We start from the raw sequence: 57,671 nt of genomic DNA on the forward strand, positions 1-57,671 counted from the left end.
CCCAGTGCGGAGATCCAGCCCTCCACCAGGGCGTCGGACTCCTCGGGCGACAGCCAGGAGAGCGCGTCGCCGTCCACGCCCAGGGACGCGAGCCGGCGCAGGAGTTCCTGCCGGGCCGTCCTGCCCTCGCGCTCCCGCAACTTGCGGCGCAGGGCATCCGCGGTACTACTCATAGTCGATCTTCACCTTCTGGTTCACCACACGGTAGCGCCCGTGATTGTCCATCCGCAGGGGCTCCTTCGCGGGCCCCGCTTCCCAGTGCGGCCCGTGATCGGCCACGTCGTCGAGGGTGTTGTCGGTCACGAGCATGGTCCGCTTGCCACCGCCCGGTGCGGGGACCTCGTAGACGTACTGGTACCCGGAATCCGTCTTGATGGATTTCACCGGCTGCTGACTGGTCGGAATTCCCGCCCCGCGCATGGCCTCGCGTCGCCCCTGGCGCTGGTTCGGCAGCGCTTCGGTGGTGCACGACTTGGGTGCCAGGCCCAGCGGGTCGGACCAGATGTGCGGATTGTGGACGTAGGTTTCCGGATTGGGGCCGGGGGCGAGACCCAGGGGGTCGCTCGTCAGATAGCGGGCGGTTTCCGGGTCGTAGTAGCGGAAGCAGTTGTAGTGCAGTCCCGCTTCCGGGTCGAAGTACTGGCCCGGGAAGCGCAAGGGCGTGTACGCCGAGCTGTTCGCCGGCCACGCGGTCGTGCCCCAGAGCGTGCCGCGGGCCCGCCACGCGACGGCGCCGCGTTCGTCGACGAGTTCCGTGGGCGTTCCGACGAGGTCGGTGACGATCGCGAAGAAACGGGAGTCGACCTCGTCGCGGGAGAGACCGTCGGCCGGCAGGATCCGCTCCGTCTGGGCGACGGGGTGCTCCCCCTCGTGGTCCCAGGTCAGGCTGACCGGGTGCGGCAGCGTCAGTGCCGTCGTCGTCTGTTCGCAGAGCGTCGTGCCGTCCCACGTGAAGTCGGTCCGCTCGACCACGGTCTCGCCGTCGGGTCCGAGCCGCTGCTTCGAGACGCGTCGGCCGAGCGGGTCGTACGCGTACCGCCAGCACGTGCCGTCCGGCGTCGTGACCGCGGTGAGCCGGTCCTCCGCGTCCCAGGTGTACCGCCACGTCTCCGGCTTCCGGGACAGCCTGGTCTTCTGCCGCAGGACGACGCGGCCGAGCGCGTCGTGTTCGTAGCGGGTGCGGCCGGCGCGCGTGAGGTGCGTCCCGGCGTACTCCCGCGGGCCGGTGGACTCATGGCCCGGATGGCTGGCGGGCCAGGCGGCGTGCGTCTGGTTGCCGGCGGAGTCGTAGGCGTACGTCTCCGTCCAGTTGTGGGCGTGCACGGCCGTCACCCGGCCCGCCGGGTCGAGTTCGAAGCGCCGACCGCCGGACAGCCGGTCGTCGAGGGCGGTGAGGGCTCCGTCGGCGCGGTAGGTGTAGGCGCGGTGCTGTACCGGGCTGCCGTCCGGCGCGGTCACCGTCTGGCCGGTGAGGCGCCCCACCTCGTCGAAGGCGCGCTCCAGGGTGACGGAACCGGCCCCGGCCCCGATGCGCCGCCCCACCTCCTGGCCCGCCGCGTCCCGCTCGAAGTCCACGGTCCGGCCGGACGCGGTGAGCCGGCTCCGGTTGCCCGCCGCGTCGTACGCCCAACTGCTGGCCGCCCCCGTGGGAGTGGTGCGTCCCGTGCGACGGCCCGCCTCGTCGTACGCGTACGTGAGGGGTCGGCGGCCGTCGACCGTCTCCGAGAGCAGGCGCCCGGAACGGTCCCGCTCCAGGACGAGCCGGCAGTCGGGCCCTGTCGCTTCGACGAGGTTCCCGAACAGGTCGTGGGTGAAGGTGGTGACGGCGTCGGCGGACTCCTTGCGGACGAGCCGGTCCAGTACGTCGTAGGCGAACGAGACCGCCTCGCCGACGGCGTTCGTGCGGGTCACCAGGCGGCCGGCGTCGTCGTAGGCGTAGGACAGGGTGCGTCCGTCGAAGTCCGTCTCCGCGATCAGGCGGCCCGCGGCATCGTGCTCGTAGGTCCAGGACAGGCCCTGCGGATTGTCCACCCGGGTGAGGCGCAGGGACGCGTCGTGGTCGAAGTGGTGGCGGGCCCCGTCGGCGCCGACGCGGGCGGCGAGCAGGTCGAAGTGCGTGTACTCGAACGTCGAGACCTGGCCCAGCCGGTCGGTGTGGCTGAGGCAGTTGCCCTCGCCGTCGTACGTCCAGGACTCCACCGCGCCGTCCGGAGTCGCGTGCCGCACGAGCCGGCCCTCCGTCGACCACGCCAGGCATGTGGTGCGCCCCAGGGGGTCGGTGAGGGCCGTCGGCCGCCCCAGCGCGTCGCGCTCCCAGGCCGTGACGGCGCCCGTGGGGTCGGTGACCTTGAGAGGCAGGCCCGCGCCGTCGCACCGCACCGTGGTCGTGCCGCCCGCCTCGTCAGTGACCGACAGGGGGTGCCCCGCGGGGGTGTAGGCGTTGTGCACGGTCACGCCGGACGGCTCGGTGACCGAGGTGCAGTTGCCCCGCTCGTCGTACGCGTACCGCCAGTTGGTGCCGTCGGGCAGGTCGACGACGGTCTTGAGGTTCAGGTCGTTGTAGGCGACGCGCACGACGGCGCCGTCGGGCCGCGTCACCTCGGTCGGCAGGCCCAGTTCGTTGTTGACGTAGGCGGTGGTGTGCCCGAGCTGATCCGTCACGGCGGTGACGTGGTGCAGCGCGTCGTACGCGGTGGTGACCGTGGCGCCGAGCGGATCGGTCTCGGCGACGACCAGGCAGTGGCCGTCGACGGCGAAGCGGGAGGTGGCGCCCTCGGCCGTGGTGACCTCGGTGACGCGGCAGCCGGGCCGGGCGGGGTCGGGCAGGTCGTAGGCGAAGGTGTGGGACAGGTGCCCGGCCATGCCCCGCTGGGCGACGCAGCGGCCCTGATCGTCGTAGACGTAGGTGTAGCGGCTGTTGTTCGTGTCCTCCCATGCGGTGAGGCGCAGCCGCTCGTCGTACGTGTACCGCGTCGGCAGGCCGGAGGAGCCGGTGACGGCGGTGAGGTTGCCGTCGGTGTAGCCGTACCGCTTGACGACGAGGTCGTCGCCGCTGCCGTCGTCGGCCGCGCCCGCCACGCTGAGCACGGTGACGCGCTCGTCCTCGACGGTCAGCTTCACGTAGTAGCCGCCGCTGTGGAGGATCGCCCGCGGGGTGCCCTCGGAGTCGTGGTCGAAGTCGACGGTGTTGCGGTTGCGGTCCGAGATCGTGGTCAGCAGGGCCACGCCGTCGTCCTCGCCGGGCGCGGCGAAGCGGCGGGCGATGCCGGTCACCGGGTCGGTCACGCGGTAGCCGCCGTCGGCGAGGCGCTTGAGGGGCAGGCGGGGGCCGGACTCGGGCAGCACGAGCGTGCCGGGACCCTCGGGGTGCGGGTAGGTGAGGAGCATGCCGTCCTCGGTGACGAACACGATGCCGTCCTCGTCGACTTCGAGGCGCTGGTCGAGGGTGGAGGTCCACATCGGGCCGAACCAGCCGCCGGACCGGTAGCCCGAGGCGACCCGACGGGTGAAGTCCAGCGGCAGCGTGCCGGGCAGCGAGAGGTCCGTCTCCTCCAGGAACGTCTGGCCGGTGGCGACATCGACTGGGTCACCGCAGCCCTTGATCTTGCTCTTGACGCGGTCGTACGCGCCCTTCGCCCCGTCCTTGACCGCGGTACGGGCCGACTTGAAGCCCTTCAGTCCGCCCTTCAAACCCTTGAGCCCCTTTCCGAGTTTCGCCGCGGTGGTGATGCCCTTCATACCCGGTACGCAGTCCAGTGCCGCGAAGGCCACATCCATCAGGCCCGCTTGGCCTTTTGCGTATTTGTTGAGGGTGTCGGCGAGCACGATCGCTCCGGCGACGATCACGATGGCGGCGAGGATGGGCCCGCCGACGATCATCGCGATGACGCCGACCACGGCGACGACGACCTTGCAGACGGCGACGATGGTGTCCCAGTTGTCGGAGACCCAGTCGCCGACCTCCTCCCACCACTTGCGGTTCTGGATGCCCGCGTCGGAGGCCTCGTCGATCTTCCGCTTGGCGGTGCCGGCGGCCTCCTCCCGCATCTTGCGGGCGTCCTCGGCCATCTTCTTCGCCGCGTCCAGGGCACTCTTGGCGGCATCGACATCACCCTGCGCGGACTTCTGCGCCTTCTCGGCCGAGTGGGCGTTGCGGGTGGCGGCCCGCACCTTGTCCTCGTCCGGCTTGGGGACGTCCTTGCTCTTGGAGCCGCCGGAGTCCTTGTCGTCCTTGTACTTGTCGGCTTCCTTGCCCGCCCTCTCCACCCAGGAGTCGGCCGAGGAGAGACGCGACTTGGCGGAGGACAGATCCGCCTGCGCCTCGCGGCCCTTGACCAGGGCCTTGTCGGCGAGGCTCTGGGCGCGTTCCAGTTCGGGCCAGTACGCGGACAGCGCGTCGCCCGCCATCTCGTAGCTCTTCTTGAGCTTCTTCAGCTTGTCCGGGGCGTCCTCGAACTTCTCCGTGAACGCGTCCGCCGTCTTGCCCGCCCACTGCAGGATCGCGTCCTCGCCCGCCATCCCCTTGATGTCACGGAGGACCTTGCCGACGTCATCGGCGAAGTCGTGCAGGTTCTTCGCCAGCGACCGCACGCGGTGCGGGTCACCCGGCGTCGGATCCTTCTCCAGGTCCAGCACGTGCCAGTCCGTGGCCCGGTAAGCCGCCATCGTTCTTCCCCCGTCACACCTTCGACGTCACGCTGCTGCCCAGTATCGGCTCATGATTTGGAGGAACCAGGGCGGTGCGGGGAGACGGAAGTGAATGGTGCGCGGGCGCGACGCACCCGTGCCGGGACTGTGACAGGGGGATCCGTACCGGAACTGTGACGGGAAGCCACGATCCGCGCAACGGCAAGCTCAGCGCGGTCCGCGGGCCGCACAGCCGGTCCGCGAAGGAAACGGGCCTATGGGGTGCGGAGGGAGGAAGCGGGCCGACGTCCCGGTGCCCGGGCCCGTCCGGGCCTGTCTGACGTCCGACCCCTTCCGTAACATCACACCAGTAGGCTCACCCGACCCCTCTGACCATCCACTCCTCCCCACAGGACACCAGGACACCTGCCATGGCGCGCACCACCTCACGCTCGACGAGCCCGCCGAACCCGCAGTCTCCGCGGAACCGGACGCCACAGCCGTTGCCGCGGCGCCGGCGCAGTTTCGGGGACTTCGTGAAGGCCTTCCTCGCGTTCGTGGCGCTGGCCGTGCTCCTCGTCGGCGTGCCCGGAGCCCTCGTCGTCTTCGTGGGGTGGCCGCTGCCGGGCGGTGCGCCCTCGCTTGACTGGCTGCAGCAGGAGATCACCGTCAGCACGTTCGTCAACGTGTTGACGGTCGTCGTCTGGTTCGCCTGGGCGCAGTTCACCGCCTGCGTCCTCGTCGAGATGAAGGCCGCGCTCTCCGGGGTCGGGATTCCGGGCCGGGTGCCGGGTGCCGGTGGCAGTCAGATGCTCGCGCGGCAGCTGGTCGCCACCGTGCTGCTCGTCGGAGCCACCGCCGCCAGCTTCGCGCCGGGCCTCTCGCAGTTCGGGCAGTCGCTGGAGGGGAACCAGAAGCCCGCCTCCGCCGCGAGCGCCCAGCAGACGCCCGGCCTCTTCGGGCAGGAACAGCAGGCCGCCGCGTCCGCCGCCGACGCACTCGCCGCGCAGGCCGACCACGCCGCCGCGCACGCCGACGGCACCGCCAAGGAAGGCGACACGAAGTACTACCGGATTCAGCCCCCCGAGGGACGCCACCACGACTCCCTCTGGGAGGTCGCGGAGCGGCACCTCGGCGACGGCCGCCGGTACAAGGAGATCTACCAGCTCAACAAGGACCGTGAGCAGCCCGACGGTTCGAAGCTCTCCGAGGCGAGCCTCATCCGGCCCGGCTGGATCATGGAGATGCCCGCGGACGCGCACGGCGGCGAGCTCGTCGAGATGCCCGACGAGGCACCCAAGATCTCCGAGGACGTCAAGGAGCAGATCTCCGACTACTCCAGGACGGGCGACCAGCGGCAGGGCGGCGGAGCCCAGGAGGGCGGCGGACAGCAGGGCGACCAGCAGCAGGGCGGCGGCAGCTCCGTCGACCGCGACACCGCGCACATCGCCCTCCCCGAACAGCGGCCCGCCGCACCGGAGAAGCCCGCCATGCCGCAGGCCCCGGCCACCCCCGAGGCACCCGCGGCCGAGGCACCCGCCGCCACCGCGGGCAGCGACTCCGAAGGCTCCGGCTTCGGGCTGCCCGAGGCTCTCCTCGGCGCGCCCCTCCTCGCCGCAGGACTGCTCGGCGCGCTCGGCCGCCGTCGCCGGCACGCCCTGTGGCAGTCGGCCATGGGCGCCGTCGGAGGACGCGGCGGCATGCAGCCGCCGACGCCGACCGGTGCCGCCGCCGACGTGCAGGACGCGCTGCTCGTGGGCGCCGACCCCGAGGGCGTACGACTGCTCGATCTGTCGCTGCGCGGGCTCGCCGCCTCGCTCGCCGAGGAGAACCGCGCCCTGCCGACCGTGTACGCGGCCTGGCTGAGCAACGGCGACCTGCACCTGCAACTCGCCACGCCCGCCGGACGGCCGCCCGCGCCCTGGCAGTTGGGCCAGGACCAGACGTTCTGGATGCTGTCGCGCGCCGACGCCGAGCGGTACGAGCCCGTGGACACGGCCGCGCCCTACCCCGGCCTCGTCTGCCTCGGCACCCTGGACGACTCGCGGCTGCTCCTCAACCTGGAGGCCGTGCCCGGCATCGTCTCGCTGAGCGGAAGCCAGGCCGACCGCGCCGCCGTCTTCGCGTCCGTCGCCGCCGAACTCGCCACCAACGGCTGGTCGGACCGCATGACCATCACCGTCGTCGGCTTCGGCCAGGACCTCACCCCGCTCGCCCCCAACCGGCTGCGGCACCTGGAGGACGTCGAGGCCCTCATCGAGACGATGGAGGCCGAGACGCGGCAGCGGCGCGGCGCGCTCGGCGCCGCCGGGCACGACTCCGTGCTCACCGGCCGCACCGGCCCCGCCCAGCACACCCGCTGGGCCCCGCACCTCGTGCTGCTGGCTGCCGAGCCGAGCGCCGAGGACGCCGTCAAGCTCGCCGAACTCGCCGCCGACGCGAGCCGCCTCGGCATCGGCTACCTCGTGGGCGCGGAGTCCGGGGACCTGCCCGGCGCCGCCTGGGAGATGGAGATCACCCGCGACGGCAGGCTCCTCGCCCCGCTCCTCGGGCTCGAACTGGCCGCGCAGGCTCTGCCGGAGGCCCAGCAGCGCGCCGTCGTGCAGCTGTTCACGGAGGCCGACCCGGAGGGCTCCGGCAACCCCACAGGACCGGACGACGGCCCCACGGGCGCCGCGCCGCCGTTCCTCGTCGACGTCACCGAGCAGGGACGGCCCGCCGTCTACGCCCGCCTCGTCGGCACGTACGAGATCATCGGCCTGGAGACGCCGGACGGCGAACGCAGCCCGCTGATGCACGAGGCCCTCGCCCTGCTGCTCCTGCACCGCGAGGGAGTGCACCCCCGGGTGCTCGCCTCCGCGCTGTGGCCGCGCGGCGTCACCGAGGACGTGCGGGACGCGCTCGTCGAGCGGCTGCGCGAGTGGCTCGGCACCGACCCCGACGGGTCGCCCCGGCTGCGCGCCGACCGGACCGGGCGGCTCACGCTCGCCAAGTCCGTCGTCTCCGACCTGGACGTGCTGCGCTCGCTCTACCACGAGGCGACGCAGGGGCGCGGCGCCGGCAACCGGGCGGTCCGCGGGCGGATGCTCACGGACGCGCTGGTGCTCGTACGCGGACCGCTGCTCGCCGACCGGCCGCAGGGGCGGTACGGCTGGCTCACGCACGAGATCATCGACGCCCAGCTGCCGCTCCTCGTCGCGGACATCGGACTCGCGCTCTCCGAGTTCCACCTGGAGAAGGGGCGGGCGGAGAAGGCGATCGAGGCGCTCAACGCGGCGATGGGCTCGGCGCCCGGCGACGAGCGGCTCTGGAACGAGCTGCTCCGCGCCACGCACGCCACGGAGGACCCGGACCGTCTGCGGCGGCTCGCCGCGGACCTGATGACCCGCAGCGGGGCGCGCGGCCTGCCGCCGCGCACGGAGGCCCTGCTGGACGAGCTGCTCCCGGCGTGGCGCAGCGGCGTCACGGCGGCGGGCTGAGAGTCGTAGCCCTTGTTGCCGATCCTCGTCCTCGGAGGCGCCCTCTGGGGCGCCTTCGCCGGACTCTTCGTGCCGCGGGCCGCCTACCGGCTGTCCGTGCCGCCCGACGAGGCGTGGCGGGCCGAGTGCCCCGAAGGGCACCCCCTCACCTCGTGGCTCGGGCTCGCCCGGTGCCCCGGGGGTGGGGGGTACGGGCCCCGTACCTCCGGCACCGCCACCACCACGGCCCTCGTCTGCGCCGCACTCGCCGCGACTACCGGCGCACGCCCCGAGCTCGGCGTCTGGCTCCTGCTCGCCCCGGTCGGCGTGCTGCTCGCCCTGGTCGACTTCACCGTGCACCGCCTGCCGGACGTCCTGACACTCCCGCTGGCGGGCGCCTCGCTCGCGCTGCTCGGGGCGGCCACGCTCCTGCCCGAGCAGGGCGGCTCGTGGGCCGCCGCGCTGTACGGGGCGCTCGCCCTCGCCGGCGCCTACTTCGTGCTCTTCCTCATCAACCCCAACGGCATGGGGTTCGGCGACGTGAAGCTGGCGCTCTGCCTGGGAGCCGTGCTCGGCTGGTACGGGTGGGGCGTCCTGCTGCTCGGCACCTTCGCCGGCTTCCTGCTGGCCTCGCTGTACGGGACCGCGCTCGTCGTCGCCCGCCGCGCGGGCCGCAAGACGGCGATCCCCTTCGGGCCCTTCCTGATCGGCGGCGCGTTCGTGGGACTGCTCCTCGGGTCGTACGCGGCCTGAGAGCCTGTGTCATGACCCCGGCTCTGAGCCCGCGTCGCGGGCGCCGCAGGGTGCTGGCGTACGCTGGCTTGGTCCGTCCACAACCCTTACGAACCTTACGAAAGGGACGCCCCGGTGACCGAGAAGGCCGAGCTTCAGTCCGTCCTCGACCGCGCCGCCGCAGGTGGCCGGATCACTCCGGAAGAGGCCCTCGACCTCTACCGTGACGCCCCGCTGCACGCGCTCGGCGCCGCCGCGGACGCCGTGCGACGCCGCCGTTACGCCGGTACGGAGCACATCGCGACGTACATCATCGAGCGCAACATCAACTACACGAACGTCTGCGTGACGGCCTGCAAGTTCTGCGCCTTCTACGCTGCTCCGAAGGACACCAAGAAGGGCTGGAGCCGCGACCTCGACGACATCCTGCGCCGCTGCGCGGAGACCGTCGAGCTGGGCGGCACCCAGATCATGTTCCAGGGCGGACACCACCCGGACTACGGCGTCGAGTACTACGAGAAGCACTTCTCCGCGATCAAGGAGAACTTCCCGCAGCTGGTCATCCACTCCCTCGGCGCGTCCGAGGTCGAGCACATGGCCCGCATCTCCAAGGTCTCCGTGGAGGAGGCCATCCAGCGCATCAACGCGGCGGGCCTCGACTCCTTCGCCGGAGCGGGCGCCGAGCTGCTCCCCGCCCGCCCGCGGAAGGCCATCGCCCCGCTCAAGGAGAGCGGCGAGCGCTGGCTGGAGATCATGGAGATCTCCCACAACCTGGGCGTGGAGTCCACCTCCACCATGCTGATGGGCACGGGCGAGACGAACGCCGAGCGCATCGAGCACCTGAGGATGATCCGCGACGTGCAGGACCGCACGGGCGGCTTCCGCGCCTTCATCCCGTACACGTACCAGCCCGAGAACAACCACCTCAAGGGCCGCACGCAGGCGACGATCTTCGAGTACATCCGCATGATCGCGATCGCCCGGATCTTCCTCGACAACGTCGCGCACATCCAGGGCTCCTGGCTGACGACGGGCAAGGAGGCCGGCCAGCTCACCCTCCACTACGGAGCGGACGATCTGGGCTCGGTGATGCTGGAGGAGAACGTCGTCTCGTCGGCGGGCGCCAAGCACCGCTCGAACCTCCGCGAGATGATCGACATGATCCGCACGGCGGACCGGGTGCCGGCCCAGCGCGCCACCACGTACGAGCACCTCGTCGTGCACGACGACCCGGCGAACGACCCGGTCGACGACCGCGTCGCCTCGCACATCTCGTCCACGGCGATCGAGGGCGGTACGGCGCACCCGGAGCTGAAGCTCCTGGCCACGAACTGAGGCCGCGTTGCTCACCCTGCACGTCGCCGAACGCTCACCGGAGGCGGCGGTCCTGGTCGACGGCGCGGTCGTCGCGGCCGTCGGCCCGTACGAGGAGCTGGCCGCGGCGCATCCGGCCGCCCGCGTCCGCCGCTGGCCCGGCATCCTCACCCCCGGCCTCCTGAACCCGTACGCCCCCGAACTCCTCGAGGCGACGTACCACCCGGACCCCCGGGAGGCCGACACCTTGGGCGCCGACCCCATCAGCGGCGAACGGGCCCGCGCGATCTTCGCCGCGGACCCCTCCCGCCTGGGGGCGAGCGCCCGCCGCGGCGTCCAGCGCCTCCTGGCGCACGGCACGGTGGCGGTGGCGGGTGACCTCCGCGCCCGCCCCGCCCTGGACGCGCTCCGCAGATCAGGCTTCGCGGTGGGCCACCGCCCCCCGCGCCTGCCGTCCCCGCCCTCCTTCTCCCCGACCCCCCTGATCCTCCTCCCACCCCTGACCCCGGACACCCCCGCGCGCTTCGCCGTCTTCGACGTACCCGACCGCACGGAACTGGTACGCCGGGGCGCGCACACGTGCGTGGCAACGGTGCTAGCCGGCAGACTGCTCTACCGCTCCCGCTAGCCCCATCTGCCCTAATCTGCCGCCCAGCACCTGCGGCCACATCGTGGCTGGCCGCGCAGTTCCCCGCGCCCCTGAAGACGCCTCCGGCGCCATCAGGGGCCGCCTAGGCCGGGGCGCCCCTTCAGGGGGGCGGGGAACTGAGCTGCGTGAGCGATCACGGCGGTCGGTGCTTGGGGGCGGGGCGGGTTCTCCGGGGGCGCGGAGAGCTGCGCGAGCGACCCACCGGCGGTTGGTGCTTGGCGGGTGGGGGTGCGGCGGGTTCTCCGGGGGTGCGGTGAGCTGCGTGAGCGGCTACGGCGGTTGGTGCTTGGCGGGTGGGGGCGGGGCGGGTTCTCCGGGGGCGCGGGGAGCTGCGCGAGTGACCACGGCGTCATCGGTGCTTGGCGGGTGGGGGTGAGGCGGGCTCTCCAGGGGCGCGGGGAACTGCGTGAGTGGCCACGGCGGTCGGTGCTTGGCGGGTGGGGGTGAGGCGGGCTCTCCAGGGGCGCGGGGAACTGCGCGAGCAACCACGAACCGGCCCGCACCCGCCGCGTCCCCCGCATGGGGCAGACGCAACGGCGGCGAGGAAGCCCGCCGCAGGCGAGAGAGGTCGTCGCCAAGGCAGAAGACCGGCCTGACACAATGGGCCGGGTGACCCGAGCCTCCTTGGACAAGCAGCCGCACGAAGTCGCCACGATGTTCGACGACGTCGCGGAACGATACGACCTCACCAACGACGTGCTCTCCCTCGGCCAGGCCCGCCTCTGGCGCAAGGAGGTCGCCAAGGCGGTCGACGCCCGCCCCGCCCAGAAGGTCCTCGACCTCGCCGCCGGCACCGCCACCTCCTCGCAGCCCTTCGCGCAGGCCGGCGCGTACGTCGTCCCCTGCGACTTCTCCCTCGGCATGCTCCGGGTCGGCAAGCAGCGTCACCCCTGGATGCCGTTCACGGCGGGCGACGGCACGAAGCTGCCGTTCAAGGACGACACCTTCGACGCCGTCACGATCTCCTTCGGGCTGCGCAACATCCAGGACACGGGCGCCGCGCTGAGCGAGCTGTACCGCGTGACGAAGCCCGGCGGCCGGGTCGTGATCTGCGAGTTCTCGCACGCGACGTGGGCCCCGTTCCGCACGGTCTACGAGGAGTACCTGATGCGCGCGCTGCCCCCCGTGGCCCGCGCCGTGTCCTCGAACCCGGACGCGTACGTCTATCTCGCCGAGTCGATCCGCTCCTGGCCCGACCAGCCCGCGCTCGCCGCGCTGCTGAAGGACGCGGGCTGGTCGAAGGTGGCCTGGCGGAACCTGACGGGCGGCGTCGTGGCACTGCACCGCGGCTTCAAGCAGAGCTGACCACGCCCGTTCCACAACGCTCCAGTTGAGACTCGGATTCGATTCCGCGGACCCGAGGGAACCGGCCACCGGGCAAGATGTGTCCGTTGATACGACCCTGCCGTTTATTTATGCGGCGCTTATGGGCCGGTCCGCTTCCCTGCTGAACTCCTGAGTCCACGGAGCGTCTTGATGGCGTCGTACTGCCCACACTGCGGGGCGCCCACCCCCGACGAGGCCCGCTTCTGCATGAAGTGCGGTCGCGAACGCCTCCCCGACCCGGAGCAGCCCCCCGCACCCGCCACACCCCCGGCACCCGCGACGCCTCCCACACCCCCCACACCCCCTGCCTCACCACCCCCACCCGCCCACATCCCGTCCCCCGTAGGCGCCTTCTTCGGTCGTACGTTCCGTGGGGACTGGGCCGGCTCCGTGCAGGCGGCCCTGTGGCCGGTCGTGCTGCTGCTGATCGGCGCCGCCGCACTCGCGGCCCCGGCGTACGGCCAGGACGACGAGGCCGTCGTCGACTTCACCGACCGGCTGCGGATCGCCCTCGCACTCGTGCTCCAATCCGTCGGCGGAGGCTTCGAGTTCACGGGCCGCGAGGAAGGGCCGGACTTCGGCGGGACCGACGGTCTCGGCATGGGTTCGGACACGTCGGAGACCGCACTCGAAGGCACCGCGTCCCTGCACCTCGTCCCGCTCACCATGACCGCGCTGTGGATCGTGGCGCTCCTCATCGGCGTACGGGTGCTGCGCAACCGCATCGCGGCCCGGGGCGCCGCCCAGGCCGGTGGCGGCGGCACCGCCGGCCTCGAAGCGGCCGTCCGCGTCACGCTTCTGGTGACCGCGGGCGTCCTGGCGCTCGCGCTCTTCGCGCAGCCCGAGATCGAGGGCGTCGAGGTGTCGTCGTCCCCGGTGCTCGCCGCGCTGGGCGCGCTGCTGCTCGGACTCGCCGTCTCCTGCGGGGTGTTGCACCGCGTCGACGCGGCGGCCGGCGGGGGAGACACCTCCCCTCAGGCGCGGCCGTCGGCCTGGGCGGGGATGACCACGCGCCCCGGCGCGCAGTCCCTCATCAGGGCCACCGGCACCGCGCTGCGCGCCCTCGTCGTCGTCCTCGTGCTCTGCTCGGTCGTCGCCTTCATCAGCCTCGCGCAGGTCGACGACCTGGCAGGACTCACCGACCTCGACGACGCCGACATCTCACCGCTCCTGGTCGCGCTGCTCATCCTGCCGAACCTCGCGGTCACGGCGCTCGGCATCGGCTGGGGCGCCGGGGCAGAGGCCTCGGTGCGGGGCAGCAGCTCCGCGTACGGGAGCAGGCAGGAGAGCGAGGTGTTCGGCCTCTCCGAACTGGGCGACGTCACCAACGACTGGGCGATCGTGGGCGCGTTGGCGCTCGGCCTGGTCTGCGCGCTGACCCTCGGCGTACTGGCCGCGCGGCGCTGCGCGGGCCGCGGTGAGCAACTCCTCGCCGCGGGCGTCTTCTTCGGGCTCGTCCTGCTGCTCGCCGGGTTCAGCGGCCTCGGCATCGAGCTGTCGGGCCAGACCTTCGGAGGAGGCTCGGGATTCGGCAGCTCCGGCGGCGGCAGCGGCAGCGGCAACGTGGAGCTCGGGCCGAGCATCCCGGAGCTGCTGCTGTTCGGGCTCCTGTGGATCGTCCCCGCCACGCTGCTCGGCCCGTACCTGCTGCGGATGACGGGCGGGCACGTGGACCTGCCCGCCGCACCGGCGTACGCGCCGCTCACCACGCCCCAGCCCCCCGCCACGCCCCAGCCCCCGGCCACGCCCCAGCCCCCGGCCACGCCCCAGCCCCCGGCCACGCCCCAGCCCCCCGCCACGCCGGTCGCCGAGGCCCCCACCGAGGCTGCCACCACGACCCCCGCCGCACCGCCCACCGCACCGCCCACCGCCCCCACGTACGCGCCCCACCTCGTCCACCTACAGCAGCAGCCCCCCGCGGCCACGACGCGCGGGCGGGTCGGGATCTGGTTGGGCACGCTCGTCGCGGCCCTCGTCGTCGGCGGTGGCGCGACCGCCGGTGTCCTGCTCTGGCAGGACACCGGTGACGACAAGACGGACGGCGCGGGCAAGGACGACAGGCCCTCGGTCAGCCGGTCCGAGGAACCGGGCGGAGGCCGGAGCGACGCCCCCAGCCCGGTCGCGTCGCAGAGCCCTGAGAGCCCTGAGAGCCCTGACAGCACGGCGCTGGGCGACGACGAGTCGCCGGTCCCCGCGGGGGCCGAGCGCGTCACCGACCCCGAGGGCTTCTCCTTCGCGGTGCCCGAGGGCTGGACCCGCCAGTCCGTCAACCCCGAGCGCCCCGGACAGATCACCTACGCGGGATCGACCGGCCGCGAGGAGTTCCTCGTCGGCGTCGTCACGGACGCGCCCTACACCTCGTACGAGAACTTCACGGACATCGAGAAGCACACCAGATCCGCCCCGGACAAGTCGGACTACGAGCGCATCCGGCTGGAGGAGAACACCTTCCAGGGGCAGGACGGCGCGATCTGGGAGTACACGTACACCGACGAGGCGGGCCGCACGATCCACGCCGTCAACCAGAGCTACGTCGCGGACAACGGCACGGAGTACGCGATCCAGCTCTCCTGGCGCGAGGACTTCTGGCCCGCGGGCGAGGGCGCGAAGACGCACGCGACCGCGCTGGACACCTGGCGGCTCACGGACTGAGGGGCGGCCGTCGTCGCGCCGGTGCGGCCCTTCGGCGGGCTGATCAGTACCGCCTCATAGACTGCCCGTACACCGTGCCGGCCGGCACACAGATTTCGAGCCCTGGGGAGAACCCGCCGTGACCGAGCCCCTCTCCGAACACTCCGCGGACGTCATCGTCGTCGGCGCAGGCCCCGCCGGGGCGACGACGGCGTACTACCTGGCGAAGGCCGGACTCGATGTCCTTCTTCTTGAGAAGACCGCGTTCCCACGGGAGAAGGTCTGCGGTGACGGGCTCACGCCCCGCGCCACCAAGCAGCTGGTTTCCATGGGAATCGACATCTCCGAAGAGGCCGGCTGGCTGCGCAACAAGGGCCTGCGCATCATCGGCGGCGGTGTGCGCCTCCAGCTGGACTGGCCGGAACTCGCCTCCTACCCGGACTACGGCCTCGTACGGAAGCGCGACGACTTCGACGAGCAGCTCGCCCGGCAGGCGCAGAAGGCCGGCGCGCGCCTGTACGAGCGCTGCAACGTCGGCGAGCCCGTCATCGACGACCGGACCGGCCGCATCACCGGCGTGCACGCCAAGATGGGCGAGGAGAAGACCCCGGTCACCTTCCACGCCCCGCTCGTCGTCGCGGCCGACGGCAACTCCTCGCGCATCTCGCTCGCCATGGGCCTGCACCGCCGCGAGGACCGCCCGATGGGCGTCGCGGTCCGCACGTACTTCACCTCGCCCCGCCACGACGACGACTACCTGGAGTCCTGGCTGGAGCTGTGGGACCGCCGCGGGCCCGGCGAGGACCGGCTCCTGCCCGGCTACGGCTGGATCTTCGGCATGGGCGACGGCACGTCCAACGTCGGCCTCGGCATCCTCAACTCCTCCAAGTCGTTCCGCGAGCTGGACTGGCGCGAGGTCCTCAAGGCCTGGTGCGCCTCGATGCCGGAGGACTGGGGCTACACCCCGGAGAACATGACGACGCCGATCCGCGGCGCCGCCCTGCCGATGGCCTTCAACCGTCAGCCGCACTACACGAAGGGCCTGCTGCTCGTCGGCGACGCGGGCGGCCTGGTGAACCCCTTCAACGGCGAGGGCATCGCGTACGCCATGGAGTCCGGGCAGATCGCGGCGGACGTCATCGCCCAGGCACACGCGCGCGCCACCCCCGCCCAGCGCGAACTGGCCCTGCAGAACTACCCGAAGACCCTCAAGGAGGTCTACGGCGGCTACTACACGCTGGGCCGCGCCTTCGTGAAGCTCATCGGCAACCCGAAGGTCATGAAGATCGCGACCCAGCGCGGCCTGACCCACCCGGTCCTGATGAGGTTCACGCTGAAGATGCTGGCGAACCTGACGGACCCCATGGGCGGCGACGCGATGGACCGCATCATCAACGGACTGAGCAAGGTGGCACCGAAGGCGTGAGCGTGCCCCATTCGGTGGACCGGGCGCTCGACCTCCTGGAGGCGATCGCCCGGTCCCCGGAACCCGTCGGCGCCAAGGCCCTCGCGGGCGAGCTCGGCTGCGCGCTCTCGACGGTCTACCACCTGCTCGGCCCGCTCACCGCGCGCGGGCACGTGGCCCGCACCCCGCAGGGCTTCGCGCTGGGCCCGCGGGTGCCCGGTCTGTACCGGTCCTTCCAGCGTCAGGCGGGCATCGACACGCGGACCAGGAGGCTGCTCCTGGACGTACGCAGGGCAGCCGGCGCCCACGCCTACCTCAGCGCACGCCGGGGCGGGCGGATCGCGGTCGTCGACAGCACCGCGGCGGTGACGGCCGACAGCGCCGACCCGTTCGAGGTCGGCATCGACCACGGCGCGCACGCCACGGCACACGGCAAGGTCCTGTTGGCCTCGCTGGGCCGGGCGGCACGGCGCCGCTACCTCGACGAGCACGGGCTGCCGCGGCTCACCGAGCACACCATCACGAGCCCGGACCGCTTCGAGGCCGAGCTGCGCCGGGTGCGCACGGCGGGCGTCGCGGTGTCGGTGGGGGAGACGGACCCGGCGTACACCTGCGTGGCGGTACCGCTGGCGGACGGCGTGCGGGCCCTGTCGGTGTCGCTGCCGACGGAGCGGTTCCGGGGGCGGCGCGGCGAGTTGACGCGGGTCCTGTCCCGTGCGGCGCGGCACGGGTTTCCGGCAGCGTCGGAATAGCGGCCGGCCCGGCTTGCCGGGCGCGCCGGACGGGCGGACGCTGGCCGCATGATTTTCATCGCCGTCAAGTTCACCGTCCGCCCGGAGCACAGCGACAGCTGGATCGAGCGGACCGCCGCATTCACCGCCGCCACGCGCGCGGAGCCGGGAAACCTCTTCTTCGAGTGGTCCCGCTCCGTCGAGGACCCGAACCAGTTCGTGCTCCTGGAGGCCTTCGCCGACGGGGACGCGGGCGCCGCGCACGTCGGCTCGGATCACTTCAAGGCCGGCCTGGAGACGATGGGCGAGCTCATCGCCACGGTGCCGCAGATCGTGAACACCGAGATCGAGGGCTCCGGTTGGTCCGCGATGGCGGAGCTGACGCCCAAGGAAGCGTGACCAATGCGTGCCGAAGGCGTGAAGAACGCCTGAGGAGCCGTCTCAGGGCGCAGCGAGGGCCGGAACCCCACCAGGGGGGTTCCGGCCCTCGTTCGTGGCTCTAAGAGGCCGTCAGAGGACGCGCACGGCGCCCGAGGCCGGGTAACCCGACAGATCCTGGATGACAACACCCTTGCCGGGGTTGGCGGCGTCCAGGTACTGGCCGTTACCGATGTACACACCGACGTGGTAGGCGGAGCCCTTGCCGCCCCAGTAGAGGATGTCGCCGACCTGCAGGTTCGAGGTGCCGACCTCGGTGCCCATCGTCGACTGGTCCTGCGAGACGCGCGGAAGGTCCACGCCCGCCTGCTTGAACGCGGCCTGCACGAGGCTGGAGCAGTCCCAGGCGTTCGGGCCCGAGGCACCCATCACGTAGGCGTCGCCGAGCTGCGCCTTGAGGAAGCTGATGACCGCGCCGACGCTGCCGCTGGCCGGGGCGACCGAGTTCGAGGCGGTGGAACCGCCGCCGCCGGTGGCGGACTGCGTGCTGAGCGACGTGCGTTCGGTGGAACGCGAGGCGCGCTCCTCGTCGGCCTTCTTCTTGGCGGCGGCCTCGGCCTTGCGCTCGGCCTCGGCCTTCTTCTCGGCCTTCGCCAGGTCTTCCTTGGCCTGCTTGGCGGCCTTGGCGGCGGCCGCGTCCTGCTCGGCGCGCGACTCGTAGGTGTCGGCGGCCTGCTGGGTGGCGTCCGCCGACTGCGCGATCTGGGCGGACAGATCGGCGGTGAGCGTGGGCATTTCGATGGTCTCGGACACCGGCTCGGCCGCGTTCGCCGTACCGGCCGCCGCGGCCACTGCCAGGGTGCTGAGTACGCCACCGGCAACTCCGGCGCGCAGCGCAATCTTGGAGGCGCTGCGACGGGGCTTCCGGTGGCTGGGTATGTGAGCGGTGTGGGACATGAGACCAACCGCTATCAGGGACTCACGGTTCCCTTCAAGAAACGTGTGCTGCGCCACAGTTGCGGATTCCGGGACCGAATCCCGGGCGTGTCGCTCTTTATTGACGCCGTAACGGGCAATGCGGACAGTGGTGATCACGCCTGTGATCATGGGTTTTCTGCGATACGCCCGAATTGCCCACGGTCTACCACCCGTTGAGTCCGTTGGCCAAGCCCGGCTTATTCGGGGATGTTGCCCATGTGGCGCAGGTCACATGGTGGCCCTGTTGGGGATCTCCCTGAGATCTCGCTGATACCTCCCTGAGATCTGCCGCAGTTTTCCGTCCGTCGGCGTCGGCCGCTCGTGAATCCGTGCACGCGTCCACATCCGTCCACACCTCTGCCGCCAAAGTGTGAACGCGGCCCACTATCAAGCGATCGCGTCCAGCGCCAATTTGCTTGCAGATGCCATCGCTTGATAGGGCGACACCCCTTCGACCAGCGACGACGCGCTGAGATGTCACCTCTAGTGATCACTCAGGCGCTTCGCGTACGAAGATCACCGCTCATCCGACTTCATGATCCTTCGTCAGGTGGTGGAGATCACAAAGCCGTTGTCGCACCCCGTGTCGCAGATCACAGACCGGCAGGCATAGGATGCGGGGCAGTTGGGCTTGTGACCTGCTTCACATGTAAGCGATCTTCGATGGGAGCAGGGCTCGGTCCGACGCAACCGCCAACAGTCAGTGCCGACTGAGAGGAGCGAGGAGCGTGAACGCCTATGCGCCCATCCTCGTGCTGGGAGCCCTCGGGGCAGGCTTTGCGATCTTCTCCGTGGTCATGGCCACGCTTATCGGTCCAAAGCGGTACAACCGCGCGAAGCTAGAGGCCTATGAGTGCGGCATCGAGCCGACGCCGACGCCGGCAGGCGGCGGACGATTCCCCATCAAGTACTACCTGACGGCGATGCTCTTCATCGTCTTCGACATCGAGATCGTCTTCCTCTATCCCTGGGCCGTCACCTTCGACGCGCTGGGGATTTTCGGGCTCGTGGAGATGCTGCTCTTCGTGCTCACCGTCTTTGTCGCCTACGCGTACGTATGGCGTCGCGGCGGCCTGGAATGGGACTAAGGGTCTGAGGGGTCAAAGAGCATGGGACTCGAAGAGAAACTGCCGAGCGGATTTCTGCTGACCACCGTCGAGCAGGCCGCGGGCTGGATGCGGAAGTCCTCCGTCTTCCCCGCCACGTTCGGCCTCGCCTGCTGCGCCATCGAGATGATGACGACCGGCGCCGGGCGGTACGACATGGCGCGCTTCGGCATGGAGGTCTTCCGCGGTTCGCCGCGCCAGGCCGACCTGATGATCGTGGCGGGCCGGGTGAGCCAGAAGATGGCGCCGGTGCTGCGGCAGGTCTATGACCAGATGCCCAACCCCAAGTGGGTCATTTCCATGGGGGTTTGCGCATCATCGGGTGGAATGTTTAACAATTACGCGATTGTCCAAGGCGTGGACCATGTTGTCCCGGTCGACATCTATTTGCCCGGCTGCCCGCCGCGCCCCGAGATGCTGTTGGACGCGATTCTCAAGCTCCACCAGAAAATCCAGGACACCAAGCTCGGCGTGAACGCGGAAGAAGCGGCCCGTGAGGCGGAGGAGGCGGCCCTCAAGGCGCTCCCCACCATCGAGATGAAGGGGCTGCTGCGGTGAGCGACGCGCACAACTCGCCCGACGACCACCTGAACGGCAACGGCGTACCCGCGCCGCGCGACGAGGCCGGCGAGGTCATCGGCGTACGCAGAGGCATGTTCGGCGCCGCCGGCGGCGGGGACACATCCGGTTACGGCGGGCTCGTACGGACCATCACCCTGCCCGGCGCCTCCTCGCGCCCCTACGGCGGCTGGTTCGACGAGACGGCGGACGAACTGGAGGGAGCCCTGGAGGAGCAGGGCCTCGTCCCGGAGAACGCGATCGAGAAGACGGTCGTCGACCGCGACGAACTCACCTTCCACATCGCGCGCGAGCACCTCGTCCGCGTCGCCCGGACCCTGCGCGACGACCCGGCCCTGCGCTTCGAGCTCTGCACCGGCGTGAGCGGCGTGCACTTCCTCGGGGACAAGGGCCGCGAGCTGCACGCCGTCTACCACCTGCGCTCGATCACCCACAACCGGCTGATCCGGCTCGAAGTCGCCGTCCCCGACGCCGATCCGCACCTGCCCTCACTGGTCCCGGTCTATCCGACCAACGACTGGCACGAGCGCGAGGCGTACGACTTCTTCGGCCTCGTCTTCGACGGCCACCCGGCGCTCACGCGGATCATGATGCCGGACGACTGGCAGGGCTTCCCGCAGCGCAAGGACTACCCCCTCGGCGGCATCCCCGTCGAGTACAAGGGCGCCCAGATCCCGGCTCCGGACCAGCGGAGGTCGTACACCTGATGAGCACTTCACATGCATCCGCCCGGGAGACGACCGAAGGGACTGTATATACAGTCACCGGCGGCGACTGGGACGAGGTCGTCCAGTCCGCGGCCAAGGCCGACGACGAGCGCATCATCGTCAACATGGGCCCGCAGCACCCGTCCACGCACGGCGTGCTCCGGCTCATCCTGGAGATTGAGGGCGAGACCGTCACCGAGGCCCGCTGCGGCATCGGCTATCTGCACACCGGCATCGAGAAGAACCTCGAGTACCGCACGTGGACGCAGGGCACGACGTTCGTCACGCGCATGGACTATCTGACGCCGTTCTTCAACGAGACGGCGTACTGCCTCGGCGTCGAGAAGCTCCTCGGCATCGAGGACCGCATCCCGGACCGCGCCTCGGTCATCCGCGTCCTCCTCATGGAGCTCAACCGCCTCTCCTCGCACCTGGTGTGCATCGCCACGGGCGGCATGGAGCTCGGCGCGACCACGATCATGATCTACGGATTCCGCGATCGTGAACTCGTTCTCGACCTCTTCGAACTCATCACCGGCCTGCGCATGAACCACGCGTACGTCCGGCCCGGCGGACTCGCCCAGGACCTGCCGCCCGGCACGGTGGACCAACTGCGCGAGTTCGTGAAGAAGATGAAGAAAAACCTTCCCGAGTACGACAAGCTCGCCACCGGGAACCCCATCTTCAAGGCCCGCATGCAGGACGTCGGCTATCTCGACCTCGCCGGCTGCATGGCCCTCGGCGCCACAGGACCGGTCCTGCGCTCGGCGGGACTCCCGCACGACCTGCGCAAGAGCCAGCCCTACTGCGGCTACGAGAACTACGAGTTCGACATCCCGACCGCCGACACCTGCGACTCGTACGGGCGGTTCCTGATCCGCCTCGAAGAGATGCGGCAGTCGCTGCGCATCATCGAGCAGTGCATCGACCGGCTCGCCCCCGGGCCGGTCATGGTCGAGGACAAGAAGATCGCCTGGCCCGCCCAGCTGGCCCTCGGCCCCGACGGCCTCGGCAACTCGCTCGACCACATCAAGAAGATCATGGGCACCTCCATGGAGTCCCTCATCCACCACTTCAAGCTGGTGACCGAGGGCTTCAGGGTCCCGCCCGGGCAGACGTACACAGCGGTCGAGTCGCCCAAGGGCGAACTCGGCGTGCACGTCGTGTCCGACGGAGGCACCCGTCCCTACCGGGTCCACTTCCGCGACCCGTCCTTCACCAACCTGCAGGCCATGGCGGCGATGTGCGAAGGCGGCCAGGTCGCCGACGTCATCGTCGCCGTCGCGTCCATCGACCCCGTGATGGGAGGCGTCGACCGGTGACCACCACTCCTTCTGAGCAGGGCGCGGGCGTCAGCCTTGGCATGCCCCAACTCCCCGCCCCCGACTACCCGGCCGAAGTGCGGGCCCGCCTCGAGGTGGACGCCAAGGAGGTCATCGCCCGCTACCCGGGGTCCCGGTCCGCGCTCCTCCCGCTGCTGCACCTGGTGCAGTCGGAGGAAGGCCACGTCACCCGGACGGGCATGCGGTTCTGCGCCGAGATGCTCGGCCTGACCACGGCCGAGGTCACGGCCGTCGCGACCTTCTACACCATGTACCGGCGCAAGCCCTCCGGCGACTACCAGGTCGGGGTCTGCACCAACACGCTCTGCGCGGTCATGGGCGGCGACGCGATCTTCGACGAGCTCAAGCAGCACCTCGGCGTCGGAGACGACGGGACCGACATGACAACTGCGGACGGCAAGATCACTCTTGAGCACATCGAGTGCAACGCCGCCTGCGACTTCGCCCCCGTGGTGATGGTCAACTGGGAGTTCTTCGACAACCAGACCCCCGGGTCCGCCAAGCGGCTCGTCGACGACCTGCGCGCGGGTGTACCGGTCGAGCCCACGCGCGGGGCGCCCCTGTGCACGTACAAGGAGACCGCCCGCATCCTGGCGGGCTTCCCCGACGAGCGGCCCGGCGCCGTCGAGGCGAGCGGCGGCGCGGGCCCCGCCTCGCTGATCGGCCTGCGGCTGGCCAAGGGCGAGGTGCCGCAGCCGCGTGTGGTCCACCCGCGTGCGGGAGGCCCTCAGGACGAAGCGCCCGCCGAGCACCTCAGCTCGCACGACGCACCGCAGCAGACCTCGGCGTCCGACCCGGCGCACCCGGCCGGACCGACCGCCGAGGAGGGGGAGTGATGACCTTGGCAGCCGAGATCGACAACGAGACCAGCCCCGAGAAACTGCTCGCACCGGTCCTCTCCGCCTTCTGGGACGAGGAGAGGTCCTGGACGCTGGAGACCTACCGGAGGCACGAGGGGTACGAAGGCCTGCGCAAGGCGCTCGCCATGGACCCGGACGACCTCATCGCGTACGTGAAGGACTCCGGTCTGCGCGGCAGGGGCGGCGCGGGATTCCCCACCGGAATGAAGTGGCAGTTCATTCCGCAGGGAGACGGCAAGCCGCACTATCTGGTTGTCAACGCCGACGAATCGGAGCCCGGGACCTGCAAGGACATCCCGCTCCTCTTCGCGAACCCGCATTCCCTCATCGAGGGCATCGTGATCGCGTGCTACGCGATCAGGTCGTCACATGCCTTCATCTACCTGCGCGGTGAAGTAGTCCCCGTACTCCGGCGGTTGCACGAGGCCGTCCGCGAGGCCTACGCGGCGGGCTACCTCGGGAAGAACGTGCTGGGCAGCGGACTCGATCTGGAACTCACCGTGCACGCGGGCGCGGGCGCGTACATCTGCGGTGAGGAGACCGCGCTGCTCGACTCGCTCGAAGGCCGCCGTGGTCAGCCGCGACTGCGTCCCCCCTTCCCTGCGGTCGCGGGCCTCTACGCATGCCCCACTGTGGTGAACAACGTCGAGTCCATCGCATCCGTTCCCGCGATCCTCAATCGGGGGAAAGACTGGTTCAAGTCGATGGGCAGCGAGAAGTCCCCGGGATTCACGCTCTACTCGCTGAGCGGCCACGTCACCAACCCCGGACAGTACGAGGCGCCGCTCGGCATCACGCTCCGCCAGCTGCTCGACATGAGCGGCGGCATGCGGGCCGGACACCGGCTCAAGTTCTGGACGCCGGGCGGCTCATCGACCCCGATGTTCACCGACGAGCACCTCGACGTCCCCCTCGACTACGAAGGCGTCGGCGCCGCCGGATCGATGCTCGGCACGAAGGCGCTCCAGTGCTTCGACGAGACGACGTGCGTCGTGCGGGCCGTGACCCGATGGACCGAGTTCTACGCCCACGAGTCCTGCGGCAAGTGCACGCCCTGCCGCGAAGGGACGTACTGGCTGGTGCAGTTGCTCCGCGACATCGAGGCCGGCAAGGGCGTCATGGCCGACCTCGACAAGCTGAACGACATCGCCGACAACATCAACGGCAAGTCCTTCTGCGCCCTGGGCGACGGCGCGGCCTCGCCGATCTTCTCCTCGCTGAAGTACTTCCGCGAGGAGTACGAGCAGCACATCACCGGCAAGGGCTGCCCCTTCGACCCGGCCAAGTCGACTCTCTGGGCCGACAGGCCCGCTGAAAACGCGCAGGTGAACGCATGACAGTGACCACCAACAACGCTCCCTCCGGGGGCGGGGAGGCGGCGGTCCCGCCCGAGGATCTCGTCTCGCTGACCATCGACGGCATCGAGATCAGCGTCCCCAAGGGGACGCTGGTGATCCGGGCCGCCGAGCTCCTCGGCATCGAGATCCCGCGGTTCTGCGACCACCCCCTGCTCGACCCGGCGGGCGCCTGCCGCCAGTGCATCGTCGAGGTGGAGGGCCAGCGCAAGCCGATGGCGTCCTGCACCATCACCTGCACCGACGGCATGGTCGTGAAGTCGCAGCTGACCTCGGCCGTCGCGGAGAAGTCCCAGCGCGGTGTGATGGAGCTGCTGCTCATCAACCACCCGCTGGACTGCCCCGTCTGCGACAAGGGCGGCGAGTGTCCGCTGCAGAACCAGGCGATGCAGGTCGGCGACTCGGACACCCGCTTCGAGGGCAAGAAGCGGACGTTCGAGAAGCCGGTGCCGATCTCCACACAGGTGCTGCTCGACCGTGAACGGTGTGTGCTCTGCGCGCGCTGCACCCGGTTCAGCAACCAGGTCGCCGGCGACCCGATGATCGAGCTCCTCGAGCGCGGCGCCCTCCAGCAGGTCGGCACCGGCGAGGGCGACCCCTTCGAGTCGTACTTCTCCGGGAACACCATCCAGATCTGCCCGGTCGGCGCGCTGACCTCGGCGGCGTATCGCTTCCGCTCCCGCCCCTTCGACCTCGTGTCGTCGCCCTCGGTGTGCGAGCACTGCTCGGGCGGCTGCGCGACGCGCACCGACCACCGGCGCGGCAAGGTCATGCGGCGGCTCGCCGCGGACGACCCCGAGGTCAACGAAGAGTGGATGTGCGACAAGGGGCGCTTCGGCTTCCGGTACGCGCAGCGTCCGGACCGGCTGACCACCCCCCTGGTGCGCAACGCCTCCACGGGCGAGCTGGAGCCCGCCAGCTGGCCCGAGGCTCTGGAGATCGCGGCCCGGGGTCTCGCCGCCGCGCGCGGCCGCGCCGGGGTGCTCGTCGGCGGCCGCCTCACCGTGGAGGACGCCTACGCGTACAGCAAGTACGCGCGCGTGGCGCTCGACACGAACGACATCGACTTCCGCGCGCGCGTGCACAGCAGCGAGGAGGCCGACTTCCTGGCGGCCAAGGTGGCGGGCCGGGGCAAGGACCTCGACGGGAGCGGCGTCACGTACACCCTCCTGGAGAAGGCGCCCGCCGTCCTGCTCGCCGGGTTCGAGTCCGAGGAGGAGGCGCCCGGCGTCTTCCTCCGGCTGCGCAAGGCCTGGCGCAAGCACGGGCAGCGCACCTTCTCCATCGCGACGTTCGCGACCCGCGGCCTGGAGAAGGCGGGCGGCACGCTCCTGCCCGCCGCCCCGGGCACCGAGACCGAGTGGCTCGACGCGCTCGCGGCGGGAGTCGGACTGGAGAACGCCGGTGCCCAGGCGTCCGAGGCGCTGCGCGCCGAGGGCGCGGTCATCGTCGTCGGCGAGCGGCTCGCCGCCGTGCCCGGCGGGCTCACCGCCGCGGTGCGGGCCGCCTCCGCGACCGGCGCCCGGCTCGTGTGGATTCCGCGCAGGGCCGGCGAGCGCGCCGCCATCGAGGTGGGCGCACTGCCGTCGCTGCTTCCCGGCGGACGTCCGGCCACCGACCCGCGCGCGCGGGACGAGGTCGCGGCCGCCTGGGGCGTCGCCGAACTCCCGCACCGCTACGGCCGCGACACCGGCCAGATCGTCGAGGCCGCCGCGACCGGTGAACTCGGCGCGCTCCTCGTGGCGGGTGTCGAGGTCGCCGACCTGCCCGACCCGACGCGCGCGCGTGCGGCGCTCGACGAGGTCGGCTTCCTGGTCTCGCTGGAGCTGCGGCCCAGCGAGGTGACGGAGCGGGCCGACGTGGTCCTGCCCGTGGCCGCCGTCGCGGAGAAGCCCGGCACCTTCCTCAACTGGGAGGGCAGGGTGCGGATGTTCGACGCCGCGCTCAAGCCGGACCAGATGACGCGCAGGCTGGCGCCCACCGACGCGCGTGTCCTGCACATGCTCGCCGACGCCGGGGACATCCACCTCGGCCTGCCCGACCTGGTGACCCTGCGCCGCGAGCTGGAGCGGCTCGGCGGCTGGGACGGGCCGCACGCCACGGTGCCCCTGGAGACCGGCGTCCAGCCGCCGCGGCCCGCCGCAGGCGAGGCCGTCCTCGCGGGACACCGGATGCTGCTCGACAAGGGCCGCCTCCAGGACGGCGACGAAGCGCTGGCCGGCACGCGGCACGCCGCCCGCGCGCGCGTGTCCGCGGCGACCGCCGCGGAGGCGGGCGTCAAGGACGGCGACCCGCTGGCCGTCACCGGACCGGCCGGGACGACGGAACTCCCGCTGCAGATCACGGAGATGCCCGACCGCGTGGTCTGGCTGCCGCTGAACTCGACCGGGGGAGGCGTCACGTCGGACACCGGCGCCCGCCCCGGCGACCTCGTCCGCATCGGCCCGGCGGTCCTGCCGGAGCCCACTGAGGCCCCGGAGGTGACGTCGTGACGCACACTCTGGTGCCGCTTGCGGCGGAAGACCTGTCCATGTTCGGCCGCGACCCCTGGTGGCTTGTCGCCTTCAAGGCGGTCTTCTGCTTCGCGTTCCTGATGGTGACGGTCCTCCTCGCCATCGTGTGGGAGCGCAAGGTCGTCGCCTGGATGCAGCTGCGCATCGGCCCGAACCGGAACGGCCCCTGGGGTCTGCTGCAGTCCCTGGCGGACGGCGTCAAGCTGATGCTCAAGGAAGACGTGATCGTCAAGCGTGCGGACAAGGTGGTCTACATCCTTGCTCCGGTCATCGCGGCGATCCCGGCCTTCATGGCGATCGCGGTGATCCCCTTCGGGCCCGCGGGCAACGAAGTCTCGATCTTCGGCCAGCGCACCACCATGCAGCTCACCGACCTGCCGATCGCGATGCTCTACATCCTCGCGGTCGCCTCCGTGGGCATCTACGGCATCGTGCTCGCGGGCTGGAGCTCCGGATCGACGTACCCGCTCCTCGGCGGCCTGCGCTCCTGCGCGCAGATGATCTCGTACGAGATCGCGATGGGCGCCGCCTTCGCCTCCGTCTTCCTCTACTCGGGGTCGATGTCGACGTCGACGATCGTCGAGGCACAGGCGGACCGCTGGTACGTACTGCTGCTTCCCGTCTCTTTCATCATCTACATCGTGACGATGATCGGCGAGACGAACCGCGCGCCGTTCGACATGCCGGAGTCCGAGGGCGACCTCGTCGGTGGCTTCAACACCGAGTACTCCTCCATCAAGTTCGCGATGTTCATGCTCGCCGAGTACATCAACATGGTCACCGTCTCGGCGGTGTCGGTCACGCTGTTCCTGGGAGGCTGGCGGGCCCCGTATCCGATCAGCACCTTCTGGGAGGGCGCGAACCACGGCTGGTGGCCGATGCTCTGGTTCGTGATCAAGGTCCAGCTGCTGCTGTTCTTCTTCATCTGGCTGCGCGGCTCGCTGCCACGCGTCCGCTACGACCAGCTGATGAAGCTCGGCTGGAAGGTCCTGATCCCGGTCTCGGTCGTCTGGCTGATGCTCGTCGCCACGGTCAGGGCGATGCGGAACGAGGACTACGAATTCACCTCGATCGCGCTCTACGTGGGCGGCGGGGTCATCGCACTGCTGCTGCTCTCCGTCGTCGTCGACATCTTCCGCGACAAGCGCGAGAAGGAAGCCGCCGCCGCCGAGGAGGAGAAGCCGGTCGCCTTCGACCCGATGGCGGGCGGGTTCCCCGTGCCGCCCCTGCCCGGCCAGAGCCTGCCACCCGTCCCGCGCCGACGCTCGCGCCAGGAGCGGGAGCTGATTGTCAGTGGTGGCCCGGATACTCAAAGTGACGGAACCCGAAGTGATGGAAAGGAGGCGTCCGATGGCTGAGTCGAACCAGGAGTCGCACGAGTCGAACCAATCGAAGCAGGGGTTCCAGAACCCTGTCGCGGGCTTCGGCGTGACCTTCAAGGCCATGTTCAAGAAGCGGCTGACCGAGCAGTATCCGGAGCAGCAGAAGACCACTGCTCCCCGCTTCCACGGCAGGCACCAGCTGAACCGCCATCCGGACGGCCTGGAGAAGTGCATCGGCTGTGAGCTCTGCGCCTGGGCCTGTCCCGCGGACGCCATCTATGTGGAGGGCGCGGACAACACGGACGAGGAGAGGTACTCGCCCGGTGAGAGGTACGGCCGCGTCTACCAGATCAACTACGCCCGCTGCATCCTGTGCGGCCTGTGCATCGAGGCGTGCCCCACGCGCGCGCTGACGATGACGAACGAGTTCGAGCTGGCCGACACCAGCCGCGCGAACCTCATCTACACCAAGGAGCAGCTGCTCGCCGGTCTGGACGAGGGCATGGTCGACAGCCCGCACTCGATCTTCCCCGGCACGGACGAGCAGGACTACTACCGGGGCCTGGTGACCGAGGCCGCGCCGGGGACGGTGCCCCAGGTCGCGCTCTCCAAGGGAGAGACGCCGCAGGAGGCGGCCGCCGACTTCGGGGACGGCGAGCCGGCTTCGGAGAAGGTGGTCGGCCGATGACGCAGCTCGCCGCCTACACCACCTCCACCGGCGAGGCCTTCCAGTTCTGGGTGCTCGGCACGGTCGCGGTGATCGGCGCCCTGTGCACCATCCTCATGAAGAAGGCCGTGCACAGCGCGCTCTGCCTGGCCGGGACCATGATCATCCTCGCGGTGTTCTACCTGGCCAACGGCGCGTACTTCCTGGGCATCGTCCAGATCGTCGTCTACACCGGCGCGATCATGATGCTCTTCCTCTTCGTCGTCATGCTGGTCGGTGTCACCGCCGCCGACTCCCTTTCGGAGACCATCAAGGGCCAGCGCTGGCTGGCCCTCCTGTGCGGGCTCGGCTTCGCGGTGCTGCTCTTCGCGGGCATCGGGAACGCCTCCATGAAGGAGTTCAACGGCCTCGGCAAGGCGAACTCCGGAGGCAACGTCGAGGGCCTCGCGGGCCTCATCTTCACCAAGTACGTCTTCGCCTTCGAGATCACCGGCGCCCTGCTCATCACCGCCACGGTCGGCGCGATGGTGCTCACCCACCGCGAGCGCACGGAGCGCGCCAAGACCCAGCGCGAGATGTCCGAGGAGCGCGTGCGCGCCGGCAAGCACCTGCCGCCGCTGCCCGCCCCGGGTGTGTACGCCCGGCACAACGCCGTGGACATCGCGGGCCTGCTCCCCGACGGCACCCCGTCGGAGCTCACGGTCAACAAGACGCTGCGTGAGCGCGGCCAGATCCGCGACGTGTCGAGCGAGGCGCTGGACGACCTGCGGGCCCTGGAGCAGCGCTCCACCGATCGCCTGGAGCGGCCCGACCTGCGGAGCGACGACATCGGGCGGACCGAGGAGGCATCGAAGTGAACCCCGTCAACTACCTCTATCTCGCCGCCCTGTTGTTCACGATCGGCGCGACCGGCGTGCTCATCAGGCGGAACGCGATCGTGGTGTTCATGTGCATCGAGCTCATGCTCAACGCCTGCAACCTCGCGTTCGTGGCCTTCTCCCGGATGCACGGCAACCTCGACGGCCAGATCATCGCGTTCTTCACGATGGTCGTCGCCGCCGCGGAGGTCGTGGTCGGGCTCGCGATCATCGTGTCGCTGTTCCGCTCCCGCCACTCGGCCTCGGTCGACGACGCCAGCCTGATGAAGCTCTGAGGGGTCGCTGAATCGTGGAGAACTTGATTGCGCTGCTCGTCGCGGCGCCACTGCTCGGAGCGGCCGTACTGCTGTGCGGCGGCCGGGCACTGGACCGCGCGGGCCACTGGCTCGGCACGCTGCTCGCGGCCGCCTCCTTCGTCATCGCCGTGGTGCTCTTCTCGGACATGCTGGGCAAGGGTGCCGAGGAACGCTCGCTGTCACAGCACCTGTTCAGCTGGATTCCCGTCGAGGGCTTCCAGGCGGACGTCGCCTTCCAGCTCGACCAGCTGTCGATGACGTTCGTCCTGCTGATCTCCGGTGTGGGCACCCTGATCCACATCTACTCCATCGGGTACATGGAGCACGACGAGCGGCGCCGCCGCTTCTTCGGCTACCTGAACCTGTTCCTCGCGGCGATGCTCCTGCTCGTCCTCGCCGACAACTACCTGCTCCTGTACGTCGGCTGGGAGGGCGTCGGCCTCGCCTCGTACCTCCTGATCGGTTTCTGGCAGCACAAGCCCAGCGCGGCCACCGCCGCGAAGAAGGCGTTCCTGGTCAACCGGGTCGGCGACGTGGGCCTGTCGATCGCCATCATGCTGATGTTCACCACCTTCGGGACCTTCGCCTTCGGCCCGGTCCTGGAGGCCACGGGTGAGACGTCGGAGGGCAAGCTCACGGCCATCGGCCTGATGTTGCTGCTCGCCGCGTGCGGCAAGTCCGCGCAGGTGCCGCTGCAGTCCTGGCTCGGTGACGCGATGGAGGGACCGACCCCGGTCTCGGCCCTGATCCACGCTGCCACGATGGTGACCGCGGGTGTGTACCTGATCGTCCGTTCCGGCGCGATCTTCAACGGCGCGCCGGACGCGCAGCTCGTCGTCACCGTCGTCGGAGCGGTCACGCTCCTGTTCGGTGCGATCGTCGGTTGCGCGAAGGACGACATCAAGAAGGCCCTCGCCGGATCGACGATGTCCCAGATCGGCTACATGATCCTGGCCGCGGGCCTCGGCCCCATCGGCTACGTCTTCGCGATCATGCACCTGGTCACGCACGGCTTCTTCAAGGCCGGGCTCTTCCTCGGCGCCGGCTCGGTCATGCACGGCATGAACGACGAGGTCGACATGAGGAAGTACGGCGGCCTCCGCAAGTACATGCCGGTCACCTTCGTCACCTTCGGCCTCGGCTATCTGGCGATCATCGGTTTCCCCGGTCTGTCCGGCTTCTTCTCCAAGGACAAGATCATCGAGGCGGCGTTCGCCAAGGGCGGCACGGAGGGCTGGATCCTCGGCTCGGTGGCGCTCCTGGGCGCGGCCATCACCGCGTACTACATGACGCGCGTGATGATCATGACCTTCTTCGGAGAGAAGCGCTGGCAGCCCGATGCGGAGGGCAACGAACCGCATCCGCACGAGTCGCCGAAGTCCATGACGATCCCGATGATCGTGCTCGCCTTCGGGTCGGTGTTCGCGGGTGGCTTCTTCAGCATCGGCGACCGCTTCACGCACTGGCTGGAGCCGGTCACCCACCACGACCACGGCGACTCGCCGCTGAGCGCGGCCACCGTCACGGGCGCCACCATGGTTGTCCTCGTCATCGGCGTCGCCCTCGCCTACGTCCAGTACGGCCGCCGGCCCGTCCCGGTCACCGCCCCGCGCGGCTCGGTGCTCACCCGCGCCGCCCGCCGCGACCTCCTCCAGGACGACTTCAACCACGTCGTCCTGGTGCGCGGCGGCGAGCACCTCACGCGGTCCCTGGTCTACGTGGACCACACCCTGGTCGACGGGGTCGTCAACGGCACGGCGGCCTCGATGGGCGGCCTCTCCGGACGCCTGCGCAAACTGCAGAACGGCTACGCCCGCTCCTACGCGGTCTCGATGTTCGGCGGCGCTGCGGTTCTCATCGCCGCGACCCTGCTGATGAGGGCGGTCTGATACCGATGTCCTTTCCCCTGCTGACAGCGACGGCGGTCCTGCCCGCGGTCGGCGCGATCGCCACGGCAGCCGTTCCGGCCGCCCGGCGGACCGCCGCCAAGTGGCTCGCCCTGCTCGTCTCGCTCGCGACGCTCGGCCTCGCGGTGACCGTGCTCGTACGGTTCGACCCGGACGGCGACCGCTACCAACTCACCGAATCGCACGCCTGGATCAAGGACTTCGGAGTGCGGTACGAGCTCGGGGTCGACGGCATCGCCGTCGCACTCGTCGCGCTCACCGCCCTCCTGATCCCCTTCATCATCCTGGCGGGCTGGCACGACGCCGACCCTTCCCCAAGCTCTCAACTTCGTTCGAGCAGGGGAGGCCCCAATGAGACGAAGGCCCCTTATAAATGGCGGCCGACTCAGGGCTTCTTCGCCCTGATCCTCGCCGTCGAGGCGATGGTGATCATCTCCTTCGAGGCCACCGACGTCTTCCTCTTCTACATCTTCTTCGAAGCCATGCTCATCCCGATGTACTTCCTCATCGGCGGCTTCGGAGACCGCGCCCACGCGGGCAGCGACGAGAACGCCTCGGCCCAACGCTCCTACGCGGCCGTGAAGTTCCTCCTCTACAACCTCGTCGGCGGCCTCATCATGCTGGCCGCTGTGATCGGGCTCTACGTGGTGGCGGGAAACTTCTCGCTCCAGGAGATCGCCGCCGCGCGCGCGGACGGTTCGCTCGACATGGCGACCAACACCGAGCGGTGGCTCTTCCTCGGCTTCTTCTTCGCCTTCGCGGTGAAGGCGCCGCTGTGGCCGCTGCACACGTGGCTGCCGAACGCGATGGGGGAGTCCACCGCCCCCGTCGCCGTGCTGATCACGGCCGTGGTCGACAAGGTCGGCACGTTCGCGATGCTGCGGTTCTGCCTCGGGCTCTTCCCCGAGGCGAGCGAGTGGGCGACGCCTGTCATCCTCGTCCTCGCCCTGATCAGCATCATCTACGGAGCACTGCTCGCGGTCGGCCAGCGCGACATCAAGCGCCTGGTGGCGTACGCGTCGATCTCGCACTTCGGGTTCATCGTCCTCGGCATCTTCGCGATGACCTCGCAGGGCCAGTCCGGCGCGACGCTCTACATGGTCAACCACGGCATTTCCACCGCCGCCCTGATGCTGGTCGCCGGGTTCCTGATCTCGCGGCGCGGCTCGCGCCTGATCGCGGACTACGGAGGAGTGCAGAAGGTGGCCCCTGTGCTCGCCGGCACCTTCCTGATCGGCGGCCTGGCCACGCTCTCGCTCCCCGGGCTCGCGCCCTTCGTGAGTGAGTTCCTCGTCCTGGTCGGCGCGTTCGCCCGCTATCCGGTGGTCGGGATCATCGCGACCGTCGGCATCGTGCTCGCCGCGCTGTACACGCTGGTCCTCTACCAGCGGACGATGACGGGCCCCGTGAAGGCGGAGGTCTCGTCCATGCCCGACCTGCGGGTGCGTGAACTGGTCGTCGTGGCACCGCTGATCGCGCTCCTGATCGGCCTCGGGGTCTACCCGAAGCCACTCACCGAGGTGGTCAACCCGGCGGTCGAGCACACGATGTCCGACGTACAGAAGAAGGACCCCAAGCCCGAGGTGGAGGCGGCCAAGTGAGCGCATCAGCCGTCCACAGCCTGTGGACAACGGCGGCAGATCCGATCGACAAGATCGACGCGCCCAACATCGAGTACGGGCAGCTGTCGCCGACGTTGATCGTCATCGGCGCGGCCGTCCTCGGAGTGCTCATCGAAGCCTTCGTCCCGCGCAAGTCCCGTTACTACGTACAGCTGTTCGTCTCTGTGGTCGCCCTGGCCGCCGCCTTCGCCGCGGTCGTCGGACTCGCGGCCCGCGGCTTCGGCACCACCAAGGCCCAGATCGCGGCGATGGGCGCGATCGCGGTCGACGGCCCGGCACTCTTCCTGCAGGGCGTCATCCTGCTCACCGGAATCGTCGCGATCTTCACCTTCGCGGAGCGGCGCCTCGATCCGGCGGCGCACGGGAACCGCGTCGACTCCTTCGTGGCGCAGGCCGGTTCCACGCCGGGCAGCGAAGGCGAACAGGCCGCCACCAAGGCCGGGTTCACCACCACCGAGGTGTTCCCGCTGGCGCTCTTCGCCATCGGCGGCATGCTCGTCTTCCCCGCGGCCAACGACCTCCTGACGCTCTTCATCGCCCTGGAAGTCTTCTCCCTGCCGCTGTACCTGCTGTGCGCGCTCGCCCGCCGCAAGCGCCTCATGTCGCAGGAATCAGCCGTCAAGTACTTCCTGCTCGGCGCGTTCGCCTCGGCGTTCACGCTCTTCGGCATCGCGCTCCTCTACGGATACGCGGGCTCCGTCTCGTACGCGACGATCGCGAACGTCGTCGAGGGCAACGTCAAGACCGTGGACCCGGCGCTCGCCGACACCATGGGCAACGACGCGCTGCTCCTGATCGGCGTCGCGATGGTGGTGATGGGGCTGCTCTTCAAGGTGGGCGCGGTGCCGTTCCACATGTGGACCCCGGACGTCTACCAGGGGGCCCCGACGCCGGTCACCGGCTTCATGGCGGCGGCGACGAAGGTGGCCGCGTTCGGCGCCCTCCTCCGTCTCCTCTACGTGGTGCTGCCGGGTCTGCGCTGGGACTGGCGTCCTGTCATGTGGGGCGTCGCGATCATCACGATGCTGGGCGGCGCGATCATCGCGATCACACAGACCGACATCAAGCGGCTCCTCGCGTACTCGTCGATCGCGCACGCCGGCTTCATCCTCGCCGGTGTGATCGCCACCACCCCGGACGGCATCTCCTCCGTCCTCTTCTACCTGGGCGCCTACTCCTTCGTGACCATCGGCGCCTTCGCCGTCGTCACGCTGGTGCGGGACGCGGGCGGCGAGGCGACGCACCTGTCGAAGTGGGCGGGGCTCGGCCGCAGGTCCCCGCTGGTCGCCGCGGTCTTCGCGGTGTTCCTGCTCGCCTTCGCCGGCATCCCGCTGACCTCCGGGTTCACCGGGAAGTTCGCGGTCTTCAAGGCGGCGGCGGAGGGCGGCGCGGGCGCGCTGGTCGTGGTCGGTGTCCTGTCGTCGGCGATCGCCGCGTTCTTCTACATCCGGGTGATCGTCCTGATGTTCTTCAGCGAGCCGAAGGCGGACGGCCCCACGGTCGCCGTGCCCTCGCCGCTGACGATGACGGCGATCGGGGTGGGCGTCGCGGTGACGCTGGTCCTGGGCGTGGCCCCGCAGTACTTCCTGGATCTGGCGAACCAGGCGGGGGTCTTCGTCCGGTAGCCCGATTCCTTCGTACATGTGTCGCCGCCCGGCATCCCGAGAAGGGGTGCCGGGCGGCGGCCTGTGGATAACTGTCCGGGGTGTCGGTGGGGAGCCCTATCGTGGAGGCAGTGGTCGAGGCAGCGGTCGAGGCACGAAGCACGGCGGGGGACAGGGCGATGGATGGGACCAAAGGCATGAGTGAGGTGACGGCGCCGGTACAGGCGCCGGGCGCGGCGACCGGATCCGTCGGCTCCGTGACGGAGAGCGACGCCCTGCGGACGCTCCACCGCGTCTTCGGGTACGACGCCTTCCGCGGCGAGCAGGAAACGATCATCGACCATGTGGTGGGCGGCGGGGACGCCGTCGTCCTCATGCCGACCGGTGGCGGCAAGTCCCTCTGCTATCAGATCCCGGCCCTGGTCAGACCGGGCACGGGTGTGGTGGTCTCCCCGCTCATCGCCCTCATGCAGGACCAGGTGGACGCGCTGCGGGCGCTCGGCGTCCGCGCGGGGTTCATCAACTCCACGCAGGACTTCGACGAGCGGCGCGTGATGGAGGCGGAGTTCCTCGCGGGCGAGCTCGACGTGCTCTATCTGGCCCCGGAGCGGCTGCGTCTCGACGCGACCCTGGACCTCCTCTCGCGGGGCAGGATCTCCGTCTTCGCGATCGACGAGGCGCACTGCGTCGCCCAGTGGGGGCACGACTTCCGGCCGGACTATCTGGCGCTCTCCGTGCTCGGGCAGCGCTGGCCCGACGTGCCGCGGATCGCCCTGACCGCGACGGCCACGCACGCCACGCACCGGGAGATCACCGAGCGGCTCGGCATGCCGGACGCCAAGCACTTCGTGGCGAGCTTCGACCGGCCCAACATCCAGTACCGCATCGTGCCGAAGGCCGAGCCGAAGAAGCAGCTCCTGTCCTTCCTGAAGGAGGAGCACGCGGGCGACGCGGGCATTGTGTACTGCCTGTCACGCAATTCGGTGGAGAAGACTGCCGAGTTCCTCTGCCGCAACGGCATCGAGGCCGTGCCGTACCACGCGGGCCTGGACGGCGGCACGCGCGCGGCGCACCAGTCCCGCTTCCTGCGGGAGGAGGGCCTCGTCGTCTGCGCCACGATCGCCTTCGGCATGGGCATCGACAAGCCGGACGTCCGCTTCGTCGCCCACCTCGACCTGCCCAAGTCCGTCGAGGGGTACTACCAGGAGACGGGCCGCGCGGGCCGCGACGGCCTGCCGTCCACGGCCTGGATGGCGTACGGCCTCCAGGACGTCGTGCAGCAGCGCAAGATGATCCAGGGCAGCGAGGGCGACGAGGCGTTCCGCCGCCGGGCGGCCTCGCACCTCGACGCGATGCTGGCGCTCTGCGAGACCGCGCAGTGCCGCCGCACCCAGCTCCTCACCTACTTCGGCCAGGAAGCGGCGGCGGAGTCGTGCGGGAACTGCGACACGTGCCTCGCCCCGCCCGAGACCTGGGACGGCACGGTGGCGGCGCAGAAGGTGCTGTCCACGGTGGTGCGTCTGCAGCGCGAGCGCGGGCAGAAGTTCGGCGCGGGCCAGATCATCGACATCCTGCTCGGCAAGAAGACCGCGAAGGTCATCCAGTTCGACCACGACCAGCTCTCGGTCTTCGGCATCGGCGAGGAGCTGGCGGAGGCCGAATGGCGGGGCGTGGTGCGGCAGTTGCTGGCGCAGGGTCTGCTGGCGGTGGAGGGGGAGTACGGCACGTTGGTGCTCACCGAGACGAGCGGTTCCGTCCTGGGCCGGGAACGCGAGGTGCGGCTGCGCAAGGAGCCGAAGCGGGCTCCGGCCGCGCGGGCGTCCAAGGGCGAGCGCAAGGCGAAGTCGGCGGCGGCGGTCGCCGAGCTGCCTCAGGAGGCGGTGCCGCTCTTCGAGGCGCTGCGGGCCTGGCGCGCGGCCCAGGCGAAGGAGCAGGGCGTCCCGGCGTACGTGATCTTCCACGACGCCACACTCCGGGAGATCGCGACACTGCGACCCACGTCCGTGTCGGACCTGGCGGGCATCAGCGGCGTCGGCGAGAAGAAGCGGGCGACGTACGGCGAGGGCGTGGTCGGGGTCGTGGCGGAGTTCGGGGGCGGGGCGGTTCCTGGCGGGGCGCCTGACGGAGGCACCGGGCCGGGCGGGGCACCGGGCGAGGCGCCGGGCGGTGCCTCCGCCGACGGGGCGGTCGGCGGAGGCGAGTCGTCGCCGGTCGATGAGGCGGAGCTGGGCTGGGGCGACGAGGAGGAGCCGGACTGGACGTCCTGAGTGTGCCGGGGCCTCCGGGGTGGGCGTCCTGAGACCCGGCCCCCCGGCCCCCGGCCCGCTCGCTCGCTACCGCGCCGCCACGATCCGGCCCGTCACCTCGCCGAGGCCCACCTTGGTCCCGCCGGGGCCGGGGGCCCAGGCCGAGAGGGCGACCTCGTCGCCGTCCTCGAGGAACGTCCGCTTCCCGTCGGCGAGTTCGATGGGGTCGCGGCCGTTCCAGGTCATCTCGATCAGTGAGCCGTACTGGCCGGCCTCGGGGCCGCTGACCGTGCCCGAGCCGTACAGGTCGCCGGTGCGCAGCGAGGCACCGTTGACCGTCATGTGTGCCAGCTGCTGCGCGGCCGTCCAGTACACGCCCGAGAACGGCGGCTCGGAGATGACCTGGCCGTTGAGGGTGACCGTCATGCGCAGGTCGTAGCCGCCGGGCTCGTCCGTCGCGGACTCGGCGGAGTCGTCCAGGTAGGGCAGCAGCTGGTGCGTGCGCTCCGGAGGCGCGATGCGGGCCGAGTCCAGGGCCTCCAGCGGGGTGATCCACGCGGACACCGATGTGGCGAAGGACTTGCCGAGGAACGGGCCCAGCGGAACGTACTCCCACGCCTGGATGTCGCGCGCGGACCAGTCGTTGAGGAGGGTGAGACCGAAGACGTGCTCCCGGAAGTCCGCCAGGGGCACGGGGGTTCCGTGCTCCGAAGAGGCGCCGACCACGAAGCCGACCTCCGCCTCGATGTCGAGGCGGACCGAGGGTCCGAAGACGGGGGCCGTGTCGGCGGGTGCCTTGCGCTGGCCCGTGGGGCGGACCACATCCGTCCCGGAGACCACGACCGTGCCGGACCGGCCGTGGTAACCGATGGGCAGGTGCTTCCAGTTGGGGGTCAGCGGGGTCGGCGAGTCCGGACGGAACATCTTGCCGAGGTTCGTCGCGTGGTTCTCCGACGCGTAGAAGTCCACGTAGTCCGCGACCTCGAACGGCAGGTGCAGGGTCACTTCGGAGAGGGGGTGCAGCAGGGGGCGTACGGACTCCCGGTGGGCGGGCACGGTCACCCACGCCGTCAGGGCGCGCCGCACGTCGGACCAGGCCGTGCGGCCCGCGGCGAGCAACGGGTTCAGCGTGGGCCGGGCGAGGAGCGAGACGTAGGGGGAGCCGAGTGCCGCGGCGGCGGCGCCCGCGTCCAGGACGTACGAGCCGAGCCGTACCCCGACCCTGCGTCGGTCGTTCGCCTCGCCGGCCAGGGAGAACACGCCGTAGGGAAGGTTGTGCGGGCCGAAGGGGTCGCCCTCGGGGGTTCCGGTGAGACCTCCGGGGAGGTCGGTGGTGTCACCGGCGGCCGGGTCGAGCGGGGTCTGCTCGGACATGCGTACCTGCCTCGCTTTCCATAGGGGTGTGCCCCACGTTACGTGTGGAGACCCCCGTTGCGGCAGTGCCTGAAGAGTGAGCGATGTCCGGATAAGCCTTGCTGGACCGTCCAGTTGTGAGCGAAGCGGAATATCACCTTCCGCTTTCCGGTGAGGGAGGAACCGCCCGGCCTCACCCGGCCGTATGCGCACCTTGCCAAGCAGCTTCCGGTGGGGCGCAGGATCCGTATTCTCTGGATCATGGCCGCTCCCCTCGCATATGCACTCATCGCCACTGACCTGGACGGGACGCTGCTGCGCGGCGACGACACGGTCTCCGACCGGTCGCGGCGGGCACTGGCCGCCGCGGGTGAGGCGGGCGCCCGGCACCTCGTGGTGACAGGCCGCCCGGCACCACGGGTGAGGCCCCTCCTGGACGAAATCGGCTACCGGGGCCTGGCCGTGTGCGGCCAGGGGGCCCAGCTGTACGACGCGGGGGCGAACCGGATGGAGTGGTCGGTGATGCTCGACCGCGAGCTCGCCGAGGCGGCGCTGGGGAAGATCGAGGCGGAGGTCGGACAGGTCTACGCGGCCGTGGACCAGGACGGTGTCCACGGCCTCACGCTCATCGAGCCGGGGTACGAGATGCCGCATCCCACGCTCCCCGCGATGCGGGTGCCCGGCCGGGACGTCCTGTGGGCGGAGCCCATCAGCAAGGTGCTGCTGCGCCATCCCTCGCTGGCGGACGACGAGTTGGCGGCCGTGGCGCGGGACGCGGTGGGCTCGCTGGCGTCGGTGACCATGTCGGGACCCGGCACGGTGGAGCTCCAGCCGTGCGGGGTGACGAAGGCGACCGGGCTCGCGCTGGCCGCCGAGCGTCTCGGTCTGACGGCAGAGGACACCATCGCCTTCGGAGACATGCCTAATGACATCCCCATGTTCCTGTGGGCCGCGCACGGGGTGGCCATGGCGAATGCTCATGGGGAACTGAAGGCGGTGGCCGACGAGTTGACCGTCTCGAACGAGGACGACGGCATCGCCGTCGTCCTCGAACGTCTCCTCAGGGGCGGGCTCTAGCCCGCGGTCCGCCGGATACGCCTCTCCCACGTCCGGTGGAAGACGACCTCGTCGCCGTCCTTGCACACCACCTCGTTCGTGGTGATGAAGTCCGCCGCGTCGCACGTGATCTCCGAGCGGGTCTCGACGCGTGTGTCCCAGCCGAGTTCGGGCCGGTGCAGGCGGATCGTCCAGTCCGAGCGGGTGCGGGCGCTCAGGGGGTCGTCCTCCTGGATCGTGTACGTCTCCAGCGCCTCCTCGGTGAATTCGAGGCCGTCGGGGTACACGCGCGTGCCGCCGTACCGGGGGTCGACCTCAAGGTGCCACTCGCCCTTGGCGACATCGCGTACGACCAGGCGCTCGGGGCGCTGTTCGTCCAGGGTCGCGGGGTAGGCCACGCCCAGCGGCTCCGACTGCTCGGGGGGCGCAAAGGTGATCGACGGGTCGAAGTCGCCCTCGCGGACGGGCAGTTCCAGGGAGCTGCCCACCGGATCGAGGGTGAAGCCCACCGAGTCCGCCTGCGGCCAGATCCACGGCCAGTACGCGGAGGAGACCGCGAGGCGGATGCGGTGGCCCGGCGGGAAGGTGTGGCCGATGCCGTTGAGCTCGAAGGTCACGTCCTCGGTGGCGCCGAGGGGCCAGGCGTCCGCGCGGTCCCTGCCGTTCCGCGCGGAGAGGTTGAGGACGCCCCGGGTGACCAGGGTGGAGGAACCGTCCGGGGCGATGTCGCAGAGACGTGCGACGGCCTGGCCGTACGGCACGTCCATCCGCAGCCGCAACGTCACCCTGGGGCGCCCGAGGGCCCGTACCTCCGAAGGCACCTCGAACTCGAAGCACGCCGACTTCGCGTCCTCGTCCCGCTGGTCGGGCGGCAGGTCGGCGTCGTTGCCGAAGGGGAAGAAGCGGCCCGCGTCCAGGCCCGTGTGCTGGGGGGAGTCGACGAGGACCGGGGTGCCCTGGAGGGCGTACGTGACGGGAGTGACGTTCGGGGAGGGCCAGGACGGGTCGCTGACCCAGCCGCCGGACAGCTCCGGGTAGACCGTCGCCGGCGGGTGCGAGTCGCTGATCCAGGAGCGGAGCTTCGGTTCGGCCATCACTCCGGAGTCGATGCCCTTGAGATGGTGGTCCCACCAGCGCAGGGTCTCCTGGAGGAAGCCGATCGCGGGCCCCGGCGGCAGGCCCCGGTCCGGGTACTGGTGCGACCAGGGGCCGATCAGCCCCCGTACCCGGTCGTCGGGGAGGTGCTCGACCAGGCGGAGCACCGTGTCGCGGTACGGGTCGTGCCAGCCGCCCACCGCGAGCACCGGGGCGCCGATCGCGGAGTAGTCCTCGCAGACGCTGCCGTGCCGCCAGTAGTCGTCGCGGGTCTGGTGGTCCAGCCAGGTGTGGATGAAGGGCTCGACGGCTTCGAGGCGTGTCAGCCACATCTCGCGCCACGCGTCGCCCACGAAGTACGGGTCCGGCGGGCGCGAGGCGAAGGCCAGCATCGTCGCCGCCCAGGCGTGCATGTCCACCGCGAGGACGGAACCACCCATGTAGTGCACGTCGTTGTCATAGCGGTCGTCCGCCGAGCAGACGGTGACGACCGCCTTGAGAGGCTCGGGTGCGAGCGCCGCGATCTGGAGGGAGTTGAAGCCGCCCCAGGAAATGCCGAACATGCCGACCTTGCCGGTCGACCAGGGCTGTGCGGCCAGCCAGTGGACCACCTGGACGCCGTCGCCCAGCTCCTGCTCCGAGTACTCGTCGGTGGGCAGGCCCTCGCTGTTGCCGTGCCCGCGGACGTCGACGCGCACGGAGGCGTAGCCGTGGCCCGCGTACCAGGGGTGGCGCTGCCAGTCGCGCGGCGCCGTCCAGTCGCTGAGGCGGTAGGGGAGGTATTCGAGGAGCACGGGGACGGGCTCGTCGGTGACCGGGCGCCACACGCGCGCGTAGAGCTTGGTCCCGTCGGCGAGGGGTACGTGGAAGTCCTCGCGGACGGTCTCGTACGGGAAGGAGTCGCGGATCTGCATGAGTGGTACCTCAGTGGACGGGGTGCATGGTGCGGCGCAGCCACGGTGCGAGCGTGATCACGGCGATGCCCGCGACCACGGCGATCGCGCCGTTCACGCCGAAGTACGCGGGATGGGAGACCTCTCCGTACAACTTGACGACCTGTGCCTGGATGCCGTTGGCGAGCGCGAGGGAGAGGAACCACAGCGCCATGGTCTGGCTGGCGAAGGCTTTCGGGGCGAGCTTCGTCGTCGCCGACATCCCGGACGTCTCCAGGAGAATGTCGCCGAGCCCGAGCAGCAGGTACGAGCCGACGATCCACCAGGCCGCCATCTTGTACGTGTCGTCGCCGTGTCCCGAGGTGGGCAGCACCATCAGGAGGAACGACAGACCGCCCAGGACGACGCCGAACGCGATCTTGTTGGAGGCGTGCGGCTGGCGTGGTCCCATCCGCGCCCAGACGGCGGCGACGACGGGCGCGAGCCCGACCTCGAAGGCGCCGAGCGCGGAGGCGTACCAGCTGGCGGGGAAGTGGTAGCCGAGGATCGACGTTTCGGCGTTCGACGCGGCGAGCAGCATCATCGTCGAGTACGCCTGGAAGAGGATGAAGTTGAAGACTACGGAGGCGAGGAAAAGGACGACGTAGGGGCGGAGTCTGCGCCGTTCCTCGCCGGTGACGCGCGGGCTGCGGAACATCACCGCGAAGTAGACGGCCGGCGCGATCACCGAGATGAGGGTGAGCAGGTCGACGAAGCGGCCCATGGTCAGCCAGCCGACGGCGGCGAGCAGCCCGGCGGCCGCGGCGGCCACGACGCAGCCGCCGACGATCATGAGGACGGTCCTGCGCATCGCGTCCGCGGGCAGCGCGAACTCGGCGGAAGCCTTCCGTCCGGCGAGGTGGCGCCGCCCCAGGACGTACTGGACCAGGCCGAAGGTCATGCCGATCGCGGCCGCCGAGAAGCCCCAGTGCCAGCCCTTGTGGTCGCCGAGCCAGCCGGTGATCAGCGGGCCCGCGAAGGCGCCCACGTTGATCGCCATGTAGTACAGCGCGAAGCCGGCGTCACGGCGCTCGTCCTCGGTGCGGTAGAGCTTGCCGACCATCGAGGCGACGTTGGGCTTGAGCAGGCCGGTGCCCGCGCTGATCAGGCCGAGGCCCACCCAGGTCATCGTCGGCGTCGGCACGGCCATCGAGTAGTGGCCGCAGGCGATGAGGATGCCGCCCCACAGCACCGCGCGGTACGAGCCGAGGATGCGGTCGGCGAGCCAGCCGCCTGCCACGGAGACCAGATAGACCAGCGTGCCGTACGCCGCTGAGACCGACGCGGCCGTGCCGGCATCCATTCCCATGCCGTCGTTCGCGACGGAGTCGGCGAAGTAGAGGACCAGGATGGCCTGCATGCCGAGGAACGAGAATCGCTCCCAGACCTCCAGACCGGAGAGGGTCAGCAGGCCGCGCGGCTGCCCGAAGAAGGCGTGGTCGTCGCCCGGCGGTGGATCACCGGTCGGCTCGGCTGGCGGCTCGTACTCGGCCGTAGTACGGGACAAAGAGGCTGCTCCCGGTTGTTACGGTGCTAGCGGTGCAGGGCGGTCTTCTCGGTCTTATCGGCTTTTCAAGAACATACCGGCGAGCTTCGCACGCCGCTCGGCCTGGTGTACGAGGAGGGTGCGCGGAGCCCCGCGATCCGCTCCCACCAGCACGGCGGCGTGCGACGGGCGGGCAGGTGCTCGCCGTGATCGAAAGTCGACCGGATACGCTGACTTGAGTGATGGCAGCGACACATCGACAAACTCGTGTCATCGACCGAGAAGCAATGATCGACCGAGTTGGCCATGTGATCGTCAGCAGACAGGAGAACCTCTCGTGACCGTCGTCGGGCCATTTGGGCTGAGCGTGCGGGACCAGGCTCTCGAAGCCGATGTCCAGGTCGGATTGGCGGCTGTCGAGGAGGGACTGCTCGAGGCCACCAAGAGCGAGGTGCCCTTCATCACGGAGGCGGCCCAGCACCTCGTCCGTGCCGGGGGCAAGCGTTTCCGTCCGCTGCTCGTGATGCTCGCTGCCCAGTTCGGCGACCCCTACGCGCCGGGAATCGTGCCCTCCGCCGTCGTCGTCGAGCTGACGCACCTCGCGACGCTCTACCACGACGACGTGATGGACGAGGCCGACGTGCGCCGCGGCGTCGACAGCGCCAACCAGCGCTGGGGCAACTCCGTCGCCGTCCTGACCGGCGACTTCCTCTTCGCCCGCGCCTCGTACATCCTGGCCGACCTCGGCCCGGAGGCCGTCCGCATCCAGGCGGAGGCCTTCGAGCGCCTGGTCACCGGCCAGATCCTGGAGACCGCGGGACCGGCGGAGGGCCGCGACCCGGTCGACCACTACCTCGACGTGCTCAGGGGCAAGACCGGCTCGCTGGTCGCCGTGGCCTGCCGGTTCGGCTCGATGATGTCCGGCGCCGACGAGGCCGTCGTGGACGTCCTCACGCAGTACGGCGAGCGGCTCGGCGTCGCCTTCCAGCTCGCCGACGACGTGCTCGACATCGCCTCCGATTCGCGGGAGTCCGGCAAGACGCCGGGCACGGACCTGCGCGAGGGTATCCCCACGCTGCCGGTGCTGCGCCTGCGCGAACGCGCGGAGCGGCTCGGCCTCGCCGAGGACATCGCCCTGTGCGAGCTCCTCGACTCGGACCTCACGGACGACGCACGGCTTGCCGAGGCCCTCACCAGGCTGCGCGCGCACCCCGCTCTGGAGCACGCGCGCCGGGACACCGTGTACTACGCGGAGAGTGCGCGGGCCGCGCTCGGTCCGCTGCCCGAGAGCGAGGCGAAGGCGTCCCTGGTGGAGCTCTGTGACCTCGTGGTGCACCGGGCGGGCTGACGCCGCCGAGGAGCCCTCGACTGTCGATCGGCGGTGCCACCCCCTACGGGTCGGGGGAGGCACCGCCGCTTCATCTCATCCCAGAGCAGTACATGGAGTTGCTTCCGGGGTCTGACGCTTCTTGGTGGCCGATTTGGTCGGATGGAGTCAGGCAAGAACAACCACTCCTGACCTATTCGGGTGAGAATGGCGGCACAGGGTGGACGAAGGCACGTACAGGGAAGCCGCCGCCGACCACGGAGGTAAGGCAGACAATGGCACCGTACGAACCGGAGAAGGACACCAGCGAGGCCGCGGACCTGCGCGCCGGCCGCCGCAAGGCGGCCCGCTACGCGGTCCCGATCGCGGTGGCGGGGGTGGCGGCTGCGACCATCGGGCTCGTCCCGGCGCTCGCCACGTCGGGCGACCCGGACCTCCCGAAGGTCACCGCACAGGAACTCATCGAGAAGATAGCCGCGTCGGACACGCAGCAGCTCTCCGGCAACGTCAAGATCAGCACCGACCTCGGCCTGCCGTCGTTCGGCGGCATGGCGGGCGGCTTCGGCGGCGCGGGCGCGGACCGGGGCGGCGACGGCGAGGACGGCGAGGACAACGGCTCGGCGGCCGACCCCAAGAGCAAGCTGATGGAGCTGGCGTCCGGCACGCACACACTGCGCGTCGCGGCCGACGGCCCCGACAAGCAGAAGGTGTCCGTCCTCGGCGACGCCTCCGAGTACAGCCTGATCCACAACGGCGACGACGTGTGGGCGTACGACAGCGCGTCGAACGAGGCCTACCACGCGACGGACAAGGGCGCCTCTCTGGAGAAGCGCGACAAGGGCGACAGGGGCCACAAGAGCGAGAAGGGCGAGGAGGGCGTGCCGAAGGGGCTCGACGGTGAGCTTCCCTCCACCCCCGCGGAATTCGCCGAGCAGGCCCTGAAGGCCGTCGATGACACGACGTCCGTGAAGGTCGACGGCACCGCGCAGGTCGCAGGCCGCGACGCGTACCGCCTGGTGATCAAGCCGAAGCAGTCCGGTTCGACGGTCGGCCAGATCACCGTCGCGGTGGACGAGAAGACAGGTACGCCGCTCAAGTTCACGATGACCCCGGCCTCCGGCGGTGCGGCCGTCGTCGACGCGGGCTTCACCAAGGTCGACTTCGACAAGCCGTCCGCGTCCACCTTCGACTTCACACCCCCCAAGGGCACGAAGGTCACCGAGGCCGACGAGCACGGCAAGGACGGCCGTGACTTCAAGGACAAGGACAAGGGCGGCAAGGAGTTCGACAAGGGCGAGCTCAACGAGCCGAAGATCATCGGGGAGGGCTGGAGCTCCATCGCCCAGCTGAAGCTGCCCGGCGGCCAGGGCCTGCCGACGGCCGGGTCCGGTGACGTCCCGCAGGACGCGCAGAAGCTGATCGACTCGCTGGGCGACCAGGTCAGCGGCAAGTTCGGCTCCGGCACGGTCTTCTCGACCCGCCTGATCAACGCCCTCGTCACCGACGACGGCACGGTCTACGTGGGCGCGGTCACGAAGGACGCGCTGGTGAAGGCGGCCGACGAGGCGAGCTGACGAGGCGCACCGACGGGTGCGTACGGCCTGAGGGAACGGCGGATGGAAGGTGCCGGCCGGGCACCTTCCATCCGTCTCGTCGGACGACGGGAGGACAACGTGCCGGGCACCAGCGGCAGTGTGGCGGGTTCGGTGGGGCAGTCGGTGGGGCGAGCTCCGGTGGGGCGCGCTCCGGTGGGGCGCGCTCCGGTGGGGCGAGCTCCGGTGGGGCACGTCATCGAGACGCACGCGCTCACCAAGCGCTTCGGAAAACACCTCGCCGTCGACCGGCTCGACCTCACGGTCCCCGAAGGCAGCGTGTTCGGCTTCCTCGGGCCGAACGGCTCGGGCAAGACGACCACCATCCGCATGCTGATGGGACTGATCGAGCCGACCTCAGGCCGTGCCGAGGTCCTCGGCCGGCCCATGCCGCGCGCCACGCGCACCGTGCTCCCGCACGTGGGCGCGCTGATCGAGGGCCCCGCCCTCTACGGCTTCCTGTCGGGCCGCGACAACCTCCTGCGGTACGACTCCGCGGACCCGACCGCCGATCCGCGGACCCGGAAGGCGCGGGCCGAGGCGGCCCTTGACCGGGTCGGGCTCACCGCCGCCGCGGGAAAGAAGGCGAAGGCGTACTCCCTCGGTATGAAGCAGCGGCTCGGGCTCGCGGCCGCGCTGCTGCAGCCGCGCAGGCTCCTCGTCCTCGACGAGCCGACGAACGGCCTCGACCCCCAGGGCATGCGCGAGATCCGCACCCTGGTGCGGGAGCTGGCCGCCGAGGGCACGACCGTCTTCCTCTCATCCCACCTCCTCGACGAGATCGAGCAGGTGTGCACGCACGCGGCCGTGATGACCCAGGGCCGTCTGATCACCCAGGGGCCGGTCGCCGAACTCGCGGCGGGCGCACGTGGCCGGCTCGTCGTGACGACACCGGACACGGGCGAGGCGGCCCGCGTCCTTAAGGAACAGGGAGTGACGGACCTCGTCTCTACGGAGGATCGTGTTACGGGCGAACTCCCGGGTCAGGATGGTTCTGGTCCGGATGTCGAACTGGCCGAGCTGAACGCGGCGTTGGTCGGGGCGGGCGTCCGGGTCCGCGGCTTCGGGCTCGAAAGGGCCTCTCTGGAGGACGCGTTCGTGGCACTGACGGGGGAGGGCTTCGATGTCGCGGGCTGAGACCGTGGGTGGAGACGGGGACGTACACGCGGAGCGGGGCGTACACGCCGAGAGGGGCGTACACGCCGAGATGGACGTAGACGTGACCGGGGCAGTGCCCGCGGGCGGTGCGCGGGAGCAGCGGTGGGTCTGGACCCTCGGTCTCTTCCGCAGCGAGCTCGGGATCACGTTCCGCCGCTGGCGGACCCTGGCGCTGCTCGGCGTCCTCGCCGCCGTACCGATCCTCGTCGGCATCGCCGTCAAGATCGAGACCAGTGACGGTTCCACGGTCGGCGGGGGCGGCGGCGAAGGCGGGCCCGCCTTCATCGCGCAGATCACCAACAACGGCCTGTTCCTGGTCTTCACCGCGCTCGCCGCGACCCTGCCGTTCTTCCTGCCGATGGCGATCGGTGTCGTCGCGGGCGACGCCGTCGCGGGTGAGGCGAGCGCGGGCACGCTGCGCTATCTGCTGGTCGCGCCCGCAGGGCGGACCCGGCTGCTCATCGTCAAGTACGCGACCACACTGACGTTCTGCCTGGTCGCGACGTTGGTCGTCGCCGCGTCCGCGCTCGCGACCGGTGCGCTGCTCTTTCCGCTCGGAGAGGTCACCACGATCTCCGGCACCCGGATGGGCTTCGGCGAAGGGCTGCTGCGCGCGCTGCTGATCGCGCTCGTCGTCGCCGTCTCACTGATCGGCGTGGCGGCGCTCGGCCTGTTCGTGTCGACGCTCACCAGCAGTGGAATCGCGGCGATGGCGACGACCGTCGGACTGCTGATCACGGTCCAGATCCTCGACCAGATCCCGCAGTTGCACGCCCTCCACCCGTACTTCTTCTCGCACTACTGGCTGTCCTTCGCCGACCTGATGCGCGAGCCCGTCTACTGGGACGACATCATCAAGAACCTGCAGATGCAGGGCTTGTACGCGGCCGTGTTCGGCTCTGCGGCGTGGGCGCGGTTCGGGGCGAAGGACATCATGGCGTAGCCCCTCAGCCCTTGTCGTACGGGTAGCGGGCCAGTGGCGGCTCCTGCGCGAAGAACGTCTTGGCGCGCGCCAGGGACTCGTCGTCCGCCAGGACGTGGCCGGGCCTGGTGCCGTTGCCGAGCAGGACGCCGCCGAAGTGCATGGGGAAGAAGGCGGCCGTGTTGCGCAGGGTGCCGATGAGCGGCTCCGCCACCTCCTCCTCGCGGTGCGCGAGCGCCGTCACGCCCCACAGGGTGCGCCCTTCGAGCGTGCCCTTGAAGTCGATCTCCGGAGTCTCCAGCCACGCGTCCCAGTAGTCGAGGTAGCGCTTGACCGTGGCCGACACCGAGTACCAGTACAGCGGCGACGCGATGACGATGTCGGTGGCTTCCAGAGTGGCGTCCAGGAGGACTGCTTCGTTGTCGCCGACGGGACGGGGGCGGGCCCGGGGGCGGGTGTCGTCGTGACGCCGGTCCTCGAAGTCGGGCAGCGGCAGGTCCGCCAGGCTCAGCCAGCGCTGTTCCACGTCGGAGGGGAGCTGTTCGGCGGCCTTGCGGGTCAGGATCTCGGTGTTTCCCTCGGGGCGTGCACTGCCGAGGACGAAGAGGAACTTGCGAGTCATGGGAGCCCCCTGAGATTGCTTGCACGCGACGGTTGCACGCACACGGCGGTTGCTTGCACGTGCACTATATGCACGCGCAAGCAATGCCGTCCAGGGGGCTCTGGTGGGCTCAGGTGGGCTCAGGTGGGCTCAGGCGGGGCCGCTCACCGGAGCGGCCGTGCAGCGATTACGAGGACAGCCCCCACACCGCGTACGCGATCGCGTCGCTGTTGCGGTCGAGCGCCTTCTCGTCGATGTTCGATCCGCCGTCGCAGGACGAGTGGTAGCACTTGTCGAACGGCTCGCCCGCCGTGCCGCCCCACTTCTGGGCCTGCTCCGCCGACTTGGTGGTCTCGGCGCCGGTGAAGAGGCCGCCGACCGGGACGCCCGCCTGCTGGAACGGCGCGTGGTCGGAGCGTCCGTCGCCCTCGTCGTCCGGCTCCGTGGTGAGGTCCAGGCCCGCGTAGTAGTCCTTGAAGGTCTTCTCGATCGCGGGGTCGTCGTCGTAGACGAAGTAACCGGCGTTCGGGGAGCTGATCATGTCGAAGTTCAGATAGCCGCTGATCTTTGAACGGTCGGCGCCGGGCAGGCTGTCGACGTAGTGCGAGGAGCCGACGACGCCGATCTCCTCGGCGCCCCACCAGGCGAACCGCAGGTGCTTGGTGGGCTTGTACTTCTCGCGCGCCACGGTGAGCGCGGTCTCCAGGACGGCGGCGGACCCGGAGCCGTTGTCGTTGATGCCGGGCCCCTCGGAGACGCTGTCGAGGTGGGCGCCGGCCATGACGACCTGGCCCTCGTCGCCGCCGGGCCAGTCGGCGATCAGGTTGTAGCCGGTCTCGCCGCCCGCCGTGAACTCCTGGACGGAGGTGTTGAATCCGGCGGCGTCGAGCTTGCCCTTCAGCTGGTCGACGGAGGCTTTGTACCCGGCGCTGCCGTGGGCCCGGTTGCCGCCGTTGGCGTCCGCGACGGACTGGAGGTCGGCGAGGTGGGCCTTGACGGCTGCGACGGATATGTCGGGAGCGGCAGCCGCCTTCGGGGCGGGCGCCGCGGTGGATATCGCGGTGGTCGTGAGGAGTCCGGCGACGGCTATGGCTGCGGCCGCGGCGGTACGCCCGGGAACGGAGAGTTTCATGTGGGGGCTCCGGTTTCCGTGGATGACGTGCGAACTCGTGCGTGACGCGTGCGTGGTGCGTCCGTGGCGCGTACGTGGGGGTACATCGCCTCTGAGTCGCGCACGAGTTCGGAGTTGCCTGATGGTGCGTGGGGGACTGAGGTGACGTCAAGACCGCAAAACGGGCGGGGAGTTCCGCATAGCGTGCGCGGGCGCGTGGGGGCCGGGTGACGGGCGGCGTGAGGGTGCGCGGGCGGGGCGGTTGTCTATGGGCGTACGTGGATGACCCAGCCGGGGGCATAGGTGCCGGGCACGGGGTGGCGGGGCCAGGAGCGGGCCCAGCGCGGAGGGTCCGCCTCGCGCAGGACCAGGGCGGTGGGGCGGTGGGGGGCGCCGGGGCCGCGTGAGTCGGCGGAGCCGGTGGAGCTGGTGGAGGCGGGGGAGTTGGTGGAGCCAGGGGAGTCGGTGGAGTAGGCGGAGCCTCCCGGTGCGCAGCCGGACGCGTACGCGACCGGGATCACCGAGGTATTGCCGCGCAGGACGCACGGGGTGCCCGCCGTCGCCCCCACGCCGTGGGCGTGCAGCACGTCGGCGACCCGTGCCCAGTCGCCTCGGGCGCCCGCCTGGATCCGCGCGTTGCCGTGGGCGAGGAGGAGCTGGACGACGAGATGCCCGGCGAGGGCGAGCCCCAGCACGATGACGCCGAGCCGGGGCCACCGGGACGCGCGGGCGGCCCCGGCGAGGGCGAGGACTCCGAGGGCGGCGGCCGGGGTGAGCAGGGCGTGGGCGGGGAGCAGGAAGCGGGGGGCGGCGTAGGGGACGAGGAGGAGGTAGGGGAGGGCGACGGCCAGGGCCGTGACCCCGGCGAGCAGACAGCCGCGGAGGACGATGGGGGCGGGGGCGGGGTGCTGGTGCTGGTGCTGGTTCTGGCTTTGGCGGTGGTGCTGGTGCCGGTGCTGGTGCCGGTTCTGGCTTTGGCGCTGGCGCCGGTTCTGGTTCTGGTTCTGGTTCTGGTTCAGAGGTTGGCGCTTCCACAGCCCCGTGACGCTCCCCCGCCCTGTGACGCTCCCCAGCCCCGCATTGCTCCGCAGCCCCGCGACGCTGCGTAGCCCCGTGACGCTCCACAGCCCCACCGCCACCAGAAACGGCAGCAGAAGCCACCACTCCGCCGCGAGGGGGCGGATGCCGTCGCTGCCGCAGGGGCGGCAGAGCAGTGGCCCGTCCATGACGGTGAGGTGGTGGACGAAGGAGAGCAGGGGACGCAGATCGCCCTGCACTTCACTGGCCTCCGTCAGGCGTTCGCGGACGCCGCCGAAACGGACGTACGCCTCGACGATCCACGGCAGCGCGCCCGCCGCGACCCCGCCGAGCACGGTGAGGACGCGGCCGCGCCCGCGCCAGCCGGGCACTGTCAGCGCGGCGGCCAGGAGCGGCACTCCCAGGGCGACGCCGTCGTTGGGCCGCATCAGGGTGGCCAGGGCGAGGCCCGCCGCGATCCCGGCGCGGGTGGCGGCGGACTGCCGCGGCCACAGGAAGAGGCCGACCGCCCCGACGGCACCCATGGCGGTGTAGTGGTTGGGCATCGCGGCGCTCGCGTAGAAAAGCGTGAACCACAGGCCGCCGTACAGCGCGGCGGCCACGGCGACCGCCGACGGCCGGTGCAGGACGCGCAGCCAGGGACGGAACCCCAGGTAGAGGGCGGTGGTCGAGAGCAGCGTCAGCCACACCCTGAGCAGGACGACGGAGTCACTCCAGGTCGCCACGGGCGCGATGAGGAAGGGCACGCCCCGGGTGCGGGGCGCGCTGAACGGCGTGGCGGGGGCGTACGGCGAGTAGCGGCTGGCGTAGACGATCTCGTCCCAGCCGAGGGGCAGGGTGAGCGGGACGAGTGCGAGGGACAGCAGGGCGAAGACGCTGCAGACGGCGAGGAGGAGCCGGTGGGCGCGCGACCGCTGTGCCATCGCCCCAGCTTGCCAAGGAACCGTCCGGCTTCGGGAGAGCCGCGCCCGGCGGCGAACCATGCGCGGCGCACCGCCGCTCCCCCGGCTCACCCGGCTCACCCGGCTCACCCGGCTCACCCGGCTCACGCCACTCACGCCGCTCACCAAAAGGTAAGCACGCACTTTTTAGTGCGTACTTGAGGGGCCGGCAGCGCGCGCCCCAGCATGAACCTGCGATCAACGACCGACGGAACGGGGCGGGGCGGGGCATGACGGAGAACAAGGACACGCGCACACGTACGCGTACGCCCGTGACCCTCATCGGGCTCGGGCTGATGGGCACGGCGCTGGCCGAGGCGTTCATCGCGGCCGGGCATCCGACGACCGTGTGGAACCGCAGCCCCGAGAAGGCGGCACCACTTGTCGCCAAGGGTGCCGCGCACGCGGCGACGGTGGAGGACGCCGTCGCCGCGAGCCCGCTCGTCATCGCCTGCCTGACGACGTACGAGGCGACGCTCGCCGCACTGGAACCGGCAGCCGCAGCGCTGACCGGCCGCACCCTGGTCACGCTCAACTCCGGTACGCCGTCCGGTGCCCGGGAGATGGCCGGCTGGGCTGCCGGACAGGGCGCACGGTTCCTCGACGGCGCCGTCAAGAACGTGCCGGACGCCGTGGGGAAGCCGGACACGCTGCTCTACTACGCGGGCGACCGGGCGACGTTCGACGCGTACGAGGAGACGCTGAAGGTGCTCGGCGGCGACACCGTCCACCTCGGCACCGACCCGGATCTGGCCGCCCTCTACGAGATGGCGGTGGGGAGCACGCTGCTCCCCGCCCTGATCGGCTTCTTCCAGGGCGCGGCGCTGGTCCGGGCGCGCGGCCTGGAGGCGGGCTCGCTGGTGCGGTACGAGGTGAAGTGGCTGGAGATGATCGCGTCGATCCTGCCGACGCTGGCCGAGGAGATCGACTCCGGTGACTACACGCGCCCCGCGTCGACCGTCGGGCTCTTTCACGCGGCGGCCGAGTACGACCAGGACATGGCCGAGGAGGGCGGCATCGACGTCTCCTGGCTCGCCCCGATGAACGACCTGGTGCGGCGGGCGGTCGACGAGGGCCACCGGGACCACAGCATCTCGGCGCTGGTCGAGATGTTGCGGAAGCCGGCGGCGAAGGCCCCCACCGGCGCCTGACGGGCCCCGCAGCCTCCTGGCGGGTCCCGCAAGCCGCCTGACGGGTCCCGCAGCCCCATGACGGGCCCCGCACCCCCCGCTCACTCAGTGCACGCAGAACTCGTTGCCTTCCGGGTCCGTCATGAGGACCCACTCGCCGCCGGCCTCCTTGACGTGCCGTTCCACGGCGGCGCCCAGCGTCCGGAGCCGGGCCACCTCGTCGTCGCGGCGGCCCGGCTCCGTGTGCACGTCGAGGTGCAGCCGGTTCTTGCCGGTCTTGGGCTCGGGCACGCGCTGGAAGAGGATGCGGCGGCCAAGGCCGGTGCCGCCGGCCTCGTCGTACGGGTCGTCGGGATGCCGGACAGCGATGAGGTCGCGCCAGGCGCGGCGGCCGCGGAACTCGACGGTCGCGGCTTCGGGCACCGCGCCGAAGCCGAGGAGCCGGTCGATGAGCGCGCTGTTGTCCTCCACCTCGTACCCCAACGTCTCGCCCCAGAAGGCGGCTTGGGCGTGCGGATCGGTGGCGTCGACGACGACCTTCCAGTGCAGAGTTGTCATGAAACCTGTTATACCGGTTACGCGGCGGGGGCGCGCCGGTTTCGCCCCGATGCGGAGGCGCCTGACGCGGAGGTACCTGACGCGGAGGTACCCGATGCCGAGGCGCCCGACATCGACGCGCCCGACACCGACGCGCGGTAGCCGCTCGGGGCGATGCCCCTGATCCGCTTGAAGGCGTCGCTGAAGCCGAACCCGTCGGCGTACCCCACCTGCCCGGCCACCGCCGCGACCGTCGCGCCCGGCTCGGTGAGCAGCTCGGCGGCGAGCGTCATCCGCCACTCGGTGAGGTAGGCCATCGGGGGCTTGCCCACCAGGTCGGTGAAGTTCCTGGCGAACGCCGCGCGCGAGACCCGGGCGCGGGCGGCGAGCGCCGCCACCGTCCAGGGCCGGGCGGGCTCGTCGTGCATGGCGCGCAGCGCGGGGCCGACGATGTCGTCGCCGAGCGCGCGATACCAGGCGGGCGGGCAGGCGTCGGGCAGGTCGAACCACTCCCGCAGGGTGCACGCCAGCATCCAGTCGAGCATCCGGTCCATCACGTACTGGCGCCCCGGCCGGTCGGCGGCCACCTCGGCGGCGATCAGCTCCACGATGGGCAGGCACTCCTCGCCGGACGGCACTACGAGCAGCGGGGGCAGCGCGCTGATCAGCCTGCGGCCCACCGAACTGTCCAACTGGTAGGCGCCGGTCACCAGTTCACACTCGGCCTGATCCGCTCCCGCCGCGCTCTCCGGTCGTCGCGTGGCCGTCAGCGTGAACGGAGCCTTCGTGCACACGACTGCCGCGCCACCCTCGTCCAGGGTCCGCGACTCGCCGGAGGGCGCCGTGATCCGCGCCGTGCCGCGCACCACGGTGATCAGCTCGAGCGCGGCGCCTTCGGTGCGGCTGGTCTCCCAGGGGCCCGCCAGCACGGCCCGGTCGAACAGCGCGCCGTCCGCGCGCACCCCTCGCAGCAGATCCCCCAGAGCGTCCATGCACCCACGGTAGACGGACGCCCATCCGTACGAGACGGTCGCCCATGTCCCCGCTCGGTGGAGGGGAGTTGGCTGAACCCATGACCAACGACGAGCGGACCCAGCCCCACACCCAGGCCCAGACCCACACCCACACCCACACCCAGGCCCAGACCCACACCCAGCCCCAGCCCCAGCCCCGCACACCCCGGAGCGGAGCACCGTCCCCCGCACCCGCACCCGCACCCGCCCCCGCCCCCATCCTCGTCCTCGGCGCCACCGGCAAGACCGGCCGCCGCGTCGTGGCACGCCTTCGCGCCGCGGGCCACGCGGTGCGCGCCGCCTCCCGTACCGCCGAGACCCCCTTCGACTGGACCGACCGCGCCACCTGGGCGCCGGCACTGGACGGCGTGCGGGCCCTCTACCTGGTCGCTCCGGCCGACCCGGAGCCGATCGCCGACTTCGTCGAGCAGGCACGGGCCGCGGGCGTGCGCCGCTTCGTGGTCCTGTCGGGCCGGGGCGTCGAGTCGTTCGGCGACTCCTTCGAGCCGGGCATGGCGGAGTCCGAGCGCGTGGTGCGTGAGGCGGGCGTCGACTGGACGGTGATCCGGCCCAACAACTTCACGCAGAACTTCGACGAGGACCTGTTCCACGGCCCGCTGCTCGCCGGGCGCCTCGCCCTGCCCGTGGGGGACGTGCCGGAGCCGTTCATCGACGTGGAGGACATCGCGGAGGTGGCGGCGGTGCTGCTCACCGAGGAGGGGCACACGCACCGTACGTACGAACTGGCGGGACCGCGCGCGTTCTCCTTCGGCCGGGCGGTCGCCGAGATCTCCGAGGCGTCCGGGCGGCCGATGCGCTTCGAGCACATCACGGCGGACCAGTACGTGGCCGAGCTGACCGCGGAGGGCGTCCCCGAGGAGGACGCCCGTGCGCTCGCCGACGTCCTCGGCTGGCTCGCCGAGGGGCACAACGCGGCGCTCACGACGGATGTCAGGGACATCCTCGGCCGTGAACCGCGGGACTTCTCCGAGTACGTGACGTCACGGGCCGAGGCGGGTGCCTGGTCCTGACCGCGCCCGGGAAGGCGGGCGCTCAGACGGCGGGTTCCCGCTCCTCACGGGCGGGGGCCCCGGCGGCCGCCCCGGCCGACGCCTCCGCTGCCTCCCTCGCGGCGGCCACCCGCGCCGCGTTCCGCCGGGCCGTGCGCAGCGCGTCCCAGGTCAGGAGCGAGAGCGCCAGCCACACCAGGCCGAAGCCCGCCCACCGTTCGGGCGGCATCGCCTCATGGAAGTACAGGATTCCGAGCAGGAACTGGAAGACCGGCGCGAGGTACTGCAACAGCCCCAGCGTGGAGAGCGGCACGCGGATCGCCGCGGCCCCGAAGCAGACCAGGGGAGCGGCGGTCACGACACCGGTGGCCGCGAGCAGCGCCGCGTGTCCCGCGCCCTGCGTGCCGAACACGATGTCGCCCTGCGTGGCGATCCACACCAGGTAGGCGACTGCGGGCAGGAACTGCACGGCGGTCTCCGCGGCGAGCGACTCCAGGCCGCCGAGGTTGACCTTCTTCTTCACCAGGCCGTACGTCGCGAAGGTGAAGGCGAGACAGAGGGAGATCCACGGCGGCCTGCCGTACCCGAACGCCAGCACGAGCACCGCCGAGAGGCCGACGCCGACCGCCGCCCACTGCACAGGACGCAGCCGCTCGCCGAGCAGCAGGACGCCCATGGCGATGGTGACCAGGGGGTTGATGAAGTAGCCGAGGGACGCCTCGACGACGTGGCCCGAGTTCACGGACCAGATGTAGACGCCCCAGTTGACCGTGATGACGGCCGCGGCGATCGCCACCAGGCCCAGCCTGCGCGGCTGGCGCAGCAGTTCGCGCGCCCAGTCCCAGCGTCGTACGAAGAGCAGCGCGATGCCGACCACCACGAGGGACCAGGCCATCCGGTGGGCGAGGATCTCGACGGCGCCGGCCGGTTTGAGGAGTGGCCAGAAGAGGGGGACGAGGCCCCACATCCCGTAGGCGGCGAAGCCGTTCAGCAGCCCGACGCGCTGCTCGTTCCCCGACTTCCCGGCTGCTCCGCTGTCCACGGCCCCTCCTCCACGCCCGGCAGCCCGCGCTGCCCTCCTGAAGGTAGCGCCGAACCCCCGTGCCTGTCATGCCCGTCAGGGGGAAACGCTCATGACAGATGGAAAGCCTGTCCGGCGTTCGAGGACGAGCCCGGAGGGCGACAGGGCGGCGCCCGAAGCCCCGCTCCGGGTCAAGGGGGTTTCAGCCCTTGAGTCCCACAGACACCGCGTCGGCGAGAGCCGTCGTGGGCCGGCCGATCAGCCGGGCAAGATCCCCGCTCGTCCCCGCCAGGCGCCCCCGCGCGATGGCCGAGTCCACGTCGACGAGGATCGCGGCCATCGGCTCCGGCACCCCGGCGCCGGTCAGCACGGCCAGGTGCTGCTCGGCGGGGACGTTCGCGTACGAGATGTCCTTGCCGCTCTGCGCCGCGACCTCGGCGGCGTACTCGGCGAGGCTCCACGCGACGTCGCCGCTCAGCTCGTACACCTTGCCCTCGTGGCCCTCGCCGGTCAGTACGGCGACGGCGGCCGCGGCGTAGTCGGCGCGCGCGGCGGAGGCGATCCGGCCGTCGCCCGCGGAGCCGACGACGGCGCCGTGCTCCAGGACCGGGGCGAGGTGCTCGGTGTAGTTCTCGTGGTACCAGCCGTTGCGCAGGAAGGTGTACGGCAGGCCGGAGTCGAGGATGAGCTGCTCGGTCACCTTGTGCTCGGCCGCCAGCTCGAAGTCGGCGTCGGGGCCGCCGAGGATGCCCGTGTAGGCGAGGAGCGCGACGCCCGCCTCGCGTGCGGCGTCGACGACCGCACGGTGCTGCGGCACGCGCTGCCCGACCTCGCTGCCGGAGATCAGCAGGACGCGGTCGCCCGCGGCGAAGGCGCCGCGCAGGGTCTCGGGGGCGCTGTAGTCGGCGACGCGCAGCTCGACTCCGCGCTCGGCGAGACCGGCGGCCTTGTCCTTGTCGCGTACGACGGCCGCGATGTCCCCGGCGGGAACCTGAGCGGCGAGCAGCCCCTCGATGACGAGACGGCCGAGGTGTCCGGTGGCTCCGGTGACGACGATGCTCATGTCTGGAATCTCCTGATGAGTGACTCTTCGGTGTGGTCTGACACTCACCCTA

At 70.8% G+C, this 57,671-nt stretch carries 44 protein-coding genes (1 of these 44 running past the window's edge); 31 read left to right on the forward strand and 13 right to left on the reverse strand.

What is annotated here, in order from left to right; genetic code table 11:
* A protein-coding gene (locus AB0N81_RS26610) for a hypothetical protein (protein ID WP_365362538.1) crosses the window boundary here: on the reverse strand, positions 1-173 show its beginning. It extends 340 nt beyond the left edge of the window; only the first 173 of its 513 coding nucleotides appear in the window; its start codon is at positions 171-173; its stop codon lies beyond the left edge, outside the window.
* Positions 166-4,665 carry a DUF6531 domain-containing protein gene (locus AB0N81_RS26615; RefSeq protein WP_365362540.1) on the reverse strand — a complete coding sequence of 1,500 codons (4,500 nt, stop codon included), beginning with the start codon at positions 4,663-4,665 and terminating at the stop codon, positions 166-168. Before AB0N81_RS26615 ends, AB0N81_RS26610 begins: the two co-directional genes overlap by 8 nt.
* A 392-nt stretch (positions 4,666-5,057) precedes the next feature.
* Here AB0N81_RS26615 and AB0N81_RS26620 point away from each other — a divergent pair, with 392 nt between their 5' ends.
* The 9 genes from AB0N81_RS26620 (at position 5,058) to AB0N81_RS26660 (ending at position 17,271) form a co-directional block, all read left to right on the forward strand.
* Positions 5,058-8,105: a BTAD domain-containing putative transcriptional regulator gene (locus AB0N81_RS26620; RefSeq protein WP_365362542.1), complete on the forward strand. Its 3,048-nt coding sequence runs from the start codon at positions 5,058-5,060 to the stop codon at positions 8,103-8,105.
* A 12-nt stretch (positions 8,106-8,117) separates the two neighbouring features.
* Complete coding sequence (locus AB0N81_RS26625; RefSeq protein ID WP_365362544.1) at positions 8,118-8,837, forward strand: A24 family peptidase; 720 nt, start codon at positions 8,118-8,120, stop codon at positions 8,835-8,837.
* 114 nt (positions 8,838-8,951) lie between these two features.
* Positions 8,952-10,151, forward strand: coding sequence for a cyclic dehypoxanthinyl futalosine synthase (mqnC, locus tag AB0N81_RS26630; RefSeq protein ID WP_365362546.1), 1,200 nt, complete (start codon positions 8,952-8,954; stop codon positions 10,149-10,151).
* Between the two features lie 7 nt (positions 10,152-10,158).
* On the forward strand, positions 10,159-10,758 hold the full coding sequence (locus AB0N81_RS26635; RefSeq protein WP_365362548.1) for a hypothetical protein: 600 nt from the start codon (positions 10,159-10,161) through the stop codon (positions 10,756-10,758).
* Positions 10,759-11,388: 630 nt separating this feature from the next.
* Positions 11,389-12,084 (forward strand): demethylmenaquinone methyltransferase, encoded by a 696-nt coding sequence (locus AB0N81_RS26640; protein ID WP_365362550.1) that lies wholly within the window; start codon positions 11,389-11,391, stop codon positions 12,082-12,084.
* Positions 12,085-12,255: 171 nt separating this feature from the next.
* The gene (locus AB0N81_RS26645) at positions 12,256-14,757 is read left to right on the forward strand and encodes a zinc ribbon domain-containing protein (protein WP_365362551.1); all 2,502 of its coding nucleotides are present in this window, start codon (positions 12,256-12,258) and stop codon (positions 14,755-14,757) included.
* 118 nt (positions 14,758-14,875) lie between these two features.
* The gene (locus AB0N81_RS26650; RefSeq protein ID WP_365362553.1) at positions 14,876-16,162 is read left to right on the forward strand and encodes a geranylgeranyl reductase family protein; all 1,287 of its coding nucleotides are present in this window, start codon (positions 14,876-14,878) and stop codon (positions 16,160-16,162) included.
* Complete coding sequence (locus AB0N81_RS26655) at positions 16,159-16,893, forward strand: IclR family transcriptional regulator C-terminal domain-containing protein (RefSeq protein ID WP_365362555.1); 735 nt, start codon at positions 16,159-16,161, stop codon at positions 16,891-16,893. The genes AB0N81_RS26650 and AB0N81_RS26655 overlap by 4 nt, the downstream gene beginning before the upstream one ends.
* 48 nt (positions 16,894-16,941) lie before the next feature.
* A complete protein-coding gene (locus AB0N81_RS26660; RefSeq protein ID WP_365362557.1) occupies positions 16,942-17,271 on the forward strand; it encodes an antibiotic biosynthesis monooxygenase in 330 nt (109 codons plus the stop codon).
* Between the two features lie 111 nt (positions 17,272-17,382).
* Here the strand turns inward: AB0N81_RS26660 and AB0N81_RS26665 are convergent, their stop codons facing one another.
* Positions 17,383-18,207 carry a C40 family peptidase gene (locus AB0N81_RS26665; RefSeq protein WP_365362559.1) on the reverse strand — a complete coding sequence of 275 codons (825 nt, stop codon included), beginning with the start codon at positions 18,205-18,207 and terminating at the stop codon, positions 17,383-17,385.
* A gap of 749 nt (positions 18,208-18,956) precedes the next feature.
* Here AB0N81_RS26665 and AB0N81_RS26670 point away from each other — a divergent pair.
* From AB0N81_RS26670 to recQ, 15 genes are all read left to right on the forward strand, one after another.
* On the forward strand, positions 18,957-19,316 hold the full coding sequence (locus AB0N81_RS26670) for an NADH-quinone oxidoreductase subunit A (RefSeq protein WP_003992243.1): 360 nt from the start codon (positions 18,957-18,959) through the stop codon (positions 19,314-19,316).
* A gap of 21 nt (positions 19,317-19,337) precedes the next feature.
* On the forward strand, positions 19,338-19,892 hold the full coding sequence (locus AB0N81_RS26675) for an NADH-quinone oxidoreductase subunit B family protein (protein ID WP_365362561.1): 555 nt from the start codon (positions 19,338-19,340) through the stop codon (positions 19,890-19,892).
* Positions 19,889-20,620 (forward strand): NADH-quinone oxidoreductase subunit C, encoded by a 732-nt coding sequence (locus AB0N81_RS26680; RefSeq protein ID WP_365362563.1) that lies wholly within the window; start codon positions 19,889-19,891, stop codon positions 20,618-20,620. The genes AB0N81_RS26675 and AB0N81_RS26680 overlap by 4 nt, the downstream gene beginning before the upstream one ends.
* A complete protein-coding gene (locus tag AB0N81_RS26685; protein WP_365362565.1) occupies positions 20,620-21,942 on the forward strand; it encodes an NADH-quinone oxidoreductase subunit D in 1,323 nt (440 codons plus the stop codon). The genes AB0N81_RS26680 and AB0N81_RS26685 overlap by 1 nt, the downstream gene beginning before the upstream one ends.
* Positions 21,939-22,799 carry an NADH-quinone oxidoreductase subunit NuoE gene (gene nuoE, locus AB0N81_RS26690; protein WP_365362567.1) on the forward strand — a complete coding sequence of 287 codons (861 nt, stop codon included), beginning with the start codon at positions 21,939-21,941 and terminating at the stop codon, positions 22,797-22,799. The genes AB0N81_RS26685 and nuoE overlap by 4 nt, the downstream gene beginning before the upstream one ends.
* Positions 22,799-24,160, forward strand: a complete 1,362-nt coding sequence (gene nuoF, locus AB0N81_RS26695) for an NADH-quinone oxidoreductase subunit NuoF (RefSeq protein ID WP_365362569.1) — start codon at positions 22,799-22,801, stop codon at positions 24,158-24,160. The genes nuoE and nuoF overlap by 1 nt, the downstream gene beginning before the upstream one ends.
* Positions 24,157-26,670 carry an NADH-quinone oxidoreductase subunit G gene (locus tag AB0N81_RS26700; protein ID WP_365362571.1) on the forward strand — a complete coding sequence of 838 codons (2,514 nt, stop codon included), beginning with the start codon at positions 24,157-24,159 and terminating at the stop codon, positions 26,668-26,670. The genes nuoF and AB0N81_RS26700 overlap by 4 nt, the downstream gene beginning before the upstream one ends.
* Positions 26,671-26,708: 38 nt before the next feature.
* The gene (nuoH, locus tag AB0N81_RS26705; RefSeq protein ID WP_365362773.1) at positions 26,709-28,049 is read left to right on the forward strand and encodes an NADH-quinone oxidoreductase subunit NuoH; all 1,341 of its coding nucleotides are present in this window, start codon (positions 26,709-26,711) and stop codon (positions 28,047-28,049) included.
* Complete coding sequence (gene nuoI / locus AB0N81_RS26710; RefSeq protein ID WP_365362573.1) at positions 28,042-28,701, forward strand: NADH-quinone oxidoreductase subunit NuoI; 660 nt, start codon at positions 28,042-28,044, stop codon at positions 28,699-28,701. Before nuoH ends, nuoI begins: the two co-directional genes overlap by 8 nt.
* Positions 28,698-29,537: an NADH-quinone oxidoreductase subunit J gene (locus AB0N81_RS26715; protein ID WP_365362575.1), complete on the forward strand. Its 840-nt coding sequence runs from the start codon at positions 28,698-28,700 to the stop codon at positions 29,535-29,537. Before nuoI ends, AB0N81_RS26715 begins: the two co-directional genes overlap by 4 nt.
* Positions 29,534-29,833 carry an NADH-quinone oxidoreductase subunit NuoK gene (nuoK, locus tag AB0N81_RS26720; protein WP_003974374.1) on the forward strand — a complete coding sequence of 100 codons (300 nt, stop codon included), beginning with the start codon at positions 29,534-29,536 and terminating at the stop codon, positions 29,831-29,833. Before AB0N81_RS26715 ends, nuoK begins: the two co-directional genes overlap by 4 nt.
* Before the next feature lie 14 nt (positions 29,834-29,847).
* Positions 29,848-31,743, forward strand: coding sequence for an NADH-quinone oxidoreductase subunit L (gene nuoL / locus AB0N81_RS26725; RefSeq protein ID WP_365362577.1), 1,896 nt, complete (start codon positions 29,848-29,850; stop codon positions 31,741-31,743).
* Between the two features lie 5 nt (positions 31,744-31,748).
* A complete protein-coding gene (locus AB0N81_RS26730; RefSeq protein WP_365362579.1) occupies positions 31,749-33,362 on the forward strand; it encodes an NADH-quinone oxidoreductase subunit M in 1,614 nt (537 codons plus the stop codon).
* On the forward strand, positions 33,359-35,008 hold the full coding sequence (gene nuoN / locus AB0N81_RS26735) for an NADH-quinone oxidoreductase subunit NuoN (protein WP_365362581.1): 1,650 nt from the start codon (positions 33,359-33,361) through the stop codon (positions 35,006-35,008). The genes AB0N81_RS26730 and nuoN overlap by 4 nt, the downstream gene beginning before the upstream one ends.
* A 176-nt stretch (positions 35,009-35,184) precedes the next feature.
* Positions 35,185-37,254: a DNA helicase RecQ gene (gene recQ, locus AB0N81_RS26740; protein WP_365362583.1), complete on the forward strand. Its 2,070-nt coding sequence runs from the start codon at positions 35,185-35,187 to the stop codon at positions 37,252-37,254.
* A gap of 66 nt (positions 37,255-37,320) precedes the next feature.
* On the opposite strand, the gene fahA is transcribed toward recQ, so the two are convergent.
* Positions 37,321-38,607 carry a fumarylacetoacetase gene (gene fahA, locus AB0N81_RS26745; protein WP_365362584.1) on the reverse strand — a complete coding sequence of 429 codons (1,287 nt, stop codon included), beginning with the start codon at positions 38,605-38,607 and terminating at the stop codon, positions 37,321-37,323.
* Between the two features lie 240 nt (positions 38,608-38,847).
* Here fahA and AB0N81_RS26750 point away from each other — a divergent pair, with 240 nt between their 5' ends.
* A complete protein-coding gene (locus tag AB0N81_RS26750; protein ID WP_365362585.1) occupies positions 38,848-39,663 on the forward strand; it encodes an HAD family hydrolase in 816 nt (271 codons plus the stop codon).
* Here AB0N81_RS26750 and AB0N81_RS26755 read toward each other — a convergent pair.
* Together AB0N81_RS26755 and AB0N81_RS26760 are read right to left on the reverse strand one after the other, a co-directional pair.
* Positions 39,660-41,651, reverse strand: coding sequence for a CocE/NonD family hydrolase (locus tag AB0N81_RS26755; RefSeq protein ID WP_365362587.1), 1,992 nt, complete (start codon positions 41,649-41,651; stop codon positions 39,660-39,662). The genes AB0N81_RS26750 and AB0N81_RS26755 overlap by 4 nt on opposite strands.
* Positions 41,652-41,661: 10 nt before the next feature.
* Positions 41,662-43,176, reverse strand: a complete 1,515-nt coding sequence (locus AB0N81_RS26760; RefSeq protein ID WP_365362589.1) for a peptide MFS transporter — start codon at positions 43,174-43,176, stop codon at positions 41,662-41,664.
* Positions 43,177-43,492: 316 nt separating this feature from the next.
* Here AB0N81_RS26760 and AB0N81_RS26765 point away from each other — a divergent pair, with 316 nt between their 5' ends.
* From AB0N81_RS26765 to AB0N81_RS26780, 4 genes are all read left to right on the forward strand, one after another.
* On the forward strand, positions 43,493-44,503 hold the full coding sequence (locus AB0N81_RS26765; protein ID WP_365362590.1) for a polyprenyl synthetase family protein: 1,011 nt from the start codon (positions 43,493-43,495) through the stop codon (positions 44,501-44,503).
* A gap of 254 nt (positions 44,504-44,757) precedes the next feature.
* Positions 44,758-46,056 carry a DUF2092 domain-containing protein gene (locus AB0N81_RS26770; protein ID WP_365362592.1) on the forward strand — a complete coding sequence of 433 codons (1,299 nt, stop codon included), beginning with the start codon at positions 44,758-44,760 and terminating at the stop codon, positions 46,054-46,056.
* Positions 46,057-46,230: 174 nt separating this feature from the next.
* Positions 46,231-47,211: an ABC transporter ATP-binding protein gene (locus AB0N81_RS26775; RefSeq protein WP_365362775.1), complete on the forward strand. Its 981-nt coding sequence runs from the start codon at positions 46,231-46,233 to the stop codon at positions 47,209-47,211.
* A 70-nt stretch (positions 47,212-47,281) separates the two neighbouring features.
* Positions 47,282-48,175: an ABC transporter permease gene (locus AB0N81_RS26780; protein WP_365362777.1), complete on the forward strand. Its 894-nt coding sequence runs from the start codon at positions 47,282-47,284 to the stop codon at positions 48,173-48,175.
* Positions 48,176-48,179: 4 nt separating this feature from the next.
* On the opposite strand, the gene AB0N81_RS26785 is transcribed toward AB0N81_RS26780, so the two are convergent.
* The 3 genes from AB0N81_RS26785 to AB0N81_RS26795 all read right to left on the reverse strand — a co-directional run bounded on the left by AB0N81_RS26785 (position 48,180) and on the right by AB0N81_RS26795 (position 51,827).
* Positions 48,180-48,776: an NAD(P)H-dependent oxidoreductase gene (locus AB0N81_RS26785; protein ID WP_365362594.1), complete on the reverse strand. Its 597-nt coding sequence runs from the start codon at positions 48,774-48,776 to the stop codon at positions 48,180-48,182.
* Between the two features lie 166 nt (positions 48,777-48,942).
* On the reverse strand, positions 48,943-49,887 hold the full coding sequence (locus AB0N81_RS26790; RefSeq protein ID WP_365362596.1) for a M28 family metallopeptidase: 945 nt from the start codon (positions 49,885-49,887) through the stop codon (positions 48,943-48,945).
* A gap of 245 nt (positions 49,888-50,132) precedes the next feature.
* Entirely contained in the window at positions 50,133-51,827 is a 1,695-nt protein-coding gene (locus AB0N81_RS26795) for a hypothetical protein (protein WP_365362598.1), read from the reverse strand.
* A 248-nt stretch (positions 51,828-52,075) separates the two neighbouring features.
* Here AB0N81_RS26795 and AB0N81_RS26800 point away from each other — a divergent pair, with 248 nt between their 5' ends.
* Positions 52,076-52,996 (forward strand): NAD(P)-binding domain-containing protein, encoded by a 921-nt coding sequence (locus AB0N81_RS26800; protein ID WP_365362600.1) that lies wholly within the window; start codon positions 52,076-52,078, stop codon positions 52,994-52,996.
* Between the two features lie 84 nt (positions 52,997-53,080).
* Here the strand turns inward: AB0N81_RS26800 and AB0N81_RS26805 are convergent, their stop codons facing one another.
* Both AB0N81_RS26805 and AB0N81_RS26810 read right to left on the reverse strand, forming a co-directional pair.
* Positions 53,081-53,533, reverse strand: coding sequence for a VOC family protein (locus AB0N81_RS26805; protein ID WP_365362602.1), 453 nt, complete (start codon positions 53,531-53,533; stop codon positions 53,081-53,083).
* Positions 53,534-53,550: 17 nt separating this feature from the next.
* Positions 53,551-54,504, reverse strand: coding sequence for an AraC family transcriptional regulator (locus AB0N81_RS26810; RefSeq protein WP_365362604.1), 954 nt, complete (start codon positions 54,502-54,504; stop codon positions 53,551-53,553).
* An 80-nt stretch (positions 54,505-54,584) separates the two neighbouring features.
* On the opposite strand from AB0N81_RS26810, the gene AB0N81_RS26815 reads away from it, so the two are divergent.
* On the forward strand, positions 54,585-55,556 hold the full coding sequence (locus AB0N81_RS26815; protein ID WP_365362606.1) for an NAD(P)H-binding protein: 972 nt from the start codon (positions 54,585-54,587) through the stop codon (positions 55,554-55,556).
* A 22-nt stretch (positions 55,557-55,578) separates the two neighbouring features.
* Here AB0N81_RS26815 and rarD read toward each other — a convergent pair whose 3' ends face one another.
* A complete protein-coding gene (rarD, locus tag AB0N81_RS26820; protein ID WP_365362779.1) occupies positions 55,579-56,502 on the reverse strand; it encodes an EamA family transporter RarD in 924 nt (307 codons plus the stop codon).
* 256 nt (positions 56,503-56,758) lie between these two features.
* Positions 56,759-57,619 (reverse strand): SDR family oxidoreductase, encoded by an 861-nt coding sequence (locus tag AB0N81_RS26825; RefSeq protein ID WP_365362608.1) that lies wholly within the window; start codon positions 57,617-57,619, stop codon positions 56,759-56,761.
* Between the last annotated feature and the right edge of the window lie 52 nt (positions 57,620-57,671).

It is taken from the genome of Streptomyces sp. NPDC093510, assembly GCF_040683555.1.
Taxonomy (GTDB): Bacteria; Actinomycetota; Actinomycetes; order Streptomycetales; family Streptomycetaceae; genus Streptomyces.

Coding starts and splice junctions, on each gene's coding strand:
- AB0N81_RS26790 (WP_365362596.1), bottom strand. CDS start 49,887: ATGAAACTCTCCGTTCCCGGGCGTACCGCCGCGGCCGCAGCCATAGCC.
- AB0N81_RS26755 (WP_365362587.1), bottom strand. CDS start 41,651: ATGCAGATCCGCGACTCCTTCCCGTACGAGACCGTCCGCGAGGACTTC.
- AB0N81_RS26810 (WP_365362604.1), bottom strand. CDS start 54,504: ATGGACGCTCTGGGGGATCTGCTGCGAGGGGTGCGCGCGGACGGCGCG.
- nuoH (WP_365362773.1), top strand. CDS start 26,709: ATGTTCGGCCGCGACCCCTGGTGGCTTGTCGCCTTCAAGGCGGTCTTC.
- AB0N81_RS26620 (WP_365362542.1), top strand. CDS start 5,058: ATGGCGCGCACCACCTCACGCTCGACGAGCCCGCCGAACCCGCAGTCT.
- AB0N81_RS26800 (WP_365362600.1), top strand. CDS start 52,076: ATGACGGAGAACAAGGACACGCGCACACGTACGCGTACGCCCGTGACC.
- AB0N81_RS26665 (WP_365362559.1), bottom strand. CDS start 18,207: ATGTCCCACACCGCTCACATACCCAGCCACCGGAAGCCCCGTCGCAGC.
- recQ (WP_365362583.1), top strand. CDS start 35,185: ATGAGTGAGGTGACGGCGCCGGTACAGGCGCCGGGCGCGGCGACCGGA.
- rarD (WP_365362779.1), bottom strand. CDS start 56,502: ATGTGGGGCCTCGTCCCCCTCTTCTGGCCACTCCTCAAACCGGCCGGC.
- AB0N81_RS26715 (WP_365362575.1), top strand. CDS start 28,698: ATGACGCAGCTCGCCGCCTACACCACCTCCACCGGCGAGGCCTTCCAG.
- AB0N81_RS26685 (WP_365362565.1), top strand. CDS start 20,620: ATGAGCACTTCACATGCATCCGCCCGGGAGACGACCGAAGGGACTGTA.
- nuoI (WP_365362573.1), top strand. CDS start 28,042: ATGGCTGAGTCGAACCAGGAGTCGCACGAGTCGAACCAATCGAAGCAG.
- AB0N81_RS26770 (WP_365362592.1), top strand. CDS start 44,758: ATGGCACCGTACGAACCGGAGAAGGACACCAGCGAGGCCGCGGACCTG.
- AB0N81_RS26675 (WP_365362561.1), top strand. CDS start 19,338: ATGGGACTCGAAGAGAAACTGCCGAGCGGATTTCTGCTGACCACCGTC.
- AB0N81_RS26730 (WP_365362579.1), top strand. CDS start 31,749: ATGTCCTTTCCCCTGCTGACAGCGACGGCGGTCCTGCCCGCGGTCGGC.
- AB0N81_RS26700 (WP_365362571.1), top strand. CDS start 24,157: ATGACAGTGACCACCAACAACGCTCCCTCCGGGGGCGGGGAGGCGGCG.
- AB0N81_RS26660 (WP_365362557.1), top strand. CDS start 16,942: ATGATTTTCATCGCCGTCAAGTTCACCGTCCGCCCGGAGCACAGCGAC.
- AB0N81_RS26825 (WP_365362608.1), bottom strand. CDS start 57,619: ATGAGCATCGTCGTCACCGGAGCCACCGGACACCTCGGCCGTCTCGTC.
- AB0N81_RS26795 (WP_365362598.1), bottom strand. CDS start 51,827: ATGGCACAGCGGTCGCGCGCCCACCGGCTCCTCCTCGCCGTCTGCAGC.
- AB0N81_RS26750 (WP_365362585.1), top strand. CDS start 38,848: ATGGCCGCTCCCCTCGCATATGCACTCATCGCCACTGACCTGGACGGG.
- AB0N81_RS26815 (WP_365362606.1), top strand. CDS start 54,585: ATGACCAACGACGAGCGGACCCAGCCCCACACCCAGGCCCAGACCCAC.
- AB0N81_RS26780 (WP_365362777.1), top strand. CDS start 47,282: ATGGACGTAGACGTGACCGGGGCAGTGCCCGCGGGCGGTGCGCGGGAG.
- AB0N81_RS26645 (WP_365362551.1), top strand. CDS start 12,256: ATGGCGTCGTACTGCCCACACTGCGGGGCGCCCACCCCCGACGAGGCC.
- AB0N81_RS26785 (WP_365362594.1), bottom strand. CDS start 48,776: ATGACTCGCAAGTTCCTCTTCGTCCTCGGCAGTGCACGCCCCGAGGGA.
- AB0N81_RS26805 (WP_365362602.1), bottom strand. CDS start 53,533: ATGACAACTCTGCACTGGAAGGTCGTCGTCGACGCCACCGATCCGCAC.
- nuoF (WP_365362569.1), top strand. CDS start 22,799: ATGACCTTGGCAGCCGAGATCGACAACGAGACCAGCCCCGAGAAACTG.
- AB0N81_RS26615 (WP_365362540.1), bottom strand. CDS start 4,665: ATGGCGGCTTACCGGGCCACGGACTGGCACGTGCTGGACCTGGAGAAG.
- fahA (WP_365362584.1), bottom strand. CDS start 38,607: ATGTCCGAGCAGACCCCGCTCGACCCGGCCGCCGGTGACACCACCGAC.